This is a genomic window from Pantoea sp. ICBG 828, assembly GCF_002928355.1.
GTDB classification, from domain to species: domain Bacteria; phylum Pseudomonadota; class Gammaproteobacteria; order Enterobacterales; family Enterobacteriaceae; genus Pantoea; species Pantoea dispersa.
Genome location: NZ_POWN01000001.1, coordinates 114245 through 171217 on the forward strand (window position 1 = coordinate 114245; position 56973 = coordinate 171217).

Sequence of the window (56973 nt, forward strand, 5' to 3'; positions counted from 1 at the left end):
AAAACCTGGGGCGATAAAATCGCGCTGCAGGATATCAGCTTCGACGTGGCGCAAGGCAGTTTCGTCGCACTGCTGGGGCCTTCCGGCTGCGGTAAATCGACGCTGTTGCGCACACTCGCCGGGCTGGAAACGGCCGACAGCGGCCGCATTTATTTCAATCACACCGACGTCACGCCTCTGCCACCGGCGCAGCGCAAGCTGTCGATGGTGTTTCAGTCTTACGCGCTGTTTCCTCACCTGAGCGTGCGGGAAAATCTGCTGTTTGGCCTGAAGGCGCGCGGTGAAGATAAGCAAAAGTTTGCCGCCCGGCTGGCGCAGGTCAGCGCACTGCTTGAACTGGAACCGCTGCTGGCGCGCCTGCCTTCACAGCTCTCCGGCGGGCAGCAGCAGCGCGTGGCGCTGGGCAGGGCGGTGATCGCCAACAATACGCTGTGCCTGATGGATGAGCCGTTATCCAACCTGGATGCCAAACTGCGCCAGAGCATGCGGCGCGAAATCCGCGCGCTGCAAAAGCAGCTCGGGCTGACCATGTTGTACGTCACCCACGATCAGACCGAAGCGATGAGCATGGCCGATCACATCATTCTGCTTAACGATGGCCGCATTGAGCAGCACGGCACGCCAGACCAGCTCTACAACCAGCCGGCGAGCTGTTTTGCCGCGCAGTTTATTGGCGCACCGCCAATGAATATCCTGCCACTGCACAGCAAAGGCGCGCATCACTACCTCAGCCATCTCAGCACACCGCTGCTGAGCTATGCCGGCGAAACGGCGCTGAGTCTGGGCCTGCGCGCGGAGGATATCCAGCTGGTCGCCCCGCAGCAGGCCGCGCTGAGTGCGCGGGTAGTGAGCTACGAATACATGGGCGCGGATACGCTGCTGGTATGTCGGTTGCCCGGCATCACGGAATCACTGACCGTCAAAGTGCCCGGCCTGCAGCGCTTCACGGATGACAGCCTGGTCGGCCTGCAGTGGTCCACCAGCCGGCAATACCTGTTTTCCACCACCAGCGGCCAGCGCTGTGTCGCTGCTGAACACCCGATGTTGCTCGCTGAGAAAAAATACGCTGTTTAACCGTTGTCGTTTATTCTAGGGAAAATCATGTCTGCGATCCGTTTCTCGCCTCTGGCTTGTGTCGTTATGCTGTGTGCCTCCGCGTCGGTGTTTGCTGCTGAGCCGGTGAAGTTACAGATGTACTATCCGATTGCGGTCGGCGGTAAAGTCAGCCACACCGTGGAAGCCCTGGTGGCGGATTTTGAAAAACAGCACCCTGAGATCAGCATTCAGCCGGTCTACACCGGCGATTACGCCACCACCGTGACCAAAGCGCTGACGGCGTTTCGCGGCGGTAACGCACCGCAACTGGCGGTGATGGGCGATATTGAAGCCTGGTCGCTGATGGATGCCGGTGCCATCGTCGCCGCCAGCGATTTAGCCACGGGTGAAGAGGGCAAACAGTGGATCGACAGCTTCTATCCGGCCTTTTTGCGTCGCATTGAGGGCAAAGTGTGGGGCGTGCCTTTTCAGCGCTCAACCGTGGTGATGTACTGGAACAAACAGGCATTTGAGAAAGCCGGCCTCGATCCGAATACACCGCCCGCCACCTGGCAGCAGGTGGTGGCATTCAGCAAAAAACTGACGCTGAAACAGGCCAGCGGCGTCAGCCAGTGGGGCATTGAGATCCCTTCCACGCCGAACGGTTACTGGAATTTCCAGGGGCTGGCTGCCACCAATGGCGGACGGCTGGATAACGGCAAGGGAAACGCCGTGTATTTCAACACGCCGGGCAACGTGGAAACCCTGCAGTGGCTGACCGACCTCGGCCAGAAAGAGGAAGTCTCGCCGAAAGGCGCAATCGCCTGGGGCACCACGCCGCAGGACTTTATCAGTTGTAAAACGGCCATGATGGTCACCACCACCGGCAACCTGACCAACGTGCACGACAACGCGACCTTCCCGTTTGGCGTCGCCATGCTGCCGGAGAAAACCCAGCGCGGCAGCCCGACCGGTGGCGGTAACCTGTACGTGTTCAAAAGCGCCTCACCGGCGCAGCAGCAGGCGGCGATGCGCTTCATCCGCTGGGTCACCGCACCGGAACAGGCCGCGCGCTGGAGTATCGCTACCGGCTATGTCGCCACCTCGCCGGCAGCGTGGGACACGGCGGCAATGAAAGCCTATGTGCAGCAGGTGCCTCAGGCACTGGTGGCGCGTGAGCAGCTGAAATATGCCCAGCCGGAACTCTCGACCTACAATAGCGTGCAGATTCAGGACGCGCTCAATCACGCCATTGAAGCAGCGGTGACGCAGAGCAAAACCCCGGCCCAGGCGCTGGCCGATGCGCAGAAACAGGCTGACCGCCTGCTGAAAAACTATCAGTGACGGCCGCGTGATGAGCTCATTCTCTGGCAGCGCCGCCACGCTGCGCCCGCGAGGGTGGTCACTGCAGCTCAGCGGCTATTTGCTGCTGCTGCCCGCGCTCAGCTTCCTGCTGCTGTTTACCCATTATCCGGCGCTGGCCACGCTGTGGCAGAGCCTGTTCAGCGCCGCGCGCGCTTCGCATCCGGCCCATTTTGTCGGGCTGGATAACTATCGCGCGCTGCTGGATGACGACATTTTTATGCAGTCGCTGTGGAATAACCTGCTGTATGCGCTGATCACCATTCCGCTGGCGGTGACGCTGGCGCTGCTGATGGCGCTGGCGGTCAATCGTCGGCTGCGCGGCAACGCACTGGTGCGTGCGGCCTTCTTCATTCCGTCGCTGCTGCCGATGATCGCCATCGCCAATCTGTGGCTGTTTTTCTACACGCCGCAGCTTGGCATCCTGAATAGCCTGCTGGCATGGTTTTCGCTACCGGCGGTCAACTGGCTCGGCGAGCCGGATACCACGCTGTACTGCCTGATGGCGGTTTCGGTATGGCGCGAGGCGGGCTTTTTCATGATCTTTTATCTCGCCGCCCTGCAGCAGATCGATCCGCGCCTCAGCGAAGCCGCCGCCATTGAAGGCGCATCGCGCCGTTACTTTTTCCGCCGCGTGCAGTGGCCGCTACTGCTGCCAACCACGCTGTTTGTGCTGATCAACGCCTCGATGAACGCCTTCCGCATTGTCGATCAGGTGATTGCCATGACCAACGGCGGCCCGAACAACAGCAGTAGCCTGCTGCTGTTTTATATCTATCGTACCGCATTCAGTTTCTGGGACATGCCAGCCGCGTCGGCCATGACGGTGGTGCTGCTGGTGATCCTCGGATCGATTGCGTTGATCAAATTTCATCTGCTGGACAAGCGAGCCCATTATCAATGAAAGCTGCATCCTCTCCGGGCGGTTTTGCGCTCAACCTGCTGATTTGGCTGGCCGCGCTGCTGTGGAGCTTGCCGATGCTGGTGGCGCTGTGGATTGCCATTCATCCGGCCGCCGGACAGGGGCACTTTTCGCTGCTGGCACCGCTGACGCTGGAGAACTTCATCAATGCCTGGCACGCGGCACCGTTTGCCCGCTACTTCCTCAATACCACGCTGCTGGTGCTGATGATTGTGGTGGTCCAGCTGGTGCTGGCCACGCTGGCCGCTTATGCGCTGGTGCGGTTCCGCCTGAAATTTTCCGGTTTCCTCTTCGCGCTGATTCTGCTGCAGCTGATGATCAGCCCGGATGTGCTGATTCTGAATAATTACCGCACCATCAGCGCGCTCGGGCTGCGCGATACCCTGACCGGCATTGCGCTGCCGTACTTTGCCTCGGCGTTCGCCATCTTTCTGCTGCGGCAGACGTTCAAGAGCATTCCGCTGGTACTGGAAGAGGCGGCAACCGTTGAAGGAGCCAGCCGGTTTTACATTCTGCGCCACATCTACATTCCGCTGGCAAAGCCAATCTATGTGGCATTCGCGCTGGTCTCGATCAGCTTCCACTGGAACGATTTTCTCTGGCCGCTGGTGATCACCGACTCGGTTCAGGTGCGTCCGTTAACCGTCGGGCTGCAGCTGTTTTCCGCGCCGGAGCAGGGCGTGCAGTGGGCGCTGATCGGGGCGGCAACGCTGATGACCACCTTGCCGTTGCTGCTGCTGTTTTTGCTGTTCCAGCGGCAGTTTATTCAGTCATTCATGCGTGCCGGTATTCGCTAAGGAGAGCCAGAGATGGGATATGCCCATGCGCTAACCGCAGCGCAACGCCAGCGGCTCGGTGATGTCGCTGAGCTGTATCAGTTACCGGATTTACGCGCGGCACCGCTCGACGGCACGCTGCGCTTCGGGCTGCTGGCCGATCCGCAATATGCTGACGTTGAGGCGGATGTCCCGGCGAATCTTTACTATCGTCATGCTCTGCATAAGCTGCCGCAGGCGATAAACGCGCTCAATCAGCAGCCGCTGGATTTTGTCGTTACGCTCGGCGATCTGGTGGATCGCCACTGGGCCAGCTATGCCACGCTGCTGCCGCTCTACGATCGGCTACTCCATCCGCATGCCGTGGTGCTGGGGAATCACGACGCCCAGACCATCGCGCAGCACCTCAATGACGCGCTGCCGCTGCCAAAAAGTTACTATGCCTTTCAGCTGCCGGGCTGGCGCTTTATTGTCTACGACGGCAACGATATCAGCCTGTACTGCAATCAACACAACGGCGACGATCGCCAGCGCGCGGCCGCACTGCTGGCTGATTTACAGGCGCGCCAGCAACCGCAGGCGCAGCCGTGGAATGGCGCGGTCGGTGCGACGCAGCTGGCATGGCTGGAAACGCAGCTTATCGAGGCCCGCACCTGCGGCCAGCAGGTGGTGGTGTTCGGCCATTATCCGCTGGCACCGGGCTACAGCCACAGTCTGCTCAACGGTTCGCAGCTGGCAGCGCTGTTCTGCCGCTATGGCGTGCGCGCCTGTTTTGCCGGCCACGATCATCGCGGCGGCTATCATCGGCGCGCGGATACCGTGTTTATAACCCTGCAGGGGATGCTTGATGGCCCGTCGCGCGTGCCCTTTGCGGTGGTGGAACTGACGGGCGAGACGTTGCGGCTGCGGGGATGGGGCGGCGAAATCAGCCGCGAAGAGGTATACGGTGCCGCGCCGATGGCTAGCCGGCCAGGTTAAAACTGTTGTCAATGCGCAACAAAATCTCGGCCGTCGGGACTGATCCATCCAGACACAGGGAAACCCAATGCTTTTTGTTCATATGGTAGCCCGGGAAATAAACCTCGCCATCGACCAGCGAAGCGATGGCCTGCGGCGAGACTTTAATATTGACGATTTCAATCAGGCTATCATCCGGTCGGCCCAGCTTGCTGCTGTGAATCGTCAACAGCGCGCCGAACCACTTTTGATTATCTTTGCGGCGAAAGATGGCGTTTTCAGGAAAGCGCGGCCATAAGAATTCCAGCTCACTCTGATATTGCTGTTTTAAGTGCTGAACAATCGCATCGGCCTGCGCTGTTTTGAAATGCTTCTGCGGGAAACATTTTTCTGCGATATCCAGCAAGATAGCGTCATGTTCTTCACGAATCTGTCCCACAAAGGCACCGGTGGCAGAAGTAATACGGTGAAGAATGTAATCTTCTCCTGTGACTTTATCGATAATGGTGGCGGCAATGTCACCCTGGGTGGTGATGTTTACCTGCAGGGTAAACTGCTTATTCATCACATCACAGCGGTAGCCGTAATCCGGCCCATCCTTGCGGAAACCGTAAGCCAGCAGCTTTTTCACATTCATTTCCCGGCTGACGAAAAGATGATTTACGTTGTACATTTTCATGCCTGGTTAACGGAGAGGTGTTCACAATTCCCGGAGTTTGCTCAGGGGCGTGCGGGCTATTTTAACCGACAGGAGGGATTTGTATGTGCCATAAATCGCTATGACACCCGGCACCGCTTTTTCGCCATATCACACCGCCAAGAACAACCGCCACCGGACGCTTAACCCAGCCTTACGCAACGCGCGCACATGCTGTATAGTCCGTTTTTTTTCGGAGGAACCATGCTGCCCAACTCATCCACGCGCCTGAATAAATACATCAGCGAGAGCGGAATCTGCTCGCGCCGTGACGCCGATCGTTACATCGAACAAGGCAACGTTTTCATTAACGGCAAACGCGCCAGCGTCGGTGCGCAGGTGTTCGCCGGGGATGAGGTCAAAGTCAACGGGCGGCTGATTGAACCGCGCAACGAAGACGATCTGGTATTAATCGCCCTCAACAAGCCGGTGGGCATTGTCACCACCATGGAAGAGGGCGAGCGTGACAACATTGGTGACTTCGTCAACCACAGCAAGCGCGTGTTCCCGATTGGCCGGCTGGATAAAGACTCGCAGGGGCTGATTTTCCTCACCAATCACGGCGATCTGGTGAATAAAATCCTGCGCGCCGGTAACAATCACGAAAAGGAGTACGTGGTCACGGTGGATAAGCCGATCACCGACGAGTTTATTGCCGGTATGGCGGCGGGCGTACCGATGCTCGGCACAGTGACGAAAAAATGCAAAGTGAAGCGGGAGTCGACCTTTGTATTTCGTATTATCCTGGTGCAGGGACTGAACCGGCAGATTCGCCGCATGGCCAAACACTTTGGCTATGAAGTGACGAAGCTGGAGCGCACGCGGATCATGAACGTGAGCCTGAAAGGTATCCCGCTCGGTGAGTGGCGCGATCTGACGGACGATGAACTGATCGACCTGTTTAAGCTGATTGAGGATTCGTCGTCAGAAGATCAAAAAACGCAGCAGGCACAGGCGAAGAAGAAAGCGGCGACGCCCGCCGCGAAAAAACCGGCCGTCAGCGCACCGAAACAGAGTGACAAAGCGGGTCAGGGCGCGAACCGCAAGCGCTTTACTCAGCCGGGACGCAAGAAAAAAGGGCGTTAAAATCACACCCGCGGCGCCCGCGACCATCACGTATCTTTAGCGCCGCACGTCTTCATTCCAGCCACGTTTTTATTATTTATAACCGGGCGTCAGAATATCTGCGCCCGGTCATGCTTTTTCACGCAATCAATATGCAAATCCGCTGCATATCCAAAGGAGAAAATGGCATTAGGGATAAATAGTGACTGTGATAATTTTCAGCTATACGCCGGATAGCAGGCGTCACTCACCTTATTTAGCTGAACCTTTTCCAGGGATATAAACAATGCATAAACACCGCCTGGCCGGACTATTACTGGCCTCTGCATCGCTGCTCGCCGGCTTGTCGCTGCACGCTCGCGCCGCTGACGCATCTATTCCCTTACTGGCCGGTAAACGTATCGGTATTACCGTGGCCGGTACCGATCACTACTGGGATCTGAAAGCCTATCAGGGACAAATTGATGAAGTAAAGCGGCTGGGTGGCACGCCTATCGCCCTGGATGGCGGACGCAAAGAGTCACAGCAGATCGCGCAAATTCAAACGCTGATTGCACAAAAACCGGATGCCATTATTGAAACGCTGGGCACCGCCTCAGTGCTGGAACCCTGGCTGAAAAAAATTCGCGACGCCGGCATTCCCTTATTTACCGTGGATACCGCCAGCCCATCCAGTATTAACGTCACGACCTCCGATAACTTTTATATTGGCGAGCAGCTGGCATTAAAACTGGTCAATGATCTGCGCGGCGAAGGCAATATTCTGGTGTTTAATGGTTTTTATGGCGTGCCGGTGGTGGCGATGCGCTATGACCAGTTAAAAGCCGTGCTGAAATGGTATCCGAAAATTAAAATCATTCAGCCCGAACTGCGCGACGTCATTCCCAATACCGTGCAGGATGCCTATGCGCAGATTAGTCAGCTGCTTAACAAGTATCCGCAAGGGTCAGTACAGGCTATCTGGGCGGCATGGGACGTACCGCAGATTGGTGCCACTCAGGCGGTTGATGCTGCCGGTCGCAGTGAAATCAAAACTTACGCCGTGGACGGCAGCCCGGACGTGGTCTCGCTGGTGAAAGATCCGAAATCCAGCGCGGCGGCGGTGGTGGCGCAGCAACCCTATCTGATCGGACAAACTGCGGTACAAAATGTGGCGAAATACCTTGCCGGCGATCGTTCACTTCCGCCTGCCACCTATGTTCCGGCCATTCTGGTCACCAAAGAGAATGCGGCGCAGGCGCAGCAAACGCTGGGCCAGAGCGATGATAAATAAGACAGTGCGACTGCAACTGCGCCAGATCAGTAAAGCCTTTGACGGCATTCCCGCGCTGCAAGCGGTATCGCTTGATGTCCACGCCGGCGAAGTGCATGGGCTGATTGGGCATAACGGAGCCGGAAAATCGACGCTGATCAAAGTGCTGGGCGGCATCCACGCTGCCGATGAGGGCAGCGTGACGCTGGAAGGCCGGCCACTGGTGTTGACCAGTCCGGCTCAGGCACAACAGCAGGGCATCGCCATTGTTCATCAGGAGCGGCTATTGCCCGGCACGCTGACGGTGGCGGAAGCGCTGCTGCTCGGTAATGAGCCACGGATTGGCAGCACACCGTTTATCGATCGCCGGCGTATGCGGCAGCAGGCGCGGCAGCTACTGCAACAGCACTTCGATCTGCAGATCGATCCCGATGCGCTGATCGCCGGGTTAAGTGTGGCGGAACAGCAACTGGTGCAGATCTGTCGCGTATTACAGCGCGCGCCGCGCGTGGTGGTACTGGATGAACCGACCGCCGCGCTGGCGCGCCACGAGGTGCAGGCGCTGTTTCGCGTTATTGAACGTATGCGTCAGCAGGGGATCGCACTGATCTACGTTTCTCACTATCTCGATGAAATCCAGGCGCTGTGCCAGCGGGTTACGGTGCTGCGCGATGGTAAAGACGTCGCGCATTTTACCGGCGACGCCCTTTCTCCGCAGGCGCTGATTAATGCCATGATCGGTGAGACGCAGCAGGCGATTGCACCGCGCGGTCTGCCACCTGACGGCGAGCCGGTGCTGACCGTAGACGCCCTGAGCGCGCCGGGTCGCTTTCACAATGTTTGTTTCAGCGCACGACGTGGCGAGATCGTTGGCATTACCGGCCTGCTGGGCTCCGGAGGGAAGGCGTTAATCAGCGCACTGTTTGGTCTGGAACGTGGCGTGAGCGGGACGCTGCGCGTAGGTGAGACGCACGGCGTACCGGCTTCGCCACATGCCGCGGTGAAACGTGGCATCGCGCTGGTGCCGGAAGATCGCCGCGCCAACGGCATCGCGCTCGATGTGAGCCTGCGCGACAACATCACCCTGACGACCGTGCAGCGCCTGCTGCGCTGGGGCGGCGTCTCCGCAACCGCCGAGACCGTGCTAGTGGCGGACAACATCCGCCAGCTGGCGATCCGCACACCGGGCCAGCTGGCACCGCTGCGTCAGCTGTCCGGCGGAAATCAGCAAAAAGCGGTGCTGGCGAAATGGCTCAACACCCACGCCACGCTCTATCTGCTGGATGAGCCCACGGTTGGCGTCGACATTGCCGCCAAGGCCGCCATTTATCAAACCCTGCAGCAGCTGGCGGCCGCCGGGGCGGTGATTATCCTGTTTTCCACCGATCTGCTGGAACTGCAAACGCTCGCCGACCGCATTATTGTGCTGGCGCGCGGCGAGCAGGTCGCCACGCTGTCCGCCCGGCACACCAGTCATCAGGAGATTCTGTCCCTGGCTTCCGGCACGGGCGCATTGACGGAGCAAATCCTATGAGTGAACTGAGCCAACCGGCGGTGGTGACGGCGGCAGGCAAACCGCAGGGGCAGCCGTGGCTGCAGCACGTCGCGCTGCTGATTATTGTACTGGTGCTGGCGGTATTTGCCTGGCTGTCGCCTATTTTCCTCAGCGTGATCAACCTTGGTAACGTATTGCAGCAAACGGCGGTGGTGGGAACGCTGGCGCTGGGTCTGACGCTGGTGCTAAGCGGTGGCGGTGTTCAGGGGATTAGCGGCGGCATTGATTTATCCATTGCCGCTAATATGGGGTTGTGTGCCGCGGTATTCGCGGCGCAGATTGCTGAGCAACACTCTGTCACTTATGCGCTGCTGCTCACGCTGCTCACCGGCATCGCCGTGGGGATATTCAATGCCCTGGCGATTGTCTGGCTTGGTATTTTGCCCCTGCTGGCGACGCTGACCAGCATGAACATCGCCATGGGACTGGAGATGGTACTGAGCGGAAACGCGTCGATTTCAGCCAGCAGCGCGCTGCAAAACCTGCTGATAGCCAGCGGACCACTGGGCGTTTCCTGGCTCGGCTGGGGATTTCTGCTGCTGGCGTTGAGTGCACTCGCGCTCAGTCGTTTCACCGCGTTTGGCCTGCGCCTGCAGGCGGTGGGTAGCCATCCGCAGGCCGCCAACGCGGCGGGCATTAGCGTGGCGCGCTATCAAAGTCTGAGTTATGTGCTGTGCGGCTTCAGCGCTGCACTGGCAGCCATTGCCTCGGTGGCGCTGCTCAGCGGCAGTTCGCCGGGCGCTAACGACAATCTGCTGATGGTGATTGCCGCCGCGCTGCTCGGCGTGGTGTTTTCGCGTCGCCTGGTGCCGACCCTGGGCGGTGCACTGATCAGCGCGCTGTTTCTGAGTCTGATAGCCAACGGCTTTCAGTTGGTTAACGTCTCAAGTTACTGGATTAACGGCGTCGAGGGTGTGCTCATCCTGCTGGTTGTGGCGCTGACCGCGCTACTGCGGCGCCGTCAGGCGGGGAGGGCATCTCATGTCTGAACTGAGCCTGAGCGGTAAAAAAGTGCCGGGGCTGTTGCGCAGCCTGATGGTTCTGACCTTTGTTGCGCTGCTGCTGTTTTTCATCATCGCCGCGCCCGCGTTTGCCACTGTCGCCAACATTCGTAGCGTGCTGCTGAATAATGTCGCACCGCTGGCGATTGTGGCGCTGGCCATGACGCTGGTCACGCGTATCGGCGCGATCGATCTGTCCGTCGGTACGGCGATTGATGTCGCCTGCCTGGTGCTGGTGACGCTGGTACTGCATCAGGTCGCGCTGCCGCTGGCGCTGTTGGGTGCGCTGACGGCGGCACTGCTGGTAGGCGTGTTCAACGCTTTTCTGGTGACACAACTCGGCGTTGAGCCGTTTCTCGCCACGCTTGGCACGCTGTTTATTGGTCAGAGCGTACAGCAACTGTCGTCCAACGGTGGGCAGCCGGTCTATCTGCTAAGCCAGACGCTGCCGGCGGGTTTTACCGCTATTGGTCACGGCACGCTACTTGGCGTTCCACTACCGCTCTGGCTGTTGCTGGGCGTGGTGCTGGTGCTGTATCAACTGTTGCACCGCAGCGCCAGCGGTCGCGCACTGCGCATGATGGGTGAACAGCTCAGCGTAGCGCATCATTCTGGCGTGGCGGTCAAACGTCTCACCGCGCTGGCATTCATATTCAGTGCACTGGTCGCCGGCATCGTCGGGTTAATTCTCGCCGCCAATGTCAAAGCCTGGGTACCGTTATCGGGCAATGCCTATCTGCTGAATGCCATCGGTGCCAGCTTTATTGGCGCGACCTTCGCGCCTTCGCGCCGCCCGAATGTGCCGGGTACGCTGCTGGGGGTCGTGCTGCTGAGTTTCATCGCCAACGGACTGTTGCTGGTCGGCTGGAACTTTTACTGGCAGCAGGTGGCAACCGGCGCCCTGATCTTTGTGGTACTGGCCGTGGGTGCACTGCGTGCGCGTCGCCCTGTCCGAGGAGGGTAACGGATGCCTTCACCGTTTTTGCTGTTTGCGTTCATGATGAATGTCCCTGGTCATCTCTCTGCCGGATTGTGGCGACATCCCCAGGATCAGGCGCACCGCTATACCGAGCTGGATTACTGGACGACCCTCGCGCGGCAGCTTGATACAGCAGGTTTTGATGCGCTGTTTATTGCTGATGCGCTGGGACAACTGGATGTGTGGCAGGGCAAGCCGGACGCGGCGTTGCGCCTGGCCGCTCAGATGCCGGTGAACGATCCGCTGCTGCTGGTCTCCGCCATGGCGGCCGTCACGCAGCACCTCGGTTTCGGTATTACGGTCTCTGCCACCTACGAACATCCTTATTTGCTGGCGCGCAAGTTCACGACGCTTGATCATCTCACCCGCGGGCGTATCGCCTGGAACGTGGTGACTTCCATGCTTGATTCCGCGGCGCGCAATCTGGGTTTGACCCGGCAGCTGCCGCATGATGAGCGTTACGATCGCGCACAGGAGTTTCTGGATGTGACCGCGAAGCTGTGGGAAGGCTCATGGGAGGAAGATGCGGTTAGCCGCGATAAAGCCAACAGCCTGTATAGCGATCCGCAAAAAGTGCACGCTATTCAGCATTATGGTCGCTGGTATCAGGTGCCGGATGCACATCTCAGTGAGCCCAGCCCACAGCGCACCCCGGTGCTGTTTCAGGCTGGCACTTCGGCACGCGGTGCGCAGTTTGCTGCCCGTAACGCAGAAGTCATTTTCCTCGGTGGCGTCACCGCGCAGGCGATTGCCAGCGATATTCAGCGCATTCGTCAGCTGGCCGTGGCAGAAGGGCGCGATCCGGCGTCGCTGCGTTTTGTCACAGCCATCACGGTGATCACGGCCGAAGATGATGCCGCCGCCCGGGCCAAACTTGAGGATTATCAGCAATACATCAGTGAAGAGGCTGCGCTGGCGCTCTTCTCGGCGTGGACCGGTATCGACTGGTCGCAGGAGGATCCGGACATGCCGCTGGCCTTTCGCGCAACCGACGCCTGCCGTTCGGCGCTAGCCAGCCTGACGCGAATTGACGATCAAAAACGCTGGACGCTGCGTGAGGCAGCACGCTACATCGGTATCGGTGGTCTGCATCCGTTGCTGGTGGGCGGCGGCGAAACCATTGCCGATCGGCTGGATCAGTTTGCGGCAGAATCGGGCGTGGACGGCTTTAATCTGGGCTGGGCTATTAGCCCGGGCAGCTTCAACGATTTCATTGCCTGGGTCATGCCGGTGCTGCGCCAGCGCGGGCGGGTGCGTCCTCAGCCAGCACAGCCGTTAACCTTGCGTGAACGTCTGACGGGTCAGCCGCGCCTGGCTGCTGACCATCCGGCAACGCGCTTCCGCCGCCCTTAGCTCCACGCATGGCGCGGCGGCGGCGTGCCGTTGAGATAATAATTACCCACGTGGTAATACTTCCAGCGCACCGGATCGTGCAGCGTATGGGTGCGCGCGTTGCGCCAGTGGCGGTCCAGATTAAACTCCTGCAGCGTGGCGCGGGTGCCAGCCAGCTCAAATAGTTTGTTACCGGCAAGCAGAGCGATCTCCGTCGTCAGCACTTTGGCCTCGGCGGTGGCCACGGTCGCGCGTGCCACGCTGGTTTCATCGGGCTGCGCCAGCGCGGCGTCAATCGCTGCTCCGGCCTGCCACAGCAGCGCTTCGGCAGCGTGCAGGCGGATTTTCAAATCACCGACTGCCGCCAGCGTGAAGTGGTCATCGGCAGCGCGCGCCTGGCCACTGTCAATCCACGGCCGCGAGCGTTCGCGAACAAATTGCAGGGTGTCTTCAATGGTGCCGCGCGCAATACCGACATCCACCGCCGCCTGAATGATCTGTGAAATCGGCCCGGCAGCGGTTGGCCGCTCAAACGCCTGCCAGGTTGGAATAACGCGCGACAGCGGGGCGCGGACATTCTCCAGCAGTACGGTACCGGAAGCCGTCGTGCGCTGACCAAAGGCCGACCAGTTATTAATGACGCTGATGCCCGGCGTGTCGCGATCGAGCACAATCAGATGCGCCCGGTCCTGCTCGTCCAGCGCCACGGCATGGATTCGATGCGCCAGCAGCGCGCCAGTGGCATAAAATTTTTCCCCGTTAATCACCACCTCATCACCGTCACGCCGAAAGCGCGTCTGAAAATCGGCGACCGTGCGGCCATGCTTCTCCGAGAAGGCGTCACCCCAGCGCAGCCCGGCCAGTACCTCGCTCAGCAGTACCTGTTTTTGTGCTTCGCTACCGTCTTCCAGCAGATGGGCCACACCGGCCAGATGGTTTTGCGGCAGCTGACCGAGCGCCGGATCGGCAGCTGAAATGATGGCGATCACCCTGGCCACGGTGGTCCACGACACGCCCGCTCCGCCCCAGGCTTTGGGGATGGCCATTGCCCACAGGCCGCTTTGCGAGAACGCATCCAGCTCTTTGAGGGGCAGAATGCCCTCACGATCGCGCAGTGCCGCCTCGCGCGCGAAGCTGGCCGCCAACTGATGGGCTACGGCGATAGCTTCCGCATCGTCGCGAATGATATGCGCGGCGCCAGCCGGTAATGGCACCGGTGCTTCCGTCTGTTGCGTATTGACTTTACGCGGCAGCGCCGCGGAGTCGGCTAAGGTCAGCGACATAATGACTTCTCCGGTAGAAGAGGATAGAGGAGGGCATCATCGCATGCGCACGCGGAGGGCTTATATCTCAATAGCGGTTAAGCAAAGCGCAAAAAAGCCTTAGTGCTCGCACACTAAGGCCGGATTTACAGTCGGGGAGAGAACCGCTGGCTACGCCACTTTCACCACGGTTTTGCCGAAGTTTTTGCCTTTCAGCATGTCAATAAACGCCTGCGGCGCATGCTCCAGCCCTTCTACCATGTGTTCGCGGTACAACACTTTTTGTTGCTCGACCAGCGGCGTCATCGCCTGCAGGAATTCCGGATAGCGATCGCCATAATCCTGGAAGATGATGAAGCCCTGCATACGGATGCGGCGTTTCAGAATCCCGCCCATGATCAGCGGCGTGCGATCGGGGCCGGGCGGCAGTTCACGACTGCTGTAGCCCGACACCAGGCCACACACCGGCACGCGCGCGGCGGTGTTGAGCAGCGGGAAGACGGCATCGAATACTTTGCCGCCGACGTTTTCAAAATAGATGTCGATACCGTCCGGGCAGGCGGCCGCCAGCTGTTCTGCGAAATCGTCACGATGATGATCGATACAGGCGGAAAAACCGAGGGTGTCAATCGCGTAGCGGCACTTCTCCTCACCGCCGGCCACGCCGACGACGCGGCAGCCATTCAGCTTACCGAGCTGACCGACCGTGGCACCCACCGGTCCGGTGGCGGCGGCGACAACCAGCGTTTCACCGGCTTTGGGCTGACCGATATCCATCAGGCCCATGTAGGCGGTAAAGCCCGGCATACCCAGAATACCCAGCGCCCAGGACGGATGGGGCAGATGACCGATTTTAGTCACGCCAGTGCCATCGGACAGGGCATAGCTCTGCCAGCCGCTGGCCGCCAGCACCCAGTCGCCGGCGCTGAAGTCCGGATGCTGCGATTCCGCCACCTGGCATACGGTGCCGCCGACCATCGGCTGGTCGAGTTGCGCCGGCGGCGCGTAGGATTTGCTGTCATCCATGCGGCCACGCATATATGGGTCGAGCGACAGATAGTGGGTGCGCAGCAGCATCTGTCCCGCCTGCACCTGCGGCAGCGGTTGTTCGACAAAGCGGAAGTTCTCTTTCACCGGCTCGCCGTCCGGGCGTGACGCCAGCAGCCAGGCGTGATTGAGTGAAGCGTGTTGAGTCATAGCATTTCCTTGTTTCTGCGCGGGTAAAACAGCAAGTGTAGCCAATGATTGGGCATGGAATGGATGATTGATGCGGCTTGCGTTTACATCAGAATGATACCAAACCGCTTCAGCAACAGCGCCCAGAGGGCGAACAGCACCACGGTAATCACGCAGGAGAGTAACAACGTGAGCCAGAAGCCTGCGCGCTGGTAAAAAAACGGAAACAGGGTAAACATCGGCAGTGTCGGCACCACATACCAGAACGTATACCATGCGTGAGCGGCAATCTTTTCCTGCGTTTGTCCTTCTATTTTCATCCAGATAAGCACCAGCAAGGTGACCAGCGGTAAAGCGGCGAGCAGGCCGCCCAGACGATCGCTGCGTTTCGCGGCTTCTGAGATCAGTACCACCATAAAGGCGGTTAACGCGTATTTTGAGATTAGCCAGAGCATCGTTATTCCCGATAATTATCATTAAGCCGGCTGCGTGCCTGAGGTTCTATTTCAGGTAAGAACGAATGACCGCCACGATCTCTTCCAGATCCTCACTTCGCGCCTGCGGCGTAGCCTCTGCGTTCATCAAATGTTCGCGTATATGGCCTTCAAGCAATTCGCTCATCAGGCCATTAATAGCGCCGCGCACTGCCGCGACCTGCTGCAGTACCTTGAGACACTCTTCACCCGATTCGACGGCGGTTTCCAGCGACGCCGCCTGACCTTTTATACGTCGAATGCGGGTGAGTAAGCTTTTCTGATTTCTCAGGGTATGGGCCATTACTGTCTCCGGTTGATCATGTTATATACTGGGGTATAGTATATAACTCACTTTACGGCGCTTTCGGGCCGCCTGCAACTGATTACCCCGACATCGACATCCAAATCCCAGGAGGCTGGATATGGCCGCAAAATCGCCGTGCATCGATCTCTGTGTGTTTGATACGAAAACCGGCTGGTGCGAAGGATGCGGACGCACCCGTGGTGAAACCCAAAGCTGGCGCAAGCTTTCGCCTTACCATCGCAAAGCGACAGAGCGGGCGCTTCCGGCGCGCCTGAAAGCGCTTAAAACCCGAGAGGCGTAGTTTTGTTCGTCAGGTCGAGGCGACACACATTGAGGGTGACGCTGCTGCCAAAGATTGAAACCTGACGGTGTAGCAGGACATTTGTGATTAACATCTTACTTACATCATTAACATCCCCTTTTTGCTGGCTATCGGTTATGCGGTGAATCTAAAGTCAATTTACTATGTAAAACTGTGTTTTATCTGGTGCAACTCATGGTTTAGCCGATGAGGCATGCCAGCAGCGTTTCAGACCTGATTTAAATCAGGCAGTTAAGAGGGGATACTATGGAGATCGTTAACGCACCGCATCTGCCAGTCAGAGAGCACTGGCTGGCACTGCATCGTGAACCCGCTTTGATGCCCGACCTGCCGATGGTCGATGCGCATCATCACTTATGGGACCGCCAGTCAGGGCGTTATCTGGCGCCTGAATTCAGCCACGATATCGAAACGTCCGGCCACCGGATACTCTCCACCGTCTACATTCAATGCCGTTCAATGCTGCGCCGTAACGGACCGGAGGCCTTCAAACCCGTCGGTGAGGTGGAGTTTGCCAGCGGCGTTGCGGCAATGTTTGACAGCGGCCATTACGGCGCGGCGGCAGGCTGTGAAGCGATTGTCGGCGGTGCCAGCCTGTTGGCTGGCGATGACCTGCTGCCGGTGATTGAAAGCATGACGGAACGTTCAGGGGGACGATTACGCGGGATGCGTAATCCGCTGGCCTGGCACGATGACCCACGCGTGGTATCCAGTCCCGCGACGCCGCCCGCCGGTCTGGCGGCCAGTGCCGCATTCCGGCGCGGTGCCGCATGCCTGGCCCGCAAAGGACTGTCGCTGGATGTCTGGGTTTATCACACCCAACTCGATGAAATCGCTGAGCTGGCACGGGCGCTACCCGAACTGCACATTATTGTGGACCATTGCGGCGGGCCGATCGGTAGCGGGCCGTATGCCGACAAACGGGATGCCACCTTCCAGGAATGGAAAAAGGCCATCATTGTGCTGGCGACGTTGCCAAACGTGAGCATCAAAATCAGCGGTTTCGGCATGACCGTTATGGGCTACTCCTTCGCCCAGCATGCCATACCGCCGGACTCTCAGACGCTTTCGCAGGCCTGGCGGCCGCAGTTTGAAACCCTGGTTGACGCATTTGGCGTCGGGCGCTGTATGTTTGCCAGCAACTTCCCCGTCGACAAAGGGATGTTCAGCTACGGCGTATTCTGGAATGTCTGTAAAAGGCTGGCTGAGCACGCTTCGCCGACCGAAAGAGAACAGCTGTTCTGGCGCACCGCGGCTGCACGCTATCGCTTATCCTCCCTGGAGAATATGGATGAATATCAAATCAAGACTGCATGAAGCGCCTCCCCTGGCGCAGGATGAGTCCGCTGCAGCGATCTCGTATACATCGGCAGAAAAAAGGACGCTGGCGCTGGGCGGGTTAGGGTGGACGTTTGAAAGCTATGACTCGTTTTTGCTCTCGCTGTTATTACCGGTACTGGGCGTGGTATTTGATGTCAGCAAAACGGAACTTGGCGTGTTTATCAGCACAACAGCAGGCGGGCAGATTATTGGTGGCATTCTTTTTGGGCTGGTTGCCGATAAAATCGGACGCGTCAGAACGGCCTTCATCTGTATCGCCATCTATTCACTCTTCTCCGGACTGCTGGCGTTCTCCCACAATCCTCAGGCGTTTGCTGCGCTGCGATTCTGCGGTGCGCTGGGTATGGGCGGCATGTGGACGTCAGGAGCGGCACTGATCGCCGAAACATGGCGTCCGGAGCGTCGTGCACGCGGTGGCGCGCTGATGCAAATGGGGTTACCGGTGGGGGCGATTCTGGCGATTGGCCTGACGGCGCTGGTGACGGCCCTGACCGGCGGGCTGGAAAACGGCGGCTGGCGCTACCTTTTCATGATTGGCGCACTGCCGGTGTTTATCATGATGGTCATTGCTTATATCACGCCTGAATCACCTGTCTGGCTGGCGCGCCAGCAGGAACGCGCTCACCGCCAGAACAAAACGGCAGGTACCGGCAAAATCAACCTCAAAGGATTGCTGCTGGCATTTACCTTTATCTTTTTCATTCAGTACCTGTTCTGGGGCGTATTCACCTGGACGCCAACCTATCTTCGTGAAGTTAAGCATCTTGATTTTCTTCACAGCCTGAAATTTGTGCTGGCCCTGCAAACCGGTGCCATTGCTGGCTTCCTGGTGTTCTCACTGCTGGCCGATAAGTGGGGGCGCAGGCCGATGTTTCTGCTCTACCTGTTTATCGGTGCGGTGGCGGTCGGCATGTATCTGGCGACCACTCAGCCGCTGATTCTGATGGTTGCCATCTTCATGGCAGGGTTTGGCGTAAACGGTATTTTTGCCGGCTCCGGTCCTTTCCTCGCCGAGATCATTGGCGACACGCAGTCACGCGGCTTCTTAATGGGGCTGGCGTATAACGGCGGGCGCCTGGGCGGCTTTATCGCGCCGCTGCTGATTGGCTTTGTGGCCAGCGTTGGAGGATTCACCGCCGGGCTGGCCACCACGGTGATCGCCTTTCTTGCCGCGATGGTGGTGGTCTGGTTAGCGCCAGAAACCAAAGGCGTGAAGTTGCAGTAAGCTTTGCGCCTGTCGCGCAATCGGCAGGTTAAAACCTGTGACACGGTTGAACACCTGACGCGCTGTCAGGTGTTCAACCAGTTGTGTGGTATACCCACCGTAGCCAGAATCATCACCGCAAAATCCTGCACCACATCGCGGCCACGCCAGGTGAGCCCGCGCACAAACCCGGACAAAACATCAGGTTCGCCGGCGCGCTAATTACCTGATTAGCCTGGCTTGCTGGAGAAGTGCCCAGGTGACGTCGGGCAATCTCACATAACAGGCCCGTGCTTTACTGCGTATAACCGGGTCTGATTACCCCTCATCAAGGAGAACACCATGATAAACAGCCTGCGCACCGTTACGCTGCTGGCGGCAATGACGGTGAGCGCGCCACTGCTGGCGCAGACCTTTGTGTACGTATCCGCCGCCGACGACGGTACCATCGCGCGCTATACGCTGGACGCGCGCAGCGGCGCTTTGCAGCTGCTTGGCCACACTGAGGCCGGGGGCAAAGTGATGCCGATGGCGCTCAGTGCGGATCACAAAACGCTGTACGCGGCGATTCGCAGTAAACCGCTGCAGCTGGCGAGCTGGCAGATTGACTCGCAGAGCGGCGAGCTGAACAACCGGCACACCGTGCCGGCTGCGGCCAGTTACCCCTACATCAGCACTGAGCGTCAGGGACGCTTTCTGCTGGGGGCCTCATATGACGGCGACGTGGTGCAGGTTTACCGCCTGACAGCCAGCGGCACCATCGCTACGCCGCCGGTCGGCAGCTATAAAACCGGTCATGCGGCACATTCGGTGATTGTCGATGCCAGCGGTCGTCACGCTTATGTGGGCAATCTTGGCACCGATCGCGTGCTGCAGCTCCGGCTGGGCGCAGACGGCACGCTCAGCGCCCTTGGTAAGGGCGGGGTAGCAACCGCCGCCGACAACGGTCCGCGCCACTCAGTGTTATCGCCGGATAATCGCTATCTGTACAACATTGGTGAAATGGGCGGCATCATTACCCAGTTCCGGCGCGAAACCAGCGGCGAACTGGTGAAAGTGGCGGAAACGCCTAACGCGGTGGCGGCGCAGTATCATCTGCAACATGGGCGTGAACGGCCGCCGGGTTACAGCGACAGCACCCCGCGCATCTGGTCAGCGGATATCCAGCTGACGCCGGACGGGCGTTTTCTGTATGTCAGCGAACGCACCAGCAGTACCGTGAGCGGTTATCGTGTTAACCAGCAGGATGGCAAACTTACGCTGATCGGCAGCTGGCCGGTGGAGAAACAGCCGCGCGGCATGGCGATCAGCGCCGATGGTCGCTGGCTGGTGGTGAGCGGTGAGAAGAGTGCGGTTATTGGCAGCTACGCGATTGAGGCGCGCAGCGGGGCGTTGCAGCGGGTCGGCGAGGCGCCAGCCGGCCGGGACGCGAACTGGGTGACCATCGTCAGCTATTAAAATGATCGGGCGCAGGAAACTGCGCCTTATTGCGCGAAATTATTTTATGGATAGCATCGTCCGGCAGCAAAGTGTGATCTGCGACACATTTCTGCCGCTGAAGGCAGATTGCTGCTTTCTGCGGCAGTGACAGCGCAGATATCCCGCCGGCGACCCGCCGATTGCTGCGTTCGATTAGTTTCTTTAAAGCATTCTGTGCCTGATGTCAGGCGTGTATGAACACCGTTTTCGATTACGAAACAATTTGTCGTAGTTATCGGGATGAGTGCCCGCCAGATTCTGGCAGGATACGCCGCACTTAGCGCCTTCTGGTCTCCGTGACATGCAGTGGTTTTCGAAAAACGCCGTTTTTTTTGCCGTAAAAACCTGTCTGGCCGCCTTTCTGGCATTGTATCTGGCTCTTGAACTGAATGTTGATCGTCCCGCCTGGGCGCTGACCACGGTGTTTGTGGCATCGCAGCTTTATTCGGCCGCCACCATCTCCAAATCGCTGTTCCGCCTGCTCGGCACGCTGCTCGGTGGCGTCTTCATCTTTTTTATCTTTCCGCTCACCGTGGCGCATCCGCTGCTGTTCAGCCTGTGTATCTCACTGTGGGTGAGCCTGTGTCTCTATCTGTCGCTGCACGACCGCACGCCGAAAAGCTATGTCTTTATGCTGGCGGGCTACAGCGCCGCGATTATGGGTTTCCCGGAAGTGACGACGCCGCTCGGTATCACCAGCACCGTGCTGTCGCGCATTGAGGAAATTACTTTAGGCATTGTGTGTAGCAGCCTGGTGCACGCGCTGTTGTTTCCGGTCTCGATGCGCAGTCTGCTGGAGCAGAGCGTCAGCCAGTGGTATCTCAACGGGCGCAAGCTGTGCCGCGATTTACTCTCTGGCATTTCCGCTGACCGATCGCCAGAACGCGACGAAATCCTGACCCGCATGGCCACTAATCCGCAGCAGGTCGAGATCCTGATTACCCATTGCGTGTACGAGGGCGACGCGGCCCGGCGGCTGATTCGCCTGGTCAGCACGCAGTATCAGCATCTTTCATACTTAATCCCCACGCTGACGGCGATTGAGATGCGACTGCAGCGGCTGGCGGCGCGCCAGATTGCCTTTCCTGCCTGGGTTGAGCAGACCCTGCAGCAGTTCCTGCTGTGGCTGAATGACGGCGAAGCGGTGGGCGATGTCATTGGCATTCAGCTGGAACTGAGCCTTTGTCAGGATCGGCTGAATGCGGCGTGGCGCAACGGCGAATTGTCTACCGAACACTGTCTGCTGTTTACCGGCCTGCTGGAGCGGCTGGTGGATTTTGTGCGTATCGCCGGGGCTTACCAGAGCGTGGGCGGGCTGGTAAGCGATCTGTCAGGCGACACCACGCTGGCGCGCGGTAAACGCACGCATCGCTTTTTCGACAAAGGGCTGATTCGGCTGTCGGCGCTGACGGCATTTTGCGCCACCTTTGGCTCCTGCCTGCTGTGGATGGCGACCGGCTGGCGCGACGGGGCATCAGCGCCAGTAATGGCCGCGATTCTCAGCTCCTTCTTCGCCAGCCTCGATACGCCGCTGACCTCAATGAAGCTGTTTATTCGTGGGGTGATCGTGGCGATCTTTATCAGCGTGATTTATGTCGCGCTGCTGCTGCCGCAGGCAACCTCGTTCGAGGCGCTGATCCTCTGCCTGGCCCCGGGTTTGCTGCTGCTCGGGCTGATGATTGCGCGACCGGCCAGCAACATGATCGGTCTGAGCGTGGCGATTCAGATCCCCGGCTTTATCGGGCTCGGACATCATCTGAAACCCGATCTGGTGCTGCTGGTGAATAACGCGATTGCTTCAATGGCCGGCGTGCTATTTGCGGTGATCCTGACCGCGCTGATGCGCAACAAGCGGCCATCGTGGACCGCGCGCCGTGCCGTGCGTCACGGTCTGCGTGAACTGCTGCGCTTTATCAAGGAGATTGAGCGCAACGGCTCATCGCTGCTGGGACGCCAGCGTTTTATTGGCCTGATGCTGGATAAGGTCAACGTGGTGCTGCCACGCCTGCACCTTGATCCGCAGTCCGATATGGCGCCGGCGGGAATGCTGCTGACCGAGGTGTGGCTGGGGGTCAATAGCTTTGACTACTACGCGCGCCATCAGGCGCTGCTGAGCCGTTATCAGCTGGACAGCGGGCAGATGTTTCACGAGCTGGGACTGTTTCTTAAGCGCAGGCTGAAGTCGCTGCAGACGCCGCCGCATGAGGATTTGCAGGAGGAGCTCGATGTGCTGCTGATGCAGCTGGAACAGCTGGCGCAGCGTGACGAGGCGCTGATGCTGCCGCTGTTTCATCTGTTCAGCATCCGGTTATACCTGTTTCCGCAACTTAGCTGGCCGGTGGCGACGCCGCGTCAGGCCGAACGCCTGCAGCAGCATCGTTACCGCCTGCAGGCTTAGCCATACCAGCTGTAGCCTTTCGGCACGCGGGAAAAACCGGTGGCTTTCAGGGCCGGTAGCAGCGATGACTGGCTGGCCGGCTGATCGTCCACCCGTTCGAGAATGAAGCTGTGGGTTTTCTCCCGGCGTAAGGCCTGGCCCAGCGCCACGATGGCGGCCTGACGTTGGTCCTCAGAGATGTCGCCAAAAGTTAACAGCTCTTTACCACCCGGCGGCAGCCACAACATAACGCGCCCATTGCCAATCACCACCAGTGCGCCGCTGCGGCGGGTAGGCCGCACGCCACCGACGCTGAGCGGCCACGCCAGCTGCACGCCAAAGGGATTGGCGGGATCCAGCACCGCCAGCGCCACCGGCGGGTGCGTGGCCTGCGCGCTGCCGAGCTGGCGCAGCCGGTCGATGGCCGGATTTTCAGCAAACTGCGCGCCGCCCATACCAGCAACAAAGCGGCCGCGCAGCAGCCGTCCGGCATCCTCCATACCGCGCAACAGCGGCTGCAGCGCCGGAAAGCCGCCGGGAATCTGCTCTGCCACGGCGGCACCGCGCGTGATCACGCCAAAGCGGTCGAGCATATTTTCAGTCAGCGCCAGGGCGCGTTCGGTATCGGCCAGCGGCTGCCGCACAATCAGCGACCAGCGTCCGGCCATGCTGTTGAGCGAGGGCTGCGCAGCTGCACTGCGGCTGGCCGCGAAACTGGCCCGACTGTGGCGACTGCGCGCAGGACGGGCCGGGCGTGGACGCGGCGTGTGGCTGGTGGTGCTGAGCTGGCGCAGCGCGGCCCAGGTATCCATGGTCAGATAGCCGCGCCATACCAGTTCCCACATCGCGGCAAAGACTTCGCCGGGATCGACAGCATGTTCAGGCTGCGCCATCACGCGCGGCAGCAGCTCGCGGGCGAACCAGCCGCCACCGTCCTGTAACTGCGCCACAATCGCCTGCTGCAAAGGTGACAACGTCACATTTTTACCCTCATCAGGCACCGGTAACGTTTCACTGGCAAACTCACTCAGGTGCAGGGAGACCAGTCCGTCCTGCGCGCCAGGTGCCCGCTGGCCACTCCAGATGACATCACCGGAAGAGAGCAGCTCATCCAGCATCGCTGGCTGATAATCACGCACCCGCGCCGGCAAAATCTGGCTTTCCCACAGCGAAACCGGCAGCGCCACGCCAGCCAGCTGTTCAATCACCCGCACCACGCCGTTGATACCGGCAAAGGCGCCCTGTGCCGCAGATGCCGCGACGTCGCTCAGCAATCCCTGGCGCTCAAGCAGAAAAGCCACGTACGCCGGCGCTTCGACCGGTCGGGTGGCCTCACGCGCCGCCTGCAGCGATCGCACGCGCAAACGACGAAATACGCTTTCCGCTACCCACTGCGTTGACGCATCGACCGCAGGCGAGAGGAAATCGCCTTTCAGTACGCGTTGCTGCTGACGCAGCTCTTCCAGCGTGTCGTCGACCACGACCCGGCCCAGGCCAAAGCGGACAGCGATTTGCAGACTGGTGGCGACAGCGTGGGTGCGCAGATAGCGATTAAGTAAGTCATGCAGCGGACGGGCCACCGGCGCGAGCAGCCCGGCGGGCAGATCAGCTGGCAGCGCCGTGCCCAGCGCGTCGCGCAGCCGCACGCCATCTTCGGCGACAGCCCAGCGCGCCTCTGCCGCAATCGTAACCTGAATGATGCGTTGCGCCTGTTGCAGCGCGGTTAGCAGCGGCATCAGCGACGCCTCGCCGTTGTAGCGCACCGTGATTTCCGGCACAGTGAGCGGCCCCAGCTCGCGCAGCAGATCAACCACCGCTTCCTGAGTACTGGCCTGATAATCGGGGACGGTGCGCTGAAGCTCCTGCTCAACGCGTGCCACCACCTCGGGTGCCAGCAGCTCGTGCATTTCAACCTGGCCCAGCAGATCGCTCAGCAGCGTGCTGTCGAGCGCCAGCATTGACGCGCGCCGCTCCGCCTGCGGCGCATCGCTGGCATACATGAATTCGGCGACATAGCCAAACAGCAGCGGTGCAGCAAACGGCGAGGGCGTATCGGTAGTAACTTCAGTCAGCTTAACCTCGCCCTGTTGTATCCGCGCCATCAGCTGATGCAGCGTCGGCAGGTCATACACGTCCTGCAGACATTCACGCGCGGTTTCGATCAAAATCGGGAAATCGTCGAACTGCCGCGCCACCTCCAGCAGTTGCCCGGCGCGCAGCCGCTGCTGCCACAGCGGAGAACGTTTACCGGGATTGCGGCGCGGCAGCAGCAGGGCGCGCGCGGCGCATTCGCGGAAGCGGGCGGCAAAAAGCGCAGAATGTCCCACCGCAGCCGTCACCTGTCGCTGGAGTTCGTCCGGCGCAAACAAAAACAGTTCAGCGCCTGGCACCCGGCCTTCGCTGTCAGGGAAGCGCGCGACAATCCCATCATCGCTGGCGACCACGGCCGGATCGAGCCCCATCTGGCGGCCAATCCGCTCAGCGATGGCCAGCGCCCACGGCGCATGCACGCGCTGACCATAAGGGGAATGCAAAATCACGCGCCAGTCGCCGGTTTCATCGCGACAACGCTCAATCAGCAAATTGCGATCGTCAGGCACCAGGCCTGTGGCGGCAATCTGTTCGTCGATGAGCGCACGAATGTTGTGTCGGGCATTGGCGTCAAGGTTGTCGCTGCCGGGCAACACCCCGCTGGCGGCATGTCGCAAATAGCGGCCAATGGCTTCGCCGAGTGTCGCCGAACGCCCGAGACTGTCGCCGTGCCAGAAGGGCAGGCGCGCCGAGCGACCGGGTGCCGGCACCACCACCACCTGATCGTGCGTAATTTGCTGGATGCGCCACGAGGTGGCGCCAAGCGTGATGATGTCGTTAATCCGCGACTCATACACCATCTCCTCATCCAGTTCGCCGACCCGGCGCGCACCAGACTGTTCTTCGCCCTCCGGCAGCATCACGCTGAACATGCCACGATCCGGAATGGTGCCACCGCTGGTGACTGCCAGATGCTGCGCGCCCGGGCGGCCGCTTAAGGTTTGCTGTTGTCGATCCCAGATGATGCGCGGGCGCAGGTTAGCAAACTCGTCCGAAGGGTAGCGGCCAGACAGCATATCCAGCACCGCATCGAAGGCGTTACGTGGTAACGTTTTAAACGGATCGGCACGGCGTACCTGTTGATACCACGCCTCGACGGACAGGGTGTCCATGGCCGCCGCCGCCACCGTATGCTGGGCGAGAATATCGAGCGGATTGTGTGGCAAAGCGATAGCATCCAGTTCACCTGCCAGCATTGCGTCCACCGTCACGGCCGCATCAACCAGATCGCGGCGCGTGCGCGGCCAGATAATGCCTTTCGGCGTACCGCCGACCTGGTGACCGGCCCGGCCAATACGCTGCAGCGCGCTGGCCACCGAAGGCGGTGCCCCGACCTGAATCACCAGATCGATATCGCCCATGTCGATTCCCAGTTCAAGACTGGATGTCGCCACCACGCAGCGCAGTTCGCCGGCTTTCAGGGCGTTCTCAATCTCCAGCCGCTGCTCTTTCGACACCGAGCCATGATGCGAACGGGCAATATATGCTTCAGCAGGCGTGGCGCGTTTTTCGGTTCCGCCGCTAAAAGAGCCATAGGCGAGGGCGGGCTCCGTTACGCCCTGTTCCGGCGCGGAGCGTCGCGCATACAGTTCGTTGAGCCGTGCGGTGAGTTTCTCCGCCAGCCCACGCGAATTTGTAAACACCAGAGTCGCGCGATGGCGTAATACCTCATCCAGAATGCCGGCTTCAATATGCGGCCAGATGGAACCGGCGGCGAGGCTGCTCTCCTGCGCGGCGCGCGCATCGGGACGTTGCTGGATGTCCGTCATGTCCTCTACCGGCACGGTAATTGTCAGCTGCAGCGGCCGCTGCGCCGGCGGGTTGACGATGCGCGTAGTGCCCGCGCCACCGAGGAAAGCCGCCACCGCTTCTGGCGGTCGCACGGTGGCCGACAGTCCAATGCGCTGAGCAGGCTGCGCCAGCAATACATCGAGCCGTTCCAGGCTGAGCGCCAGATGGGCACCGCGTTTACTTCCGGCCACCGCGTGTACTTCGTCAATAATCACGGTTGAGATGCCGCGCAGCGTTTCGCGGGCTTTTGACGTCAGCAGCAGGAAAAGCGATTCCGGGGTAGTAATCAGGATGTCCGGCGGCCGGCGCTGCAGCTTTGCCCGTTCGGCGCTGAGCGTGTCGCCGGAGCGCATGCCGACCTCCAGCGTGATTTCCGCCTCACCCAATTCCGCGCGCTGAGCAGCAACGCCCGCCAGCGGTAGCGCCAGGTTACGCTGCACGTCAGCCGCAAGCGCTTTAACCGGTGAAATATACAGAATGCGCGTCTTATGACTGCGCGCTACGGGTTCGTCGCGGCTACGCTCGCGAAACAGCGCGTCGATCGCATGCAGAAATGCCGCCAGCGTTTTGCCGGAGCCGGTCGGCGCAATCACCAGGCAGTGTTGTCCGCTGGCGATGGCGCGCCAGGCTTCCTGTTGTACGGTGGTCGCCGCCGGAAAAGTGCGGCGAAACCACTGTTGCGTGGCCGGGGTGAACAGTGAAAGCGCTGAGGCTGGCATCCATGACTCCTGCATTCTCGAAAGGGCGATCAGCAGTGTAGCGTGTCGCAGCGTTTACGGCATTATCAGGATATTGCCGATGAGGGCGGCGCGAAAACACGCGCCGCAGCATTAGTATGTGACAACGTCACTGAGGATAAACCGAGTCGGCCAGTTTCCCGCGTCGATCAAAGCGACGTGCGGCCAGCCACAGCAGCGCGGTAACAAACCAGCCGATGATCCATGACACATCGTTGCCGGCAAAAATCCACGTCAGGGAACCATGATGCAGCGGGTTATCAATGAACGGCAGCTGTACCAGCACCCCGAGGAAGTAAATGATAATGCCGGCCCAGTTCCAGCGACCGTAGCGGCCATCCGGTTGAGACAGCGCGGGCACATCGACTTTCCCTTTGGTAATCAGATAAAAATCGGTCAGGCTGATGGCGCTCCACGGCACAAAAAAGGCCAGCAGGAACAGCAGGAAGTGGGTAAATGATTTGAGAAACGCCGGTTCGCTGAGCAGCGCAATGATGCATGAGATCGTGACCATCAACACCACAAACAGGATGCGTCCGCCACGGCTAATCGCGGTTTGCTGGCGAAAACCGGAGACAATGGTGGTCAGCGACATAAAGCTGCCGTAGGCATTGAGCGTGGTGAAGGTGATTTTGCCAAAGCAGATGGCGAAGTAGATAACCATCGCCATAGTGGCGCTGCTGCCCAGCCCGACGATGTAGCCCACTTCATTACCGGAGAACGCTTTACCCGCAATCGCTGCCACAATGACGCCCAGCGTCATGGATGCCTGCGTGCCCAGCACGGTGCCAAAAAACACCGAACTGAACAGCTTTTTCGCGGAGACATCCACCGGCAGATAGCGCGAGTAGTCCGACACATAAGGGCAAAACGCAATCTGCCATGACGAGGAGAGCGATACCGCCAGCAGAAAACTGGCAACGCTGAAGTGCTGATTTTGCCAGACGGCCGCTAAATCGTGGCTGGAGAGTAGGGTGATGAACAGGTAAACAAACGCCAGCACGCCGATGACGCTAGCCACTTTGCCGAGTTTATGAATCACCCGATAGCCGAGCACCGCAATCACGATGATGATGGCGCTGAAGATGATCATGCCGGCTGCATTGCTGACGTTGACCAGCTTCGCCAGCGCCTGGCCGGCCAGTACCGTGCCGCTGGCCGAGAAGCCCACATACATAATGCACACCAGCACCAGCGGGATCACCGCGCCAAACACGCCAAACTGCATACGGCTGGTGATCATCTGCGGCAGGCCAAGCCGCGGGCCCTGAATCGCGTGCAGCGACATGATGGCCGCGCCGACGATCTGTCCCACCAGTAAACCGACAATCGACCACACCACATCGCCGCCCAGTACCACCGCCAGCGCACCAGTAACAATGGCGGTAATCTGCAAATTGCCACCAAACCACAACGTGAACTGGCTGAACGGATGCCCGTGACGCTCGCTGAGCGGGATGTAATCAATAGAACGTGTTTCTGACAGGCGCTGTTTCTCTGCGCCTGAATAATCTGCGGCAGGTATCTGAGCGGACATAGTTTCCTCGCTGGAACGGCTAAAGGTGGTTAGTCATTGATTTTTCTTGTTAGTCAGTGGTAAATGTCACGAAACATACATGTATATACATGTAGCGATATTGTCACGAGGTTGATGAGGTTACAAGCTGACCGGTCATTGGAAATTGTGATGACGCTGGCAATGTTGTCCGTTAATGTCAGGAGCCTGGCCGGTAACGGACGCGCATAAAGGCGATGATGCGCTAACTACAGACCCATTAACTGTGGCGATCAGGACAACCCGGGGAGGGAATCATGCAGGCAGTGATTGAAACAGAACGCTTACGACTGGAACCCTTTGCGCTAAGCCACCTCGCCGGCTTGCGCGCGATGGATGATGACCCGGAAATCATGCGTTATATCAATGAGGGACAGGTGAAGAGCGAGGACGAGACGCTGGCGACCATTGAGCGCGTGCAGCAACGCTGGCAGCGCTATGGTTTTTCCTGGTGGGCACTGCGCGAGAAGAGCAGCGATGACATCGTCGGAGCGGCTTGTCTGCAGCATCTGGCTCATCAGGAACAGGCGCCGCTGGAAATTGGCTGGCGACTGTTGCGCAGCAGTCAGGGGAAAGGGTATGCCACCGAAGCCGCCACGGCGATTGTGCAGTTTGCTACCGGGCAGATTGGCGTGGATTATCTGGTGGCGGTGGCACATCCGGAAAACCTTGCATCCCATCGGGTGATGCAGCGGCTGGGTATGCGCTATCGCGGTATCGAGCAGCATTACGACCAGCCCTGTGTGGTTTATGAACTGGATATGAAGAGTGCCCCAGCGCATTCGTGAGGCAGGGCGCGCACCTCTGGTAGCGGCGCGACTTATCACGCAATAAATTGCGCCGCTATCAAACATGCACCCGGTAAGGGTGCGCTCAATACCCTGGTACGTGCGCGGCTTTCATGATCAGATTTGCCACCGCCTGCGGCTGGGAAATCAGCGACACATGGCTGGCCTTGAGTTCGATGGTCTGCGCATGCATGCGTTTCGCCATAAAGCGCTGCAGATCCGGATTGATAGTGCGATCCTCCGTCGACACCGCATACCAGCTTGGTTTGCTATGCCAGGCCGCCACGCTGGTTTTCGCCTGGGTAATGGCTTTACCCATCGGCTGCTGAACGGCGTAATAAGCCCGCGCTTCGCTTTCCGGCAGATCGCCGGCAAAGTCGTGGATAAACGCCTGTTCACTGAGCGCGCCAAAACCGTCGTCACGCCACTTCAGGCCAGCGGCAACCGGTGCTGCAGGGAACTTTTTGGTGAGCGCCGGATAATCTTCACCGGCCTCAGGCGCGCGCGCCGCGATGTACACCAGCCCCTTCACTTCAGGTTCATCGCCCGCCTGGCTGATAACCATGCCGCCGTAGGAGTGCGCAACCAGAATCACCGGTCCGTTCTGCTGTGCCAGCGCGCGTTTCACCGCCGCCACGTCATCATTCAGCGACGTTGTTGGGTTTTGTACCGCGGTGACGTGCAGACCTTTCGCCTGCAACAGTGGGATGACTTTGCCCCAGCTGGATCCATCAGCGTACAGGCCATGGACCAGCACAATATTTTTTACTTCCTGCGGCGCGGCAGCGCTGTCGGCATGCGCCAGTCCGGCACTCAGGGCAGAGATTACCAGCGCCGTCAGCGCCGTGATTTTGCGTAATGTCATGATCGGTCCTCATAATTAATCGGGGTTCATGCACCACTGTAAGCGCCGGGGACCAACAATCCGCTGACGTGGAAATGACAAAAAAATGACAGCGATACGATGTGGCAGCAGAGGATTTAAAAGTAATAAAAGCAGAGGATTAGCCGTGAGTCGGAGCATAGCCGCTATGCTTGATAAGGATGAGACCCGACCAACCCGAGAATCTCTCAAAGGAGTACTAAATAGATTATGCTGTTGCGCAAGAAGAAAATCCGCTCTCACAGCGAAGACCGCCTGCTGGCGTTAACGCTGGCCACCACGGCCGGTATCCTTAACGCCATGGCATTTGGCGCATTTGGCTTTTTCCCTTCCCATATGACCGGCAATACCTCGCAAATTTCGGCAGAGGTAAATGGTTCTGACCTGCACGATCTGCTGTTTCTGGCCGTGCTGATTTTTGCTTTTGTCTGCGGTGCCATGCTGGCGCGTTTGACGGTAGCTTACGGCCTGAAGCGGAATCTGCGCACCATTTACTGTCTGGTGCTGCTGGCCGAGGGTATTTTCCTTCTGCTGACCTCCCTGGTAGAAATTCTGTGGTATTCCGAACGAAACAACGGCGAAATTCTGGTTACGCTGAGTCTGCTGATGGGCATCCATAACTCAACCTCAACCCAGCTTTCTTCCGGTCGTGTTCGTTCCACGCACGTGACCGGCACACTGACCGACGCCGGCATCGCGTTAGGCTCCTGGCTGCGCGCATCGTTCAGCCAAAGCGAGGCCGCCGATCGAGATGGCCACCGAACCGTGCTTTTTACTCATCTGGTCACGATTTTCTCATTTCTTTCCGGCTGCGTTGTCGGTTATCTGCTGTTCAGACACCTTGGATTTGAAGCGATGGCGGGGTTGGGCATTGTGCTGGCGCTGATCGCTGTCGGTGGCATCGCCAGAACCCTGCATTTAACCGGCATGCGATTTTGGTAACACCGACGGAGAGTTTCCAGATTTGAACCAAGTGGACTAAGTGCACATGAATACTACTTTTTACTGGTATTCATGTGCACTTGAAAGTGCTGGGCAAATCATGTACACATGAATACTCTATAAATGTGGTTTTCCCGTAGACTTATATGAACAAAATGACGGCAATCGAGCGGCTTAATGCGTTTGACAGGCAGGGGCGCTATGTCTTTGCTGTGCGTGATTTAGCCAAAGTCTTTTATGACGACAGTGACAAGGCTTTCAATGCTGGCCTGAACCGTCTGGTGAAGGACGGCATCCTGCAGCGCGCCAGCCGTGGCGTCTATGTTTACGCCTATGCGAGAAGTAAAGACGCTTACACGCTGGAAAGAATCGTACAGACGTTGCGCAGAGGAGAATACAGCTACCTGAGCCTGGAATCGGCGTTATCGGCTTACGGTGTAATTTCACAAATCCCGATGGGGCGTCTTACCGTTATGACCACGGGCCGTTCTGAAGAACACATTACGCCTTATGGCGTGATCGAATTCACGCATACCAAACGATCGCCTGAACAAATTTTGCAGGACACCATTTTGGGCGAGTCACCTTTGCGCCTGGCAACCAAAAAAGCCGCACTGCGCGATTTACGTCGGGTGGGACGTAATACGCATCTGATTGATGAGGCGGAAACGAACGATGAATCAGAAAGTCAGTTTCACTGAACTGGTCGCTAAGGCCATGGCTTCAGCGCAACTCGAGGGTATGCGTAACGTAGTGGAAAAAGAGCTTTTACACTACGACATCCTTTACTGTCTGGATAAAGCGGGTCTGCTGCAAAATCTGACGTTCCAGGGCGGTACCTCTTTGCGGCTATGTTATGACGGCAATCGGTTTAGCGAGGATCTGGATTTCGCCGGCGGCATCAACTTTTCCGGTGCAGATTTAAAAAACATGAAGGTCTGTATCGAAGACTATCTCGGCACGCGTTACGGTTTAGAAGTTACGGTCAAAGAGCCGGCAGAACTTCGCCGCCAGCCGGGCTATGAAGAGATCAGAGTCGATAAATGGCAGGTCTCCGTGACGACGGCACCCGAAAAACGCGATATGCCTAAGCAACGCATCAAGGTCGAAGTTGCTAATATTCCCGCTTACAGTCGCAAACCGTTGCCGCTAAGCCGCAATTATCCGGTGTTGCCGGATGGCTACAGCGATACGCTGGTAATGTGTGAAAGTCTCGACGAGATCATGAGTGATAAGCTTATTTCTCTGGTTGCGACCACCAAATATCTTCGTTACCGCGATGTCTGGGATTTACCGTGGCTGATGCAGCAAGGCGCTGCGTATGATGTGGGCTGGATTCGGCAAAAAATCGAGGATTACCGGATTCATGACTATGAAAAGTTATTAAAACAGCGGCTGGCTGGTATCGAAAACATCGTCAAAGACGGACGTTTTTACAACGAAATGCGCCGTTTTATACCCCAGCAGGTATTTGCCAGAACGCTGGGGCGTGCAGAATTTACCGATTACATCGCCGAACGTTTGACCTCGCTGTTGCAAAGATTGCAGCGAGATTTAGCAGGAAAACGGCCAGACGAAGCCTTCAGAATGTAACAGCGACGCTGGCCCGGCGTACAGAGGAGATAAAAGAGCAGGGGACGGGCGCTGTCAAGCCGGCAGCACGCTCAGGAAGCGGATTTTTTTTGTTAATTTGCCGTCTGGTTTTCTCACAGGCGCTATAACTTACTATTCCTGCTTCAACAAACTGCTGATGAGGTAAAACAATGGATAACACCATGATAACGGATGAATTTTCCAAAGATTTGTCTGCGTTTGTCGGGACGCATTTCGTTTATACCTATGATAATGGCTGGAAATATGAGTGGTACGCGCGCAACGCAACAACCTGTGATTATCGTATCCATCAGGGATTGGTTGGTGGCCGTTGGGTGACCAACCAAAGTATGAATGCGGTGCAGTTCGCGCCGGGCATTTATAAAGTCGACTGGCACGAGCCGACCGGCACCTGCGTCAGTCTGCTGTTTGATATCAACCGCAAGGTGATTCACGGCACCATCTTTTTCCCGCAGTGGATTGCCGGCGAAGGACAGCATCCGGAAAAAACCATCTGCTATCAGAATGAATTTATCGAAGATATGCATCGTTTCCGTGATGAAGGGCCAGCGTATCCGTACGTAGTGATTCCTGAGTTTGCCAAAGTGACCTACATGAAGAATGAAGGTCCGGATAATGATGCCGTAATCAACATGCCGCCGGGACAAATGCCGGAAGATTATTTTAAAGATAAATGAGGCTGGCAATCCGCTGACGGCGCCGGGTTCGGTCGCCATGAATGGCGCCCCTGCGATTGTGCAGTGCGGAGTGGCATTGCAGGGTGCGCATTGATGCGCACCTGGATGACATCGCGATATTCAGCAAACAGACCGATCGCGCTACATGAAATCTGACAAAAGCGCTGAGGGATAACCGGGAAGTTTTCGCGTAGCGTTGTCATGCTGGATGAGCTAAAAACATGATCAAAGGGACGAAGCGCGAAGCTGACTTGTAGGGTGCGCATTGATGCGCACCAGGATAACGCAGTCGTGTCCATCAAACGGACCGGTAGGATAGGTGGAATGCGTTGTAAGCCTGGTAAGAGGCGTCAAGGGCGAAATGAAGGATTGAGATACGCGATCAGATATCTTATTTAACATAATATACATTATGCGCCATTTGATTATAGAGTCAAAGCTGACCTGGCCGCTTAGGCTACCTGCTGAAAATCCTGAAATACCTGAATAATTTCTGCATGCATTTCCGTGAATACCTTTTAGACAAAAAGCCTGGCATCCATCAGGTTCAACCCAGAGTCCATGCTTCAAACTTTGCTTTCCTGAGCATGTGTCGGCTCCACTGAACATACTCTGATCACCTGCAATAAGATTCCATTTGAAAGCGGCAATGATAGATTCATACGCTCAACGCTATGACACGTCGCGTAATTAATCCGGCAATGTGCAGAGATCAGCAATATTTATTGGATAAACGACGTCGCGAGTGTTTCGCAGCTCAGTAAGATCCCACCAGTGATAACTATCAATGACTGACTTTTCATTTTCAGTCCAACCACTGGTACAGATATCTTCATCTCCAACTTTAATTAAATAAAATCGTTCATTTGCCAAAACCACCTCACCGCTGGGAAGCGTCATTTCAAAAATGCGCTCAGTTAACGGCTGACCCACATCATCGACATAAAAGCCTGTTTCTTCTCTGAGCTCTCTGATAGCTGCCTGTTCAAAAGTCTCTCCCGGTTCAACGCCTCCACCGGGTGTGGCCCAGTGTTCTCTGCCTGACAGGGCATTATTTTTATGCTTAAACCAGAATAATAAAACCTGATTAAGGGGATTTATAATAAGCAAACGAGCCGAATCGCGGGTGCGCACTTTATAATTCCTTTATGATTTTTAATACAAATCAGCATAACTGATCATGGTCAGAAAACGAAACGCCACAGTCTGCAGGAACAGGACGACAGGATAGACATCCCTCCCCGGCTCGCTATATAGTAAGCGCGCATCTCACTTCTGACTTGCCGTAGGCGTTACCGTCATCCAACGCGCCCTGAACCGGAATGGGCCTCTGCGCAGAGGAAAACCGGAACAGCGCCACGGCATCGTTCACGCTTTCTACGCATCCTGTTTCACGGGATCGCTAGCAGTGCATCACTGCACGTGGCCTTTCATTCTCTGACTGACAAGGCACACTATGAAACTGACCAACAACACCCTGCTCATCACCGGCGCAACCAGCGGTATTGGCCGCCGCATGGCCGAGGTTTTTCACGATCGCGGTAACCGCGTCATTATCACCGGCAGACGTCAGGCGCTGCTCGATGAGATCACCGCCCAGCGCCCGGCCATTACCGGCTTTGCTCTGGACGTTAATGACACCACCGCCCTCGCCCGCTGTTCTGCGGCGATTCACGCGCAGTTCCCGCATATCAACGTGCTGATCGCCAACGCCGGTATCTCGCAGCCGGAAACGGTGACGACAGACGAATGGACCAGTGATATTGCTGAGCAAATCGTGATGACCAACATCCTCGGTGTGATTCGCGTCACCGCCGCGTTTTTGCCGCTGCTGCGCCGTCAGCCGCAGGCCACGCTGATGGCAACCAGTTCCGCGCTGGCCTTCATGCCGCTGGCCAGTTTTCCCACCTACTGCGCCAGCAAAGCCTTTCTGCATTCCTGGCTGGTTTCGCTGCGTCATCAGCTGCGTAATACCCCGGTTGAGGTGCTGGAAATGCTGCCGCCATATCTACAGACGGCGCTGACCGGTGATCACCAGCTCAGCGATCCCCGTGCCATGCCGCTGGAAGACTATATCGCGCAGATTCTGCAGATGCTGGAAAATGGTCCGGTCGCGCGCGGCGAACTGCTGCTGGAGCGCGACTATACGCGGCGCTGGGCCGAACGCGACGGCAATTTTGACGCCATATTTGACATGATGAACCCGCGCTAATCTGCTTTGAACCGGTGCGCCCGGCAGCGTACCGGATCTATCACGAAGTACGCAAAGGCGCGCCGTGGCTGAAGTGCGCCAGCAGCCGTTCTACCGCCGGATTGGCCTGCGCCTGAACCGCATAGCAAATGCCGACACGCCGCATCAGCGGCTGACCGGGTAAAGCGCGCCAGGCCAGGCGATGCCGCGCGGCAACCAGGGGCGCCGGCGCAATGGTGACGCCAAAGCCGGCTTCCGCCAGATCCAGCGCCAGCGCGTAGCTGCCGGCGTTGGCCGCGGCCGCACCCGTACCGTAAAACGGCAGCAGCCGCTGATGTGACTCATCAGTCGGCACCATCACCCACGGCAGCGGATGCAACTGATCATGGGTTAGCGTTTCCAGCTGATTTAGCGCATGACTGGCGGGATACGCCAGCACGTAGTGCTCTTCAAACAGCGGCATAAACAGCTCGTCTTCGCAGCGCAGGCTTTCACACGCCAGCCGGATATCGCCCACGCAACCGGGCTCGACGTTAAGCAGCACCGTGGGAAAATGTTGCCGGATGGCCGTCAGCAGTTGCGCCAGCTGGGCGGGTGCGACATCCCCTTCGACGCCAATCTTAAGCGGCAGGCAATCCGACGGCTGCCGAAAGCGTGTGACCAGCGCCTGCATATCGCTGAGCATCTTGCGCGCTTGCGGATAAAGGACGCGAGCGTCCTCCGTGACCTCCACCCCGCGCGGCCTGCGGATAAACAGCGTGGTGGCCAGCTCCTCTTCCAGCAGTTTGATCGTGGCCGAGAGCGCGGGCTGCGTCAGATTGAGTAACTGTGCGGCGCGCGTGATGTTGCGCTCTTCAAACACGCAGATAAAAGCTTTTAGCTGTCGCTTATCCATAGAAAATCATTATATCGGCGAAAGAAATAAACCATTTTTCACCAATCGCTGCGCGATTTAAAGTGCATACCTCAGCCTCGCCATTAATTTTATCTATGAGGAAGTCATTATGACGCAGAATGTTAAACCCTTAATCGTCATCACCGGTGCCAGCTCCGGTATCGGTCTTGCCACGGCGAAACTGCTTTCGGCGCGTGGACATGCCCTGCTGCTGCTGGCTCGCCGTATCGATCGTATGACGGCACTGAACCTGCCCAACGCCCTGTGCCGCGCGGTTGATGTGACCGATCGCCACGCATTTTCCGCCGCAGTGCAGGATGCTGAGCAGCAGTTTGGCCCGGCTGATGCGCTGATTAACAATGCGGGCGTGATGCTGCTCGGCGCGATTGAACAACAGGATGCCGGCGAATGGGATAAGATGTTCGACGTCAACGTGAAAGGCCTGCTCAATGGCGTGCAGGCGGTCACCGCAGGCATGATTGACCGCAAAAGGGGCACGATCATTAATATCAGCTCAGTGGCCGGACGGAAGACGTTTCCTAATCACGCAGTGTATGTTGGCACTAAATTCGCTGTGCATGGCATGTCAGAGAACCTGCGCGAAGAGCTGTCGCCGCACAATGTACGCGTGATCGTTATCGCGCCGGGCGCAGTTGAAACCGAGCTGTTGAGTCACACCACCAGCGAAGCAATCAAGGACGGTTATCACGCTTGGAAAGCCGAAATGGGCGGCAAGGTGCTCAGCGCAGACGACGTGGCCAGCGCCATCGATTACGCCTATTCGCAGCCGCAGTCGGTTTGCGTGCGGGAAATCGTGCTGGCGGCCACCCGCCAGGGCGCATAAACCTCAGTGACCCGGCAGCGCTGCGCCGGGTTCCATCTCTTCGGCTAAGGCCATCAGTGCCGCGCGGTTAGCGATCGCATAACCCCCCTGCTGCTTACGCAGCACCCCTTCTGCGCTGAACTGCGCAAACACATACAGCAGGTGGCGATAGGTCACGCCAAGGTACTCCGCCACCTGCGTATGCTTCTCTTTATACACACCATCATGCTGGGTCAGCAGGATAAAGGCCGCCAGCCGGTTAACCAGTGGAAACGCCTGATTGCGCGTTGAGGTGACAATATTGCGGAAATTCTTTTTCACCAGGCCAAGGCAGGCGTGGCGCAGGAACTGCGCATCATTTAACAATAGCGTGCGGCAGGTTTTCACCGGCAGCGCCAGGCACCAGCAGGCTTCAATCGCCTGCACCGCGCGTGAAGCATGCGTTTCATCCAGCACTTCAATCTCGCCAATAAAACAGGGCGCATTAAAGAAATCCACCAGCGAAATACGGCCATTAGCCAGCGTGACATACAGTTTGGTGCGACCGCGCGCCAGATAAAACATATACGCCGGCAGAGCCCCCTCGCGCACAATATAGTCCCCGGCAAGAATATGAAATAAATGTGTGTGCGGGATCACATCGGCTGAAAATTTATCGCAATAGCCGGACGCCATTATTAACTGCTGCTTCAGCGCGTCATTATTTATTTCTTTCATTATTCGATGTCCACTATGAGATTTCTCATACTCTGGCGTGTCACGCCGCTGCTAAGGTGAAGGCCTCTACCCTACCGCACCGGAAAATTTCTGCAATGAAATTAAGGTGATAACTGAATAAGTTGAGGAATAAAACCATGACAGCACGTAAAATTATTCTGGACTGTGATCCCGGTCATGATGATGCCATCGCCATCATGCTGGCCGCGAAACATCCTTCGATTGAACTGCTCGGTATCAGTATCGTGGCGGGCAATCAAATTCTGGACAAAACGCTGGTTAATGGCCTGAACGTTTGCCAGACGCTGAATATTGACACGCCAGTTTATGCCGGCATGCCGCAGCCGATTATGCGCCAGCAGATCGTCGCCGATAATATTCACGGCGAAACCGGTCTTGACGGCCCGGTGTTCGGCCCGCTGACGCGTAAAGCGGAAACAAAGCACGCGGTAAACTTTATTATCGATACGCTGATGAACAGCGACGGGGATATCACGCTGGTGCCGGTCGGCCCGCTCACTAATATTGCGGTAGCGATGCGCATGCAGCCGAAAATCATTCCTAAAATCCGTGAAATTGTGCTGATGGGCGGCGCTTACGGCACCGGTAATTTTACCCCGTCGGCGGAGTTTAATATTTTTGCCGACCCGGAAGCCGCGCGCGTGGTATTTACCGCCGGCGCCCCGCTGGTGATGATGGGCCTCGACTTAACGCACCAGACGGTGTGCACGCCGGACATCATTACCCGCATGGAAAAGGCTGGCGGCCCGGCCGGAAAGCTGTTCAGCGACATGATGAATTTTACGCTGAAAACCCAGCACGATAATTACGGTCTGGCGGGCGGCCCGGTGCATGACGCCACCTGTGTCGCCTATCTGATCAATCCGGATGCCTTCAACGTTCAGCCGATGTTTGTCGAAATCGATGTCAACAGCGGTCCCTGCTATGGCCGCACGGTGTGTGATGCGCTGGGTGTGCTGGGGAAACCGGCAAACACCAAAGTGGGCATCACGCTGGATACCGCCTGGTTCTGGGATTTAGTCGAAGACTGCGTGCGCAGGTACCGCTAATCCTTTAACCCCACAATATGGGCAGAAAGTGGTCGCCCATACCGCTATGCAACCTCACCAGGCTGACATCAGGAAATATCATGATGGATATAATGAGAAGTGTTCTGGGTATGGTGGTATTACTGGCGATCGCGTTTCTGCTGTCAGTAAATAAAAAACACATCAGTCTGCGCACCACCGGTGCCGCGTTACTGATTCAGATTGCCCTCGGCGGCGCGATCCTCTATTTGCCGCCGGGCAAATGGCTGGCGGAAAAAGTCGCCAGCGGCGTGCATCAGGCGCTGGCTTACAGTGATGCGGGCAGCGCGTTTCTATTTGGCGCGCTGGCCGGACCGCAAATGGACAAGGTGTTTAACGGCGCCGGCTTTGTGTTTGCTTTTCACGTTCTGCCGGCCATCATCTTTATCACCGCGCTGGTTAGCGTGCTCTACTACATTGGCGTAATGGGCGCCATCATTCGCCTGCTGGGCGGCATCTTTCAGCGCGCGCTCAACATCAGTAAGATCGAATCCTTCGTGGCGGTCACCACCATTTTCCTCGGCCAGAATGAGATCCCGGCCATCGTCAAACCCTTCGTCAACCGTCTCAATCGCAACGAACTGTTCACCGCCATCTGCAGCGGCATGGCTTCAATAGCCGGTTCCACTATGCTCGGCTATGCCGGGCTGGGGGTACCGATTGAATATCTGCTGGCCGCCTCGCTGATGGCCATTCCTGGCGGCATTCTGTTCGCCCGGCTGCTCAGTCCGGCAACGGAAGCGTCGCAGGTGACTTTTACCAACCTGTCGTTTAGCGACACGCCGGCACGCAGCCTGATTGAAGCCGCCGCCAGCGGAGCGATTACCGGGATGAAAATAGCCGCCGGTCTGGCGACGGTGGTGATGGCGTTTGTCGGTATCATCGCGATGCTCAACGGCATACTCGGCGGCATCGGCGGCTGGTTTGGTCACGGCGACATCAGTCTGCAGGGAATACTCGGCTTCGCGCTGGCCCCGCTGGCGTGGCTGATGGGCGTGGCGTGGCACGATGCGGCGCTGGCGGGCAGTCTGATAGGTCAGAAACTGGTGGTGAACGAGTTTGTCGCCTACATCAGCTTTTCACCTTATCTGCATCAGGCGGGCGCGCTCGACGGCAAAACCATCGCCATCGTCTCGTTCGCCCTGTGCGGCTTTGCTAACTTTGGTTCGATTGGCGTGGTGGTCGGCGCCTTTTCTGCCGTCGCACCAGAGCGCACCCCGGAAATCGCGCGGCTGGGCCTGCGCGCGCTGATCGCCGCAACGCTCTCCAATCTGATGAGCGCCACCATTGCCGGCTTCTTCATCGGCCTTGGCTAACGCGCAAACCGGGCATTACGCCTCTGTGCGTCCCTGCCCGGTTTTCATCGGTGCCACCACCACATTCACCCCCAACTCCTGCAGGCGACGCAGCACCGGCACCGGCGTGCCCTGATTAACGATCACCACATCAAACTCGCTCAGGTGAGCAAAGCGATGCAGCGCGCGCCGCTCAAACTTGGTGTTATCCATCATCAGGATGCGCTTCTGCGCTGCCTCGAACATCGCGCGCTTGGTTTCCACCGTCTCGGCCGACTGGTGAAACACCGCATCATCAATAATCGCCGACATGCTGACAAAAAACACATCGGCGCGCAGGCTGGCGATTTCGTCTCGCGTCATGCGCCCCATAAAGGCGTTACACCAGTGATGAAACTGGCCGCCAAGCCCCATCAGGGTGATATCGCGACCGTTGCGTAATTCATTCATTAACGTCAGCGAATTGGTGATCACCGTGAGCGGCGCTTTGGCCGGCAGCAGCCGCGCCATCTGCAGCACGGTGGTGGAATCATCCAGAAACAGCGCCTGGCCGGGTTCAAGGTAGCCAGCGGCCACTTCGGCAATCGCCTGCTTCTCTTCCAGCTGGCGCGTGGCACGGTAGAGATCGCTGGATTCCACCAGGCTGGTTGGTGTGGCGGAGACCACGCCGCGTGATTTATGCAGCAGCCCGCGCTCGACCATCTCATCAATATCGCGATGGGCGGTCATCAGGCTGATCCCGAAGCGCTCAGTAATATCTTCGATACGCACCGCGCCTTCGGCCATCACGGCTTCGGCTATGAGCTGGCGTCGTGCCAGCTGACGCGCCTGACGGCTGTCGCCCGGTAAGGTTTCATTCAGGAAGTGACCAGCGGAGGTCTCTTGCGGGTTATGCGCCATGTTTCGTCCGGAAAGTGAAGCGGAAATGCAGTTTCGGCTTTGATTACAGCGCGTAAACGTTTCTTTTGCAAATCAGGCGCGCAGCAGGCAACCGATGACGGCCAGAATGCCGCCATCGGTAATCTGACTTACTGCTTCAGGACAAACGGCGAAACGAAATCACCGGCGTTGTCTTTGGTGATCAGGATACAGTCAAACAGCTGCTTCTCCTGTGCTACCCCGGTTTTGCCGGTTTTGAGGAAGGTGTCCGCCTGCTCTACCGCCTTCTGCGCAAACTGCGCTACCGGCTGCATCACGGTATAGGCCAGCGTACCGGCTTTAACCGCGTCGACCGCATCCGGTGAACCGTCAAACCCACCCACTTTCACCTGACTGAGTTTGCCGGCTTCCTTCAGGGCGGCGATAGCACCCAGCGCCATCTCATCGTTACCGCTGATCACCCCTTTGATGTTCGGATTAGCCTGCAGCAGCGACTGCATTTTATTGAAGCCCTGGGTGCGATCCCAGTTCGCCACTTCCTGGCCGACTTTCTTCAGCGTCGGGTACTGAGACAGCACGGTATCGAAACCGTTGGCGCGCGTGGCGGCGTTGTTATCCGACGGCGGTCCCACCAGCTCGACATAGCTGGCGCTGTCACCCACCTGCTTCACCCACTCCATCGCGCCTACTGCCGCGCCCTGCGCGTTATTCGACACCAGCTGCGCTTTAGCCAGCCCGCTCTGGTTCAGTTCGGCATTGATCACAAACACCGGAATATTGGCGGCAATCGCTTTCTTCACCGAGCCAATCGAGCCGTCGGCGTTAGCCGGATCGAGAATGATCGCCTTCGATTTATTGGTGATCGCCGTATCAATCAGCTGGCTTTCGGTGTTGGTATCCCCTTTGTGCGCGCTGACTTTGGCACTGTAGCCCAGCTTCTCCGCCGCCTTCTGCGCGACCTGGCCCTCAGTCAGCCAGTATGGGTTGGAGGGATCGTTGACGATGATGGTCATCAGGCCGTTGTTGGCCCAGCTGGGTAAGGCAAAGGTGGAGATGGCCATCGCGGCGGCGGCGATAAACAGACGTTTAGTGAACATAGGTGCTCCGTTATTATTAGGGTACAGGTTTGTTTTACGGTTACTCGCGCGCCAGCCGGCCAGCGCGCACAGGGTTAGCGACCGCGCCGGCCGTATTGCAGGGTGTTGAGCAATACCGCCAGCACAATCACGGCGCCAGTGAACACCGTCTGCCAGTAGGCAGAAACGCCGATAATCACCAAGCCATCAGAGAGAAAGCCAATCACGAACGCGCCCAGCAGCGTGCCGCGCACGTTACCGCGTCCTCCGGTCAGCGCCGCACCGCCAATCACCACCGCAGCAATGGCGGTCAGCTCGTAGGTGGTGCCCGCGGTCGGACCGGCGGAGGTCAGCTGCGAAGAGAGCACCAGCCCGGCCATCGCCGCACAGATACCCGACAGCACGTAGACGCTGATTTTGATGCGTTTCACCGGCACGCCGGAAAGATCGGCGGCGCGCTCGTTACCGCCCGAGGCATACAGCCAGCGGCCAAACGCCGAGCGACTCAACAGGAAACCGCAGGCCAGCGCCACTGCGCCGAGCACCAGCACACCGACCGGGATGTTGAACAGGCGGTTAAAACCGAGCCAGTCGAAACCGGTATTGCCCAGCGCTTCGCTGCCGGATAGTTTGTTGTAGGTCAGACCGTTGGTGATCAGCAGCGCGATACCGCGCGCCACATACATGGTGCCGAGCGTGGCGACAAACGCCGGGACGCGAAAAATCGCAATCAGCACGCCGTTGACCAGCCCTACCAGCGCGCCCAGCACCAGCGTCAGAATTGCCACCGCCCACACTGGCAGATAGAGCACCAAGCCAAGCGCTTCAAGGTTGATGCCCTGCATCATAAAGCCGGCCATCACCCCGGCCAGTCCCAGCGTCGAGCCGACTGACAAATCAATCCCGCCGTTAAGGATCACCAGCAGCATGCCGATCGCCGGCAAACCGAAGATGGCCACATGCGACGCCATGGTGAGGAAGTTCGCGCCGGTAAAGTAGTTGGGCGATAGCAGGGAGAAAGTGGCGATAATCACCAGCAGCGCGATAAAGGCACGCCCTTCCAGCAGCAGCCGCGCCAGGTTGAGGCGCTTGCCGCTGGCCGGTTTCGCCACACGCGGTGCGCTATCCAGCGTTTGGGTTCTGTCAGTCATACCGTTTGCTCCGTTTTTCATGTCATGCCACCAGAGACTCGCCCGAAGCGGCCATAATGCGTTCTTTGCTCACGCTGGCGTCGAAGATGGCCGAGATGCGCCCTTTGCTCATCACCACGATGCGGTGCGCGATACTCAGGCACTCGCCCACTTCTGAGGTGGTGTAAACCACCGCCAGCCCTTTGCTGGCGTTCTCCGCCAGCAGACGAAACACTTCGGCTTTGGCACCGATATCGATGCCGCGGCTCGGTTCATCCAGCAGAATCACTTTGGGTCGGGTGGCGAGCATTTTGCCGATCACCACCTTTTGCTGATTGCCGCCGGACAGGGAACCGATAGCCGCCTCACCGCCGGCAGTCTTGACCGTCACGTTACGAATGCTGTCACTAATCAGCTGTTTCTCCCGTCGCGTTGACAGCACCAGCCCGCGCACAAACTCGCTGATGCTGGCCAGCGACAGGTTCTCGCCCACCGTCATGGTCTGCACCAGCCCGTCGCGCTGGCGATCTTCCGGGACCAGCGCCAGCCCCATTTTGATGCGTTGCGACAGCGACAGCGCGGAGATCTCGGTATCCTGCAGCAGGATGTGCCCGCTGCTCTGCTTCAGCCGTCCGGCGAGACACTCCAGCAGCTCGGTGCGCCCCGCGCCCATCAGACCATAAATGCAGACAATCTCGCCGGCCTGCACCGTCAGCGACAGCTGATCCACCAGCCGGATGCCGGTTTTGCTTTTCACGGTTAACGCCTGCACCGTCAGCGCGTCACCGCCGAAGGCATAGCCGCCGGGCGGTGAACCGAGGTCGAAGTGCTCTCCCACCATGTTGCGCACGATCCACTCGAGGTCGATCTCGTCGCGCCGGGCGTAGGCGGTCATCACGCCGTCACGCAGTACCACTGCGCGATCGGTGATCTCCAGAGCTTCCTCCAGATGGTGTGAGATATACACAATCGCCACGCCCTGACTGGTCAGATCTCGGATGACCTGAAACAGCACCGCCACTTCCGCCGCGCTGAGCGCCGAGGTCGGTTCATCCATGATCAGGATTTGTGAATTCACCGACAGCGCGCGGGCGATCTCCACAATCTGCTGCTGCCCGAGACGCAGGTTCTCCACCGGCGTCAGCGGATCAATCTCCTCCTCCAGCGCCGCCATCAGATGGCGGGTCAGCCGCGCCTCTTCGGCGTAATCCACCCCGCCGGGCCGCATGATTTCGCGCCCCATAAAAATGTTGTCGCGCACGTTCATGTTGGGCGCGAGATTCAGCTCCTGATGAATAATCGAGATACCACAGTCGCGCGCCTCGGTGGCCGAACGGAACACCTTTGCTTCGCCGTTTAACAGAATTTCCCCGGATGTTGGCGTAATCACGCCAGAAAGAATTTTCATCAGCGTCGATTTACCGGCGCCGTTTTCACCGAACAGCGTGGTGACTTCGCCGCGGCGGATTTCAAAATTGACGCCTTTCAGCGCATGGGTGGAGCCATACACTTTGCTGACGTTGCGCGCCTGCAGAATCACTTCTCCTTTCAGCAGCGCCGGATTGACGTTGAACGGTTTCATTGCACCTCCACGCGCACCGGCGTAATCAGCCAGTTGGTCGGGCTGAGCAGACGGAACACGCCGACCACCTGCACGGTTTTGCCCGGCAGCGCGTCGCGGTCCAGTTTCTCCAGCACCGCCGCTTTCATGGCACGGTTAATCGCCGCCCCGGCGTTCTGGTATTCGATCTGATTAGTAAAATCACCAAACTGAATTTTGCCGCTGGCATCACGCAGATCGGTGCCGGTAATCGCCGGGCCGGTTTGCAACCGCAGCTGCGTGCCCGCCGGCAGACCGGCGACCTGTAACGGGAAAACACCCATTTGCCCCGGCTGCACCACGCCCTGCAGTTTGACCGGCAGCACCGGCAGCGGCGAGCCGACACCGTATCTGGCCACCGCCTGCTGCCGATCGCTGTTCAGTGCGGCCGCAAGCGTGGCGGCATCCACCGCGCGCGCTTCAACATCCTGCTGGATGCCGGGAAAGGTTTTTTGCCCGTAGCTGTCTGCGGAGAAGCCCTGCTGACGCGCGTCGTCTGCCGAACCGATGCGCACTACTTTGGTATCCAGCGCCATGGCGGCTACCAGCGCCACGATCACCACACCGCTGAGCGTGTAGCGCCGCCGACGTTTGCGTGCCAGCTGCTGCGTTAAGATTGAGACCTCGGACATAACGTGACCTCTCAGGGTGAACAGCGACGATATTCATCGCTGTGCAATGTTATAAATGTGATAACTTGTGTGATGAGAATTGTGCTGTTGTGACTAAATTGTCAACAGGTGGCGCGCAATTTTTCGCACAGCGCGATCTGGATCGCTTATTTGCCTGCAATCACCCCAAATCCGTTTAAAAACCCCTTTAATACAATCATTAAAAACCTTTCACAGTGTGCAGGTGCATCCGCAATCCCCGCTGATTTTGTGATCGAACTCGCCATCCGGTGTGAAATTTATTCTTTTTTGGGAAAAATAATACATCAGATATGTTATCTCCATGAGAAGTGGTGTAAGACAGTATTTAGCAAAATCATCAGAGCTCATTAACAAGGCTGCGGATAAACCAAACAGGGGTTCCCGCTCCGGGAGCAGCGAACGGAGGTGTATGTGGAGAGTGGCGATATCATTCTGGGTCTGGATTCCGGCACCTCGGTGGTTAAAGCGGTGGCGTTTGATCTGGAAGGTAACCAGCTGGCGTGCGCGTCGGCGCGCAATCGCTATTACCGCAGCGCAGGCGGTGCCGCCCAGCAGTCAATGACGCAAACCTGGCAAGATGCGGTCAGTGCGATTCACAAGCTCGGCGATCGGGTGGAGAATCTGGCGGCGCGCGTGGTGGCCGTGGCGGTGACCGCCCAGGGCGACGGCAGCTGGCTGGTCGGTGCTGATAATCAGCCGGTGGACGATGCGTGGATCTGGCTGGATGCCCGCGCCGCCGCCACGGTGGAAAAACTCAATCAGCAGCCGCTGGCCGCCGCACGCTTTCAGGCCACCGGCACCGGTCTTAACACCTGCCAGCAGGGTGCGCAGCTGGCGCACATGGACCAGCACTATCCCGAACTGCTGGCGCGCACCGAAGTGGCATTGCACTGCAAGGACTGGCTCTATCTCAATCTGACCGGTGTGCGCGCCACCGACCCGTCTGAAGCCAGCTTTACCTTTGGCAACTATCGCCACCAGCGCTACGACGATACGGTGATTGACGCGCTGGGGCTTAACCACCGGCGCCACCTGCTGCCGGAGATTATCGACGGCACGCAAATCACCCATGGCCTGACCGCTGACGCCGCCCGGCAAACCGGCCTGCTGGCTGGCACGCCGGTGTGTCTCGGCTATGTCGATATGGCGATGACCGCGCTCGGTGCCGGGGTGCACACCGGTGAAGCCAATACCGCCTGTTCGATTGTCGGCTCAACCGGCGTGCATCTGCGCAGCGTCACCATTGACGAGGTATGGCTCAACCCGGCGCAAACCGGCTACGTGATCCCGCTGCCGTGGCCAGGTTATGTCACTCAGGTACAAACCAACATGGCCTCCACGCTCAATCTCGACTGGCTGCTGAACGTGGCCAGCGATCTGCTGAGCAGCTTTGGTTGTGAAACCGATCATGCGCGGCTGGTGCAGCAGATCGATCGCTGGCTCAACGACGCGCAGCCGGGCACCCTGCTGTTCCATCCTTACATTTCACTGGCCGGTGAACGCGGACCGTTTGTCAACGCCGATGCGCGCGCCAGTTTCACCGGCCTTAACTACCAGCACAACTTTGGCGACCTGGTGCGCGGCGTGATTGAAGGCATCGGCATGGCAGCTCGCGACTGTTATCAGGCGATGGGCGCCACGCTGCCGGGAGAAATTCGCCTTACCGGCGGTGCGGTGCGATCGCAGCCGCTCAGGCAAATCCTTGCCGCCTGTATCGGCGCGCCGGTGCGCATCAGCCAGCGCGAGGAAGCCGGCGCAGCGGGTGCGGCCATGATGGCAGCGGTGGCGATTGGCGCGTATCCGGACATGGCGCAGTGCGTTGAACGCTGGGTGCGCCCGCTGCTGGACGACGCCGAAGCGCCGTCGCCTGCGCTGATGCAGCGCTACCAGCAGCTGTTCCCCCAGTATCAGCAGATCCGCCGCGATCTTCCTGCCGCCTGGCAGGCATTAAACAGTTTTAAGGAGTAACGCATGAGTGACAACACGTTGGATCTGTTTGTGATCGGCGGTGGCATTAACGGTGCCGGTATCGCGCGCGATGCCGCCGGGCGCGGGCTGTCGGTGATGATGTGTGAAAAAGACGATCTTGCCGCAGGCACCTCCTCACGCTCCGGTAAACTGGTGCACGGCGGCCTGCGCTATCTGGAGTACTACGAATTCCGCCTGGTGCGCGAGGCGCTGATTGAACGCGAGGTGCTGCTGAACGCGGCGCCGCACATTATCTGGCCGATGCGCTTTGTGCTGCCGCACAGCCCGTCCGATCGCCCGGCGTGGCTGGTGCGGCTGGGGCTATTTCTCTATGACCACCTTGGCGGACGCAAAAAACTGCCGGGCACGCGCGTGCTCGATCTGACGCGCGATCCTGAAGGCGCACCGCTGCTGGACAGCTACCAGAAAGGCTTTGAGTATTCCGATTGCTGGGTCGACGATGCCCGGCTGGTGACGCTCAATGCGCTGGATGCCGCCGAGCGCGGCGCCACCATTCTGCCGCGCACCCGCTGCGTGTCAGCGCAGCGTCTGCCGGGCAAATGGCAGATTACCCTGCAGGATCAGGCCAGCGGCGCGCAGCGCACGGTGTTCGCCCGCGCGCTGGTGAATGCCGCCGGGCCGTGGGTGCTGGATATCGTCAATCAGGTTAGCCACACGCAAAGCCAGCGCAGCGTGCGGCTGGTGAAAGGCTCGCACCTCATCGTGCCGAAATTCTGGGAGGGCCAGCAGGCCTATCTGGTGCAAAACACCGACAAGCGGGTGATTTTTATCAATCCTTATGAGGGTGATAAAGCGTTAATCGGCACCACCGACATTCCCTGGCAGGGCAAAGCGGAAGATGTCAGTGCGGATGATAGCGAGCAGCAGTATCTGATTGACGTGGTGAATCGCTACTTCAAGGTTAAGCTGCGCGCCAGCGATGTAATTACCCGCTTCTCCGGCGTACGGCCGCTGTTTGACGACGGCAAAGGCAATCCCTCGGCGGTGACGCGGGATTATGTGTTCGACCTGGATAATCAACAGGATGCGCCGCTGCTGCACGTGTTCGGCGGCAAAATTACCACGTTCCGCAAGCTGGCCGAGCATGCGCTGCAACAGCTGGCGCCGTTTTTCCCCAACATGGGCGCGGACTGGACGCGCAGTGCCACGCTGCCGGGCGGCGAGATCGCCCATGCCGATTTTGACAGCTTCCTGGAAGAGATCAAAACGCGCTGGCCGTGGCTGCCGCAGCCGCTGCGCAAGCACTATGCGCGTCTGTACGGTGCGCGGATGAGCACGCTGCTGGGCACCGCCAGCGCGCTGAGCGATCTCGGTGAGCATTTTGGCGGCCAGCTGTATGAGGCCGAGGTGCGCTATCTGGTGCAGTACGAATGGGCGCAGCAGCCGGAAGATATCCTGTGGCGTCGCACCAAACATCAGCTGCACCTGAGCGCCGCACAGCGCACCGCGTTCAGCCAGTGGTTCGAACAGACTTTCCACCCTGCCGCGCCGCTGCGCGCCCACGCTGGCTGAGAGGTGCCGCATGCCATTAACGCTTTCGCTGAATACCAATCCGCTGGTGAACCGCTTCGCCGATCCCGGCGATCTGATTCACACCGTGGCGCAGCAGATCCGCATTCGCGATCTGCAGCTGACGCATGAATTTATCAATCCCGGCTGGCCCGCCGCCACCCTCAGCCACATGACGCGCCGCATGCAGCAGGCGCTGCGTGCCACCGGCGTGCGCGTCACCTCCGGCATGACCGGCCCGTATGGCCGCCTCAACCATTTTGGTCATCCGGATGCGGCGGTACGTCGCTACTACATTGACTGGTTCAAGACCTTTGCCGACATCACCGCGGAACTGGGCGGCGTCGCGGTGGGCTCGCAGTTTGCCATCTTCACCCAGCGGGATTTTAACGATGCGGCGCGGCGTGAAGCGCTGATTGCCATCGCCATTGACTGCTGGGCGGAAGTGGCGGAACACGCCAAAGCGGCCGGTCTGCGTTACCTGTTCTGGGAACCGATGAGCGTCGGGCGCGAATTTGGCGAAACCATTCCCGCCTGTATGGCACTGCAGCAGCGGCTGAGCGCGGCACAGTTTGCCCTGCCGATGTGGATGATGGCGGATATCGATCATGGCGATGTCACCTCTGCCGATCCGCGTGACTACGACCCTTACGCGTGGGCTGAAGCGGTGCCGCGCTTTTCGCCCATCATCCATATAAAGCAGAGCATGATGGATAAAGGCGGGCACAGGCCCTTTACATTGCAGTACAATGCCGGCGGTCGCATTCAGCCGCAGCCGCTGCTCGAGGCGCTGGCGCGCGGCGGCGCGCAGGATAACGAGATTTGCCTCGAGCTGAGCTTCAAAGAGCGCGAACCCACCGACAGCAATGTGGTGGCGGAGATTGCTGAAAGCGTGGCGTTCTGGGCCGACCATATTGATACCGGGGTGCAGGATTTGCATCTCGCGTGAGCATGCCGTGCTGAGGGCTTTCGTCAGCCCGCAGCACCCCTCAACCAGACAGGGACAACCCGATGAAATCAGCACCGACTTCCGCTGAACGCGATGACTCTCTGGCCCTGCGGGCGGCCTGGCTGCACTATGTCGGCGGCCTGACGCAGGCTGAAGTGGCCAAACGGCTCGGCCTGCCGTCGGTGAAAACCCATCGGCTGATTGCGCGCATGGTGGCCGAAGGCGCGGTGAAAGTCACCATCGACGGCGCGATTGTCGCCTGCGTGACGCTGGAAGAGCAGTTGCGCAGCCGCTACGGCCTGAACTTTTGTCAGGTGGCACCCGATCTCGGCGAAGAAGGCCTGCCGGTGCGCGCGCTGGGCATGGCCGGTGCCGATTATTTGCGTAATCTTCTGGCCTCCACGCCGGCGATCACGCTGGGTCTCGGCCACGGCCGGACGCTGTCGGCAGCGATTCACCAGCTGGCACGTATCGACGCGCCGCACCTGCGCTTTGTCTCCCTGCTCGGCTGTCTGACGCGCAACTACGCGCTCAATCCGCATGACGTGATGCATCGCATCGCCGAAAAAACCGGTGCGCAGGCCTACATGATGCCGGTACCGTTTTTTGCCAACACCGAAGAGGATCGCGATGTGCTGCTGGCGCAGCGTGGCGTCAGCGAAGTGTTTAGCATGGCCGCGCACAGTGAAGTGAAGCTGGTGGGCATTGGCACCGTGGAACCGGCCGCCCAACTGGTGGAAGCCGGGATGATCGATGCAGCCGAGATCCGCGCCCTGTCGGAAGCCGGCGCGGTGGGCGAACTGCTGGGGCACTTTTTTGCTGCCGACGGGCAGATGATTCACAACTCGCTGACGGCACGCACGCTGTCGGTACCGCTGGATCTGGCGCAGCGCGCAGAGATCGTGGCGCTGACCGGCGGACCGAGTAAAGTGGCGGCGATCCGCGCGGTGCTGGCCAGCGGACTCGTCACCGGTTTGATCACCGACGAGCTGACGGCGCAGGCGCTGCTATCTTATTGAATCGTCAGCTCACTCAACCTTATTAAGCGGTTTAGCGCTTGCGCGCCGTCCAGCCATGTATCAGCAGCGACTGAAAGAAGCGCTGCGGCGGCGTGAACCCGGCCTGCGCCATCAGCGCTTCGGTCTGGGCAGCAGGCAGTAACAGCAGCCGCTGCGTCAGCATCTGCTTCATCTCATCCAGATTTTGCGCCCTGCCGCTGGCGCTCTCATGCATGGTTTTCCAGAACAGCAGTTGTTCATCAAAGCCGGTATCCTGCACATCGCCGACAATTTCTGCCGTCACTAAGCGTCCGCCCGGTTTGAGCTGCTGCTGCATCTGCTGATAAATACCCGCCCGCTGCGGATGCTGGATAAAATGCGTCACCAGCAGGCAAAGCACCACATCGTAATCGGCGGTAACCGGCACGTCATTAAGGTAGCCCTGATGCAGTTGGCAGCGCGCCCGTATCCCGGCGGCGCTGAGTTTTTCTGTGCAGACCGCCAGCATGTCCGGTGAAGGATCGACACCGGTAAACTGCCATTCCGGGTGCTGCTGCGCCAGCCGGATAATTTCGCTGCCGGTCCCGACGCCCACACACAGCACGCGCGCCTGCGGCGGCGCGTTGTCCAGCACCAGTGAAATTAGCAGATGCAGGTTATCGGCGATTGGCTGATGTTTGCCGTTATACGCGTCGTACTGCCGCGCAAACTCCTCGTTGAAGATATCGTTGGTATTTTGCGTCATCATTGTCCCGATCGGTTGCCATCATGTAACTTTATTTATTACATGAATAGTGCGCCGATGCAATCAATGGCTAATCACGCTAAGCCTGAGGGATAGATTGAACGCAATAAAGGTTAAACCAGACTGAGCTGCAGCGACTGCGCACGCAGCTGTTGCTGCCAGCCTGCGGCGAGTTCCGCGTCGGTGATCACCTGCTTAAACGGCTGTAGCGGCGCCAGCGCATAGGGATGAATCTGACCAAATTTGGAGGAGTCAGTCAGCGCGACGGTGTGCGTCGGTTTTTCCATGATGGCGTTCACCACATCGCAGCGCAGCATGTCGCGGCTGGTGAAACCGGTCGCCTCATCCCAGCCGTCAATGCCAATAAACGCCTTATGGAAGTTGAGGTGCTGAATGCACAGCCGCGTTAACGGCCCGACTACCGACTCACTGCTTTTCTGAAACAGCCCGCCGAGGATAATCACATCGCCGCCCTGCTCACGCAGCAGTCCGGCGATGTAATGGCTGACGGTGATGATGGTGATGTCCTGCCGGTGGCTGAGCTCTCGCGCCAGCAGCGCATTGGTGCTGCCGCCTTCAATAAACACCGTTTCGCCGGGATTAACCAGCCCGGCGGCGTACTCCGCCAGGCGTTTTTTCACCGCAAAACGGGTTTGCATGCGCGCGCCTACGTCATCACTTTCCGGCGCCACGGCGGAACCGTGCACGCGGCGCAGAAAGCCGCCCTTCTCCAGCAGGTTCAAATCCTGGCGCACCGTCACCTCCGAAACGCCGGTGGTTTGCGCCAGTTCATTGACGCTGACGCTGCCGCGCTCGCTGACCAGTTGAATAATGTGCTGATGACGTGCGTTCATAGAGCCTGCTGTAAAAAAGTTTTTGCCCAGCTTAGCAGAAATCACGCTAATCCCAGACTGCGCCGGCCGTTTTCATTCAGATCCTGCGGCGTAAAACGGCCGCGCCAGCTGGCTTCGTAATCCTCTTTGGGGAAATCGCCCGGCGAGACACCGGTCGCCAGCGCCTGCGCCACCTGCTGCGCATAGTCGGCGTTTTTATCGCACATCGGCGCGGCGGGAATGTACATCACGTTGCCCCAGCCCTGCTGATTTTCTACCGGCGCCACCGCATGAATCACGTCGCAGTGCCACCACACCGAATCGCCCGCCTGCAGCGCCGGGATCGAACACAGGCCGGCAATTAATTCCGGATGCCAGCGCTCCGATACCGGCAGCACTTTGCCCGGCGCCACGCCGCACAGTTCCTCTTCCGGCACATCCTTCAGTAACGGACGCAGCAGCAGATAAGCCATGGCTTCCGGCACCGGCACCACGTGCAGCAGTCCCTGACCAGGCTGCATGTCGGAGAGCGCGGTCCAGCCCTGGAAGGTGCGGAACACCGAGCATTTGGTGGTGGTGCCAGACTGATACTCCTGCACGTCCGTACGGTGCGCTGCATCCCACGGATCGTACTGATCGAACTGGTTAGAAAAGATCTTGCTGAACACCTGCTGATAGGCCGGCAACAGCCAGCGCTCCAGCGCGCCGGAGTCGGTGTGCGCGCCCAGCCCTTTGGAGGTGGTGCCCGGCAGCCGGCGACGGATGCGATCCGGATAGATGATGCTCACGTCCGGATCAAACCAGCGCGTACCGGCGGATTCGAATTTCCACAGGCGATTGAGGAACGCCTGGGTTTGCGCCATGGCCTCGCTCTGGCGGGCCGACATCTGCGCATCGCTCCAGTAAATGGGATAGATCTCCGGCCGCGAGGCGTCGAGGTTGCCAAAGAAGTTGTCACCCGGCCCCTGATAAACGCGGTCGAAATCATTGTCGTCGAGGTAGTTGAGCATGTCAGCATCCCACGCCAGCGCCTGCTCGCGGCTGAAGGTTTGCTTCACCACCACGCAGCCGCGGCGGCGGATGTGATCTTTGGTCTGTTCGCTGATGCGGCCAGCGGCCAGATCCGCGAAGCTGACCTGCGGCCACGCCGTACCGTGCTGCTTCTCTTCGGCGCGCGCGGCCGCGATTTCACTAACAATCTTACTTCTGACCTGCTCAAACAGGCCTTCGACATCGCCAATCTGTGCTCTGAGCACCTGCTTCATCAGGCGCACATGCTGTTTAAAATCGTCGGGTTGTTGTCCTGAGGTAAAAGTGGTGTTCATCTCGCACTCCGTCTGTTTACGCTTTGGTTTCATTCGAAATACATTACATATTCATTCATAACATCAGGCGAACAAAAAGACAGCACGCAGGCAGAAAATAGCGAGCATGGTCACAGTTATTTATCTGAGGGATTTTCGTTTGAAAGGGTCAGGGAGCGAAACGGTGGGATGAATAACGCAAGCGCGCCTTGATCAGGCATGCGGGGGCCGCCCTCCATGGCAGCCCGGGAAAATTACGGCTGATCGAATAAATGACGGTACTGCACAAAGTCGGTTTGTTGCGCCAGCCGATCGTACAGCGCCCGCGCGTGGCTATTAGACGCCTGCGTCAGCCAGTAAACGCGCGAACAGCCGAGCTTCTCTGCCTGTTCATAGACCGCCAGAATCAGCGCCTTGCCGGCCCCCAGACCGCGCGCGGCTTCGCTGACGTAAAGGTCCTGCAAATAGCAGTAGTCGCCCTGAGTCCAGGTTGAGCGATGGGTAAGAAAATGCACCAGCCCGACCATCGCGCCGTCCTGCTCGGCCACCAGACAGTGCATGGGTTCCGCGCGGGACAGCAAGCGGCGAAAGCTCTCGCCGGTGGTGTTATCGTCAATGGTAGTCTGATAAAAGCGCTGATAGCCCTGCCACAGCGCCAGCCACGGCATAAAATCTTCTGCGCGCAGCGCTCTGATGGTGATCATTCGCCCTTCCCGATGTTGCTGATGATTTTTTCCGCAGCCACCACCCGATCGTCATTCGGGAACCACTTATTTGCCAGCATAATCAGCGCAACCCGCTGCGACGGAATAAAGACCGCATAGGTGGCGAATCCATTGGTGGAGCCGGTTTTGTTGTACCACGCCTGCTGCGGCGCAGTCTGCGGCGGCGTAATCAGCGTGGCTTTCATGCCCTTCATGATGCGCGCGCCGCTGTTGCCGTCCACCAGCTGCTGCGTGGTCACCGGCAACGGGTAATACTCCCACATCATCGCCTGGGTAAAAGCGGCCTCGGTGTGGTAATAGCCCTGATGCGTCGCGGCCACCGCCTGTTGCCATGCGGGCGCGACCGGCTGTTGCTGCAGCTGAATGGCCAGCCAGCGAATCAGATCGGCAGAGGTGGATTTCAGGCCATAGGATTCCGCATCCAGCGGGCCTGGCGTGACCCGCACCGGGCGATCCTGCTTGTTATAACCCTGGGCGTAGCGCCCCATCTGTGATGCAGGCACCTGCACATAGCTGTGCGTCATGCCCATCGCCGGCAGCAGCTGCTTTTCCATCGCACTGATGAACGGCTGATGCAGACTCTTAACCGCAATCATGCCGAGCATACCGATACCGAGGTTGGAATAAACGCGCACCGTGCCCGGCTGGGCCTCTGGCTGCCACTGTTTGTACCAGCGCATCAGCTCGCGGGTATTGGTCACGTCATCCGGTACGAACAGCGGCGTGCCGCTGGTGTGCGTCGCCAGATTCAGCAGCGAGACGCGATCAAAAGCGCTGCCTTTCAGTTCCGGCAGCCACTGGCTGGCCGCGTCGCTGAAATTCAGTTTGTTCTGCTGCGCCGCATAGCTGGCTAAGGTGGCGGTAAACGTTTTACTCAGCGAACCGATTTCAAACAGCGTCTGCTCGTTGATCGGCTGTCCGCTCTCTTTCGATGCCACGCCGTAGTTATAAAATTCGGTTTTGCCGTCGTGCAGAATCGCCACCGCCATACCGGGGATCTGATACTGCTGCATCAGCGGTTTGATGATGCTGTTTGGTGATGTCGTTGCCAGCGCACTGCCGCTGACCAGCAGCGCGAGTGCGCTTAATCGGGCCCATGAAAACATGAAAATTCCTTTTCCTGCAGGTTAACCATGATGTCTGACCGGCAGTATATCGTTACCCCTGCCAGGCTTCCCGACAATTCTCATTGGTAGTGAACAAAATCACATCCTTTATGACCTGATTTGCCGTTTGCTGCGCCCGCTCCTATACCTTTGACAAGTAAGCGTTCATCGCAAGGAGCTGACAATGGAACAGGTTTTGACCCGCGAACAACGGCTTAGCCGCCTGCGCGCGCGCAGTTCGCTGCCGGTGCTGATCGTCGGCGGCGGCATCAACGGCATCAGTACTTTTCGTGAGCTGGCATTACAGGGCATTCCTGCGGTGCTGGTGGAGAAAGGTGACTGGTGCCAGGCGGCCAGCGGCGCGCTGTCGCGCATGATTCACGGCGGCCTGCGCTATCTGGAGACCGGCGAGTTTGGCCTGGTGAAGGAGTCGGTGATGGAGCGCGATCGCCTGCTGAAAAACGCCGCGCACTATGTGTTTCCGCTGCGTACCACCGTACCGATCGATAATCTCGG

Annotated in this window: 51 protein-coding genes (2 of these 51 only partly in view); 30 read left to right on the plus strand and 21 right to left on the minus strand. The window is 58.7% G+C overall.

The genetic code is table 11. The features are described 5' to 3' along the window. The 5 genes in view from C1Y43_RS00530 to C1Y43_RS00550 are tightly spaced (at most 27 nt apart) and all read left to right on the plus strand, a layout consistent with a single transcriptional unit that may run on beyond the window. On the plus strand, positions 1–1074 hold the 3' portion of the coding sequence (locus C1Y43_RS00530) for an ABC transporter ATP-binding protein (protein ID WP_104186629.1). 30 nt of this gene lie to the left of the window's left edge; only the last 1074 of its 1104 coding nucleotides appear in the window; its start codon lies beyond the left edge, outside the window; its stop codon occupies positions 1072–1074. Between the two features lie 27 nt (positions 1075–1101). Beyond that, entirely contained in the window at positions 1102–2379 is a 1278-nt protein-coding gene (locus C1Y43_RS00535; RefSeq protein ID WP_104186631.1) for an ABC transporter substrate-binding protein, read from the plus strand. Positions 2380–2389: 10 nt separating this feature from the next. Beyond that, positions 2390–3301: a carbohydrate ABC transporter permease gene (locus C1Y43_RS00540; protein ID WP_058774661.1), complete on the plus strand. Its 912-nt coding sequence runs from the start codon at positions 2390–2392 to the stop codon at positions 3299–3301. Further along, on the plus strand, positions 3298–4116 hold the full coding sequence (locus tag C1Y43_RS00545; protein WP_021506011.1) for a carbohydrate ABC transporter permease: 819 nt from the start codon (positions 3298–3300) through the stop codon (positions 4114–4116). The genes C1Y43_RS00540 and C1Y43_RS00545 overlap by 4 nt, the downstream gene beginning before the upstream one ends. 12 nt (positions 4117–4128) lie before the next feature. Then, positions 4129–5073 (plus strand): metallophosphoesterase, encoded by a 945-nt coding sequence (locus tag C1Y43_RS00550; RefSeq protein ID WP_021506012.1) that lies wholly within the window; start codon positions 4129–4131, stop codon positions 5071–5073. On the opposite strand, the gene C1Y43_RS00555 is transcribed toward C1Y43_RS00550, so the two are convergent. Further along, the gene (locus tag C1Y43_RS00555; protein WP_233209792.1) at positions 5057–5689 is read right to left on the minus strand and encodes an MmcQ/YjbR family DNA-binding protein; all 633 of its coding nucleotides are present in this window, start codon (positions 5687–5689) and stop codon (positions 5057–5059) included. The two genes, C1Y43_RS00550 and C1Y43_RS00555, sit on opposite strands and share 17 nt — an antisense overlap. 264 nt (positions 5690–5953) lie before the next feature. Between C1Y43_RS00555 and rluF the strand changes: the two genes are divergently transcribed. The 6 genes from rluF to C1Y43_RS00585 all read left to right on the plus strand — a co-directional run bounded on the left by rluF (position 5954) and on the right by C1Y43_RS00585 (position 12954). Beyond that, positions 5954–6835 carry a 23S rRNA pseudouridine(2604) synthase RluF gene (gene rluF / locus C1Y43_RS00560; RefSeq protein ID WP_021506014.1) on the plus strand — a complete coding sequence of 294 codons (882 nt, stop codon included), beginning with the start codon at positions 5954–5956 and terminating at the stop codon, positions 6833–6835. Positions 6836–7100: 265 nt separating this feature from the next. After that, positions 7101–8087, plus strand: coding sequence for a sugar ABC transporter substrate-binding protein (locus tag C1Y43_RS00565; RefSeq protein ID WP_104186632.1), 987 nt, complete (start codon positions 7101–7103; stop codon positions 8085–8087). Further along, positions 8077–9600 (plus strand): sugar ABC transporter ATP-binding protein, encoded by a 1524-nt coding sequence (locus tag C1Y43_RS00570; protein ID WP_104186634.1) that lies wholly within the window; start codon positions 8077–8079, stop codon positions 9598–9600. Before C1Y43_RS00565 ends, C1Y43_RS00570 begins: the two co-directional genes overlap by 11 nt. Beyond that, on the plus strand, positions 9597–10610 hold the full coding sequence (locus C1Y43_RS00575) for an ABC transporter permease (RefSeq protein WP_021506017.1): 1014 nt from the start codon (positions 9597–9599) through the stop codon (positions 10608–10610). The genes C1Y43_RS00570 and C1Y43_RS00575 overlap by 4 nt, the downstream gene beginning before the upstream one ends. Further along, entirely contained in the window at positions 10603–11586 is a 984-nt protein-coding gene (locus C1Y43_RS00580; protein ID WP_081317660.1) for an ABC transporter permease, read from the plus strand. Before C1Y43_RS00575 ends, C1Y43_RS00580 begins: the two co-directional genes overlap by 8 nt. Before the next feature lie 3 nt (positions 11587–11589). Further along, complete coding sequence (locus tag C1Y43_RS00585) at positions 11590–12954, plus strand: LLM class flavin-dependent oxidoreductase (protein WP_104186636.1); 1365 nt, start codon at positions 11590–11592, stop codon at positions 12952–12954. On the opposite strand, the gene C1Y43_RS00590 is transcribed toward C1Y43_RS00585, so the two are convergent. The 4 genes from C1Y43_RS00590 to C1Y43_RS00605 all read right to left on the minus strand — a co-directional run bounded on the left by C1Y43_RS00590 (position 12951) and on the right by C1Y43_RS00605 (position 16148). After that, complete coding sequence (locus C1Y43_RS00590) at positions 12951–14216, minus strand: SfnB family sulfur acquisition oxidoreductase (protein WP_104186638.1); 1266 nt, start codon at positions 14214–14216, stop codon at positions 12951–12953. The genes C1Y43_RS00585 and C1Y43_RS00590 overlap by 4 nt on opposite strands. 150 nt (positions 14217–14366) lie before the next feature. Beyond that, positions 14367–15392 (minus strand): NADP-dependent oxidoreductase, encoded by a 1026-nt coding sequence (locus tag C1Y43_RS00595; RefSeq protein ID WP_058758571.1) that lies wholly within the window; start codon positions 15390–15392, stop codon positions 14367–14369. A gap of 83 nt (positions 15393–15475) precedes the next feature. After that, positions 15476–15826: a DUF3147 family protein gene (locus C1Y43_RS00600; RefSeq protein ID WP_104186640.1), complete on the minus strand. Its 351-nt coding sequence runs from the start codon at positions 15824–15826 to the stop codon at positions 15476–15478. Positions 15827–15872: 46 nt separating this feature from the next. Further along, on the minus strand, positions 15873–16148 hold the full coding sequence (locus C1Y43_RS00605; RefSeq protein WP_058769814.1) for a metal/formaldehyde-sensitive transcriptional repressor: 276 nt from the start codon (positions 16146–16148) through the stop codon (positions 15873–15875). 121 nt (positions 16149–16269) lie between these two features. Here C1Y43_RS00605 and C1Y43_RS00610 point away from each other — a divergent pair, with 121 nt between their 5' ends. The 5 genes from C1Y43_RS00610 (at position 16270) to C1Y43_RS00630 (ending at position 22895) form a co-directional block, all read left to right on the plus strand. Next, positions 16270–16452, plus strand: a complete 183-nt coding sequence (locus C1Y43_RS00610) for a DUF1289 domain-containing protein (protein WP_021506023.1) — start codon at positions 16270–16272, stop codon at positions 16450–16452. A 267-nt stretch (positions 16453–16719) separates the two neighbouring features. Further along, a complete protein-coding gene (locus C1Y43_RS00615) occupies positions 16720–17790 on the plus strand; it encodes an amidohydrolase (RefSeq protein WP_104186642.1) in 1071 nt (356 codons plus the stop codon). Continuing rightward, the gene (locus tag C1Y43_RS00620; protein WP_058758564.1) at positions 17765–19039 is read left to right on the plus strand and encodes an MFS transporter; all 1275 of its coding nucleotides are present in this window, start codon (positions 17765–17767) and stop codon (positions 19037–19039) included. Before C1Y43_RS00615 ends, C1Y43_RS00620 begins: the two co-directional genes overlap by 26 nt. Before the next feature lie 321 nt (positions 19040–19360). Continuing rightward, the gene (locus C1Y43_RS00625; protein WP_104186644.1) at positions 19361–20476 is read left to right on the plus strand and encodes a beta-propeller fold lactonase family protein; all 1116 of its coding nucleotides are present in this window, start codon (positions 19361–19363) and stop codon (positions 20474–20476) included. 322 nt (positions 20477–20798) lie between these two features. Continuing rightward, complete coding sequence (locus C1Y43_RS00630; RefSeq protein ID WP_104186646.1) at positions 20799–22895, plus strand: FUSC family protein; 2097 nt, start codon at positions 20799–20801, stop codon at positions 22893–22895. Here C1Y43_RS00630 and C1Y43_RS00635 read toward each other — a convergent pair. Then, positions 22892–27490 (minus strand): ATP-dependent helicase, encoded by a 4599-nt coding sequence (locus tag C1Y43_RS00635; protein WP_199189131.1) that lies wholly within the window; start codon positions 27488–27490, stop codon positions 22892–22894. The genes C1Y43_RS00630 and C1Y43_RS00635 overlap by 4 nt on opposite strands. 112 nt (positions 27491–27602) lie before the next feature. Beyond that, positions 27603–29030 (minus strand): cytosine permease, encoded by a 1428-nt coding sequence (locus C1Y43_RS00640; protein ID WP_088515770.1) that lies wholly within the window; start codon positions 29028–29030, stop codon positions 27603–27605. Between the two features lie 275 nt (positions 29031–29305). On the opposite strand from C1Y43_RS00640, the gene C1Y43_RS00645 reads away from it, so the two are divergent. Further along, on the plus strand, positions 29306–29836 hold the full coding sequence (locus tag C1Y43_RS00645) for a GNAT family N-acetyltransferase (protein ID WP_058769804.1): 531 nt from the start codon (positions 29306–29308) through the stop codon (positions 29834–29836). An 85-nt stretch (positions 29837–29921) separates the two neighbouring features. Here the strand turns inward: C1Y43_RS00645 and C1Y43_RS00650 are convergent, their stop codons facing one another. Beyond that, on the minus strand, positions 29922–30701 hold the full coding sequence (locus C1Y43_RS00650; RefSeq protein WP_058758558.1) for an alpha/beta hydrolase: 780 nt from the start codon (positions 30699–30701) through the stop codon (positions 29922–29924). 228 nt (positions 30702–30929) lie between these two features. On the opposite strand from C1Y43_RS00650, the gene C1Y43_RS00655 reads away from it, so the two are divergent. From C1Y43_RS00655 to C1Y43_RS00670, 4 genes are all read left to right on the plus strand, one after another. Then, positions 30930–31661, plus strand: a complete 732-nt coding sequence (locus C1Y43_RS00655) for a YoaK family protein (RefSeq protein WP_021506033.1) — start codon at positions 30930–30932, stop codon at positions 31659–31661. Between the two features lie 146 nt (positions 31662–31807). After that, entirely contained in the window at positions 31808–32362 is a 555-nt protein-coding gene (gene abiEi, locus C1Y43_RS00660; RefSeq protein WP_021506034.1) for a type IV toxin-antitoxin system AbiEi family antitoxin, read from the plus strand. Beyond that, positions 32337–33254 carry a nucleotidyl transferase AbiEii/AbiGii toxin family protein gene (locus C1Y43_RS00665; protein WP_104186649.1) on the plus strand — a complete coding sequence of 306 codons (918 nt, stop codon included), beginning with the start codon at positions 32337–32339 and terminating at the stop codon, positions 33252–33254. The genes abiEi and C1Y43_RS00665 overlap by 26 nt, the downstream gene beginning before the upstream one ends. 182 nt (positions 33255–33436) lie before the next feature. Beyond that, positions 33437–33952 carry a phenolic acid decarboxylase gene (locus C1Y43_RS00670; protein WP_058758650.1) on the plus strand — a complete coding sequence of 172 codons (516 nt, stop codon included), beginning with the start codon at positions 33437–33439 and terminating at the stop codon, positions 33950–33952. 690 nt (positions 33953–34642) lie between these two features. Here the strand turns inward: C1Y43_RS00670 and C1Y43_RS00675 are convergent. After that, positions 34643–35086, minus strand: a complete 444-nt coding sequence (locus tag C1Y43_RS00675) for an NUDIX hydrolase (protein WP_104186650.1) — start codon at positions 35084–35086, stop codon at positions 34643–34645. A 322-nt stretch (positions 35087–35408) separates the two neighbouring features. On the opposite strand from C1Y43_RS00675, the gene C1Y43_RS00680 reads away from it, so the two are divergent. Next, positions 35409–36164, plus strand: a complete 756-nt coding sequence (locus C1Y43_RS00680) for an SDR family oxidoreductase (RefSeq protein WP_104186652.1) — start codon at positions 35409–35411, stop codon at positions 36162–36164. A gap of 40 nt (positions 36165–36204) precedes the next feature. Here the strand turns inward: C1Y43_RS00680 and C1Y43_RS00685 are convergent, their stop codons facing one another. Then, a complete protein-coding gene (locus C1Y43_RS00685) occupies positions 36205–37038 on the minus strand; it encodes a LysR family transcriptional regulator (RefSeq protein WP_104186653.1) in 834 nt (277 codons plus the stop codon). 109 nt (positions 37039–37147) lie between these two features. On the opposite strand from C1Y43_RS00685, the gene C1Y43_RS00690 reads away from it, so the two are divergent. After that, on the plus strand, positions 37148–37882 hold the full coding sequence (locus tag C1Y43_RS00690; RefSeq protein ID WP_104186655.1) for an SDR family oxidoreductase: 735 nt from the start codon (positions 37148–37150) through the stop codon (positions 37880–37882). 3 nt (positions 37883–37885) lie between these two features. Here C1Y43_RS00690 and yeiL read toward each other — a convergent pair whose 3' ends face one another. Continuing rightward, positions 37886–38578 (minus strand): transcriptional regulator YeiL, encoded by a 693-nt coding sequence (gene yeiL, locus C1Y43_RS00695; RefSeq protein WP_104186657.1) that lies wholly within the window; start codon positions 38576–38578, stop codon positions 37886–37888. A gap of 137 nt (positions 38579–38715) precedes the next feature. Between yeiL and rihB the strand changes: the two genes are divergently transcribed. Both rihB and C1Y43_RS00705 read left to right on the plus strand, forming a co-directional pair. After that, entirely contained in the window at positions 38716–39648 is a 933-nt protein-coding gene (gene rihB, locus C1Y43_RS00700) for a ribosylpyrimidine nucleosidase (protein WP_058758552.1), read from the plus strand. An 83-nt stretch (positions 39649–39731) separates the two neighbouring features. Next, positions 39732–40982: a NupC/NupG family nucleoside CNT transporter gene (locus C1Y43_RS00705; protein ID WP_104187121.1), complete on the plus strand. Its 1251-nt coding sequence runs from the start codon at positions 39732–39734 to the stop codon at positions 40980–40982. A 15-nt stretch (positions 40983–40997) separates the two neighbouring features. Here C1Y43_RS00705 and C1Y43_RS00710 read toward each other — a convergent pair whose 3' ends face one another. The 5 genes from C1Y43_RS00710 to C1Y43_RS00730 form a co-directional block, all read right to left on the minus strand. Beyond that, positions 40998–41861 carry a DeoR/GlpR family DNA-binding transcription regulator gene (locus tag C1Y43_RS00710; RefSeq protein ID WP_021506045.1) on the minus strand — a complete coding sequence of 288 codons (864 nt, stop codon included), beginning with the start codon at positions 41859–41861 and terminating at the stop codon, positions 40998–41000. 128 nt (positions 41862–41989) lie between these two features. Beyond that, the gene (locus tag C1Y43_RS00715) at positions 41990–42937 is read right to left on the minus strand and encodes a D-ribose ABC transporter substrate-binding protein (RefSeq protein ID WP_058758551.1); all 948 of its coding nucleotides are present in this window, start codon (positions 42935–42937) and stop codon (positions 41990–41992) included. Between the two features lie 74 nt (positions 42938–43011). After that, positions 43012–44067 carry an ABC transporter permease gene (locus tag C1Y43_RS00720; protein ID WP_104187122.1) on the minus strand — a complete coding sequence of 352 codons (1056 nt, stop codon included), beginning with the start codon at positions 44065–44067 and terminating at the stop codon, positions 43012–43014. Between the two features lie 22 nt (positions 44068–44089). After that, positions 44090–45628, minus strand: a complete 1539-nt coding sequence (locus C1Y43_RS00725) for a sugar ABC transporter ATP-binding protein (RefSeq protein WP_021506048.1) — start codon at positions 45626–45628, stop codon at positions 44090–44092. Continuing rightward, on the minus strand, positions 45625–46278 hold the full coding sequence (locus C1Y43_RS00730) for a DUF2291 domain-containing protein (protein WP_021506049.1): 654 nt from the start codon (positions 46276–46278) through the stop codon (positions 45625–45627). The genes C1Y43_RS00725 and C1Y43_RS00730 overlap by 4 nt, the downstream gene beginning before the upstream one ends. Positions 46279–46710: 432 nt before the next feature. Here C1Y43_RS00730 and C1Y43_RS00735 point away from each other — a divergent pair, with 432 nt between their 5' ends. The 4 genes from C1Y43_RS00735 (at position 46711) to C1Y43_RS00750 (ending at position 51765) form a co-directional block, all read left to right on the plus strand. Next, on the plus strand, positions 46711–48267 hold the full coding sequence (locus tag C1Y43_RS00735; protein ID WP_021506050.1) for an FGGY-family carbohydrate kinase: 1557 nt from the start codon (positions 46711–46713) through the stop codon (positions 48265–48267). Between the two features lie 3 nt (positions 48268–48270). Then, entirely contained in the window at positions 48271–49800 is a 1530-nt protein-coding gene (locus C1Y43_RS00740; protein ID WP_021506051.1) for a glycerol-3-phosphate dehydrogenase, read from the plus strand. 10 nt (positions 49801–49810) lie between these two features. Further along, positions 49811–50746 carry a sugar phosphate isomerase/epimerase gene (locus tag C1Y43_RS00745; RefSeq protein ID WP_104092938.1) on the plus strand — a complete coding sequence of 312 codons (936 nt, stop codon included), beginning with the start codon at positions 49811–49813 and terminating at the stop codon, positions 50744–50746. Positions 50747–50808: 62 nt separating this feature from the next. Beyond that, on the plus strand, positions 50809–51765 hold the full coding sequence (locus C1Y43_RS00750) for a sugar-binding transcriptional regulator (RefSeq protein WP_058780571.1): 957 nt from the start codon (positions 50809–50811) through the stop codon (positions 51763–51765). 31 nt (positions 51766–51796) lie between these two features. Here the strand turns inward: C1Y43_RS00750 and C1Y43_RS00755 are convergent, their stop codons facing one another. The 5 genes from C1Y43_RS00755 to ampC all read right to left on the minus strand — a co-directional run bounded on the left by C1Y43_RS00755 (position 51797) and on the right by ampC (position 56457). Next, a complete protein-coding gene (locus tag C1Y43_RS00755) occupies positions 51797–52492 on the minus strand; it encodes a class I SAM-dependent methyltransferase (protein WP_233209787.1) in 696 nt (231 codons plus the stop codon). Between the two features lie 110 nt (positions 52493–52602). Continuing rightward, positions 52603–53343, minus strand: coding sequence for a DNA-binding transcriptional regulator YciT (locus tag C1Y43_RS00760; protein ID WP_058769793.1), 741 nt, complete (start codon positions 53341–53343; stop codon positions 52603–52605). A 41-nt stretch (positions 53344–53384) separates the two neighbouring features. Next, entirely contained in the window at positions 53385–54647 is a 1263-nt protein-coding gene (locus C1Y43_RS00765) for a DUF1479 domain-containing protein (protein ID WP_104186658.1), read from the minus strand. A 233-nt stretch (positions 54648–54880) separates the two neighbouring features. Further along, a complete protein-coding gene (locus tag C1Y43_RS00770; protein WP_021506057.1) occupies positions 54881–55330 on the minus strand; it encodes a GNAT family N-acetyltransferase in 450 nt (149 codons plus the stop codon). Beyond that, positions 55327–56457: a class C beta-lactamase gene (gene ampC / locus C1Y43_RS00775; RefSeq protein ID WP_104186660.1), complete on the minus strand. Its 1131-nt coding sequence runs from the start codon at positions 56455–56457 to the stop codon at positions 55327–55329. Before ampC ends, C1Y43_RS00770 begins: the two co-directional genes overlap by 4 nt. Positions 56458–56641: 184 nt before the next feature. Here ampC and C1Y43_RS00780 point away from each other — a divergent pair, with 184 nt between their 5' ends. Then, a protein-coding gene (locus tag C1Y43_RS00780; RefSeq protein WP_104186661.1) for a glycerol-3-phosphate dehydrogenase/oxidase crosses the window boundary here: on the plus strand, positions 56642–56973 show its 5' portion. It continues 1423 nt past the right edge of the window; only the first 332 of its 1755 coding nucleotides appear in the window; it begins with the start codon at positions 56642–56644; the stop codon falls past the right edge of the window.

What these genes read in the sequence shown, in the direction of transcription:
- C1Y43_RS00715 (WP_058758551.1), bottom strand. Translation starts at nt 42,937, where the DNA reads ATGTTCACTAAACGTCTGTTTATCGCCGCCGCCGCGATGGCCATCTCC.
- C1Y43_RS00730 (WP_021506049.1), bottom strand. Translation starts at nt 46,278, where the DNA reads ATGTCCGAGGTCTCAATCTTAACGCAGCAGCTGGCACGCAAACGTCGG.
- C1Y43_RS00580 (WP_081317660.1), top strand. Translation starts at nt 10,603, where the DNA reads ATGTCTGAACTGAGCCTGAGCGGTAAAAAAGTGCCGGGGCTGTTGCGC.
- C1Y43_RS00640 (WP_088515770.1), bottom strand. Translation starts at nt 29,030, where the DNA reads ATGTCCGCTCAGATACCTGCCGCAGATTATTCAGGCGCAGAGAAACAG.
- C1Y43_RS00770 (WP_021506057.1), bottom strand. Translation starts at nt 55,330, where the DNA reads ATGATCACCATCAGAGCGCTGCGCGCAGAAGATTTTATGCCGTGGCTG.
- C1Y43_RS00565 (WP_104186632.1), top strand. Translation starts at nt 7,101, where the DNA reads ATGCATAAACACCGCCTGGCCGGACTATTACTGGCCTCTGCATCGCTG.
- C1Y43_RS00750 (WP_058780571.1), top strand. Translation starts at nt 50,809, where the DNA reads ATGAAATCAGCACCGACTTCCGCTGAACGCGATGACTCTCTGGCCCTG.
- C1Y43_RS00680 (WP_104186652.1), top strand. Translation starts at nt 35,409, where the DNA reads ATGAAACTGACCAACAACACCCTGCTCATCACCGGCGCAACCAGCGGT.
- C1Y43_RS00630 (WP_104186646.1), top strand. Translation starts at nt 20,799, where the DNA reads ATGCAGTGGTTTTCGAAAAACGCCGTTTTTTTTGCCGTAAAAACCTGT.
- yeiL (WP_104186657.1), bottom strand. Translation starts at nt 38,578, where the DNA reads ATGAAAGAAATAAATAATGACGCGCTGAAGCAGCAGTTAATAATGGCG.
- C1Y43_RS00545 (WP_021506011.1), top strand. Translation starts at nt 3,298, where the DNA reads ATGAAAGCTGCATCCTCTCCGGGCGGTTTTGCGCTCAACCTGCTGATT.
- C1Y43_RS00535 (WP_104186631.1), top strand. Translation starts at nt 1,102, where the DNA reads ATGTCTGCGATCCGTTTCTCGCCTCTGGCTTGTGTCGTTATGCTGTGT.
- C1Y43_RS00740 (WP_021506051.1), top strand. Translation starts at nt 48,271, where the DNA reads ATGAGTGACAACACGTTGGATCTGTTTGTGATCGGCGGTGGCATTAAC.
- C1Y43_RS00570 (WP_104186634.1), top strand. Translation starts at nt 8,077, where the DNA reads ATGATAAATAAGACAGTGCGACTGCAACTGCGCCAGATCAGTAAAGCC.
- rihB (WP_058758552.1), top strand. Translation starts at nt 38,716, where the DNA reads ATGACAGCACGTAAAATTATTCTGGACTGTGATCCCGGTCATGATGAT.
- C1Y43_RS00595 (WP_058758571.1), bottom strand. Translation starts at nt 15,392, where the DNA reads ATGACTCAACACGCTTCACTCAATCACGCCTGGCTGCTGGCGTCACGC.
- rluF (WP_021506014.1), top strand. Translation starts at nt 5,954, where the DNA reads ATGCTGCCCAACTCATCCACGCGCCTGAATAAATACATCAGCGAGAGC.
- C1Y43_RS00650 (WP_058758558.1), bottom strand. Translation starts at nt 30,701, where the DNA reads ATGACATTACGCAAAATCACGGCGCTGACGGCGCTGGTAATCTCTGCC.
- C1Y43_RS00705 (WP_104187121.1), top strand. Translation starts at nt 39,732, where the DNA reads ATGGATATAATGAGAAGTGTTCTGGGTATGGTGGTATTACTGGCGATC.
- C1Y43_RS00710 (WP_021506045.1), bottom strand. Translation starts at nt 41,861, where the DNA reads ATGGCGCATAACCCGCAAGAGACCTCCGCTGGTCACTTCCTGAATGAA.
- C1Y43_RS00610 (WP_021506023.1), top strand. Translation starts at nt 16,270, where the DNA reads ATGGCCGCAAAATCGCCGTGCATCGATCTCTGTGTGTTTGATACGAAA.
- ampC (WP_104186660.1), bottom strand. Translation starts at nt 56,457, where the DNA reads ATGTTTTCATGGGCCCGATTAAGCGCACTCGCGCTGCTGGTCAGCGGC.
- C1Y43_RS00690 (WP_104186655.1), top strand. Translation starts at nt 37,148, where the DNA reads ATGACGCAGAATGTTAAACCCTTAATCGTCATCACCGGTGCCAGCTCC.
- C1Y43_RS00585 (WP_104186636.1), top strand. Translation starts at nt 11,590, where the DNA reads ATGCCTTCACCGTTTTTGCTGTTTGCGTTCATGATGAATGTCCCTGGT.
- C1Y43_RS00755 (WP_233209787.1), bottom strand. Translation starts at nt 52,492, where the DNA reads ATGATGACGCAAAATACCAACGATATCTTCAACGAGGAGTTTGCGCGG.
- C1Y43_RS00685 (WP_104186653.1), bottom strand. Translation starts at nt 37,038, where the DNA reads ATGGATAAGCGACAGCTAAAAGCTTTTATCTGCGTGTTTGAAGAGCGC.
- C1Y43_RS00600 (WP_104186640.1), bottom strand. Translation starts at nt 15,826, where the DNA reads ATGCTCTGGCTAATCTCAAAATACGCGTTAACCGCCTTTATGGTGGTA.
- abiEi (WP_021506034.1), top strand. Translation starts at nt 31,808, where the DNA reads ATGAACAAAATGACGGCAATCGAGCGGCTTAATGCGTTTGACAGGCAG.
- C1Y43_RS00540 (WP_058774661.1), top strand. Translation starts at nt 2,390, where the DNA reads ATGAGCTCATTCTCTGGCAGCGCCGCCACGCTGCGCCCGCGAGGGTGG.
- C1Y43_RS00590 (WP_104186638.1), bottom strand. Translation starts at nt 14,216, where the DNA reads ATGTCGCTGACCTTAGCCGACTCCGCGGCGCTGCCGCGTAAAGTCAAT.
- C1Y43_RS00745 (WP_104092938.1), top strand. Translation starts at nt 49,811, where the DNA reads ATGCCATTAACGCTTTCGCTGAATACCAATCCGCTGGTGAACCGCTTC.
- C1Y43_RS00765 (WP_104186658.1), bottom strand. Translation starts at nt 54,647, where the DNA reads ATGAACACCACTTTTACCTCAGGACAACAACCCGACGATTTTAAACAG.
- C1Y43_RS00725 (WP_021506048.1), bottom strand. Translation starts at nt 45,628, where the DNA reads ATGAAACCGTTCAACGTCAATCCGGCGCTGCTGAAAGGAGAAGTGATT.
- C1Y43_RS00550 (WP_021506012.1), top strand. Translation starts at nt 4,129, where the DNA reads ATGGGATATGCCCATGCGCTAACCGCAGCGCAACGCCAGCGGCTCGGT.
- C1Y43_RS00635 (WP_199189131.1), bottom strand. Translation starts at nt 27,490, where the DNA reads ATGCAGGAGTCATGGATGCCAGCCTCAGCGCTTTCACTGTTCACCCCG.
- C1Y43_RS00655 (WP_021506033.1), top strand. Translation starts at nt 30,930, where the DNA reads ATGCTGTTGCGCAAGAAGAAAATCCGCTCTCACAGCGAAGACCGCCTG.
- C1Y43_RS00670 (WP_058758650.1), top strand. Translation starts at nt 33,437, where the DNA reads ATGATAACGGATGAATTTTCCAAAGATTTGTCTGCGTTTGTCGGGACG.
- C1Y43_RS00665 (WP_104186649.1), top strand. Translation starts at nt 32,337, where the DNA reads ATGAATCAGAAAGTCAGTTTCACTGAACTGGTCGCTAAGGCCATGGCT.
- C1Y43_RS00605 (WP_058769814.1), bottom strand. Translation starts at nt 16,148, where the DNA reads ATGGCCCATACCCTGAGAAATCAGAAAAGCTTACTCACCCGCATTCGA.
- C1Y43_RS00620 (WP_058758564.1), top strand. Translation starts at nt 17,765, where the DNA reads ATGAATATCAAATCAAGACTGCATGAAGCGCCTCCCCTGGCGCAGGAT.
- C1Y43_RS00575 (WP_021506017.1), top strand. Translation starts at nt 9,597, where the DNA reads ATGAGTGAACTGAGCCAACCGGCGGTGGTGACGGCGGCAGGCAAACCG.
- C1Y43_RS00720 (WP_104187122.1), bottom strand. Translation starts at nt 44,067, where the DNA reads ATGACTGACAGAACCCAAACGCTGGATAGCGCACCGCGTGTGGCGAAA.
- C1Y43_RS00555 (WP_233209792.1), bottom strand. Translation starts at nt 5,689, where the DNA reads ATGAATGTGAAAAAGCTGCTGGCTTACGGTTTCCGCAAGGATGGGCCG.
- C1Y43_RS00645 (WP_058769804.1), top strand. Translation starts at nt 29,306, where the DNA reads ATGCAGGCAGTGATTGAAACAGAACGCTTACGACTGGAACCCTTTGCG.
- C1Y43_RS00760 (WP_058769793.1), bottom strand. Translation starts at nt 53,343, where the DNA reads ATGAACGCACGTCATCAGCACATTATTCAACTGGTCAGCGAGCGCGGC.
- C1Y43_RS00625 (WP_104186644.1), top strand. Translation starts at nt 19,361, where the DNA reads ATGATAAACAGCCTGCGCACCGTTACGCTGCTGGCGGCAATGACGGTG.
- C1Y43_RS00615 (WP_104186642.1), top strand. Translation starts at nt 16,720, where the DNA reads ATGGAGATCGTTAACGCACCGCATCTGCCAGTCAGAGAGCACTGGCTG.